The organism is Chitinimonas arctica, assembly GCF_007431345.1.
Taxonomy (GTDB): Bacteria; Pseudomonadota; Gammaproteobacteria; order Burkholderiales; family Chitinimonadaceae; genus Chitinimonas; species Chitinimonas arctica.
In genome coordinates, this window is sequence record NZ_CP041730.1 from 1,318,444 (window position 1) to 1,375,646 (window position 57,203).

50 protein-coding genes and 1 tRNA gene (2 of these 51 only partly in view) are annotated in these 57,203 nt (G+C 59.8%); 24 read left to right on the forward strand and 27 right to left on the reverse strand.

The genetic code is table 11. The features are described 5' to 3' along the window. The 3 genes from FNU76_RS05840 to FNU76_RS05850 form a co-directional block, all read left to right on the forward strand. Positions 1-480: the final stretch of a PA domain-containing protein gene (locus tag FNU76_RS05840; protein ID WP_143856834.1), read on the forward strand. 933 nt of this gene lie to the left of the window's left edge; 480 of the gene's 1,413 nt are visible here — the last part of the coding sequence; its start codon lies beyond the left edge, outside the window; the stop codon is at positions 478-480. A gap of 476 nt (positions 481-956) precedes the next feature. Further along, on the forward strand, positions 957-2,135 hold the full coding sequence (locus FNU76_RS05845; RefSeq protein WP_143856835.1) for a pentapeptide repeat-containing protein: 1,179 nt from the start codon (positions 957-959) through the stop codon (positions 2,133-2,135). Between the two features lie 28 nt (positions 2,136-2,163). Next, a complete protein-coding gene (locus FNU76_RS05850; RefSeq protein ID WP_263405654.1) occupies positions 2,164-2,757 on the forward strand; it encodes a gamma-glutamyl-gamma-aminobutyrate hydrolase family protein in 594 nt (197 codons plus the stop codon). Between the two features lie 36 nt (positions 2,758-2,793). On the opposite strand, the gene cobA is transcribed toward FNU76_RS05850, so the two are convergent. The 3 genes from cobA to FNU76_RS05865 are packed head-to-tail and all read right to left on the reverse strand — an operon-like array spanning position 2,794 to position 5,715. Next, a complete protein-coding gene (gene cobA / locus FNU76_RS05855) occupies positions 2,794-3,537 on the reverse strand; it encodes a uroporphyrinogen-III C-methyltransferase (protein ID WP_143856837.1) in 744 nt (247 codons plus the stop codon). A 2-nt stretch (positions 3,538-3,539) separates the two neighbouring features. Beyond that, a complete protein-coding gene (locus FNU76_RS05860; RefSeq protein ID WP_143856838.1) occupies positions 3,540-4,055 on the reverse strand; it encodes a DUF934 domain-containing protein in 516 nt (171 codons plus the stop codon). Then, positions 4,048-5,715, reverse strand: coding sequence for a nitrite/sulfite reductase (locus FNU76_RS05865; RefSeq protein WP_143856839.1), 1,668 nt, complete (start codon positions 5,713-5,715; stop codon positions 4,048-4,050). Before FNU76_RS05865 ends, FNU76_RS05860 begins: the two co-directional genes overlap by 8 nt. A 388-nt stretch (positions 5,716-6,103) precedes the next feature. On the opposite strand from FNU76_RS05865, the gene pepN reads away from it, so the two are divergent. From pepN to FNU76_RS05880, 3 genes are all read left to right on the forward strand, one after another. Then, entirely contained in the window at positions 6,104-8,752 is a 2,649-nt protein-coding gene (gene pepN / locus FNU76_RS05870; RefSeq protein ID WP_143856840.1) for an aminopeptidase N, read from the forward strand. Between the two features lie 112 nt (positions 8,753-8,864). Beyond that, positions 8,865-9,299, forward strand: coding sequence for a response regulator (locus FNU76_RS05875; protein WP_143856841.1), 435 nt, complete (start codon positions 8,865-8,867; stop codon positions 9,297-9,299). A gap of 7 nt (positions 9,300-9,306) precedes the next feature. Further along, a complete protein-coding gene (locus tag FNU76_RS05880; protein ID WP_143856842.1) occupies positions 9,307-11,433 on the forward strand; it encodes a putative bifunctional diguanylate cyclase/phosphodiesterase in 2,127 nt (708 codons plus the stop codon). Between the two features lie 15 nt (positions 11,434-11,448). Here the strand turns inward: FNU76_RS05880 and FNU76_RS05885 are convergent, their stop codons facing one another. Next, on the reverse strand, positions 11,449-11,871 hold the full coding sequence (locus tag FNU76_RS05885; RefSeq protein ID WP_143856843.1) for an Mpo1 family 2-hydroxy fatty acid dioxygenase: 423 nt from the start codon (positions 11,869-11,871) through the stop codon (positions 11,449-11,451). A 353-nt stretch (positions 11,872-12,224) separates the two neighbouring features. Here FNU76_RS05885 and FNU76_RS05890 point away from each other — a divergent pair, with 353 nt between their 5' ends. Continuing rightward, positions 12,225-13,133: a hypothetical protein gene (locus FNU76_RS05890; RefSeq protein ID WP_143856844.1), complete on the forward strand. Its 909-nt coding sequence runs from the start codon at positions 12,225-12,227 to the stop codon at positions 13,131-13,133. A gap of 135 nt (positions 13,134-13,268) precedes the next feature. Here the strand turns inward: FNU76_RS05890 and FNU76_RS25010 are convergent, their stop codons facing one another. From FNU76_RS25010 to nadA, 4 genes are all read right to left on the reverse strand, one after another. Next, positions 13,269-22,532, reverse strand: coding sequence for a calcium-binding protein (locus FNU76_RS25010; RefSeq protein WP_179958367.1), 9,264 nt, complete (start codon positions 22,530-22,532; stop codon positions 13,269-13,271). Positions 22,533-22,772: 240 nt separating this feature from the next. After that, on the reverse strand, positions 22,773-23,240 hold the full coding sequence (locus tag FNU76_RS05900) for a hypothetical protein (RefSeq protein WP_143856846.1): 468 nt from the start codon (positions 23,238-23,240) through the stop codon (positions 22,773-22,775). Between the two features lie 354 nt (positions 23,241-23,594). Further along, entirely contained in the window at positions 23,595-24,668 is a 1,074-nt protein-coding gene (locus FNU76_RS05905) for a bifunctional nicotinamide-nucleotide adenylyltransferase/Nudix hydroxylase (protein ID WP_143856847.1), read from the reverse strand. Between the two features lie 94 nt (positions 24,669-24,762). Beyond that, positions 24,763-25,716, reverse strand: a complete 954-nt coding sequence (nadA, locus tag FNU76_RS05910; protein WP_143856848.1) for a quinolinate synthase NadA — start codon at positions 25,714-25,716, stop codon at positions 24,763-24,765. A 266-nt stretch (positions 25,717-25,982) separates the two neighbouring features. Here nadA and FNU76_RS05915 point away from each other — a divergent pair, with 266 nt between their 5' ends. From FNU76_RS05915 to FNU76_RS05945, 7 genes are all read left to right on the forward strand, one after another. Next, on the forward strand, positions 25,983-27,197 hold the full coding sequence (locus FNU76_RS05915; protein WP_223879242.1) for a molybdopterin molybdotransferase MoeA: 1,215 nt from the start codon (positions 25,983-25,985) through the stop codon (positions 27,195-27,197). A gap of 55 nt (positions 27,198-27,252) precedes the next feature. Next, on the forward strand, positions 27,253-27,510 hold the full coding sequence (gene moaD / locus FNU76_RS05920; protein ID WP_143856850.1) for a molybdopterin converting factor subunit 1: 258 nt from the start codon (positions 27,253-27,255) through the stop codon (positions 27,508-27,510). Then, positions 27,511-28,023 carry a molybdopterin synthase catalytic subunit MoaE gene (gene moaE, locus FNU76_RS05925; protein ID WP_143856851.1) on the forward strand — a complete coding sequence of 171 codons (513 nt, stop codon included), beginning with the start codon at positions 27,511-27,513 and terminating at the stop codon, positions 28,021-28,023. Next, positions 28,007-28,618, forward strand: coding sequence for a molybdenum cofactor guanylyltransferase MobA (gene mobA, locus FNU76_RS05930; protein ID WP_179958368.1), 612 nt, complete (start codon positions 28,007-28,009; stop codon positions 28,616-28,618). Before moaE ends, mobA begins: the two co-directional genes overlap by 17 nt. After that, complete coding sequence (gene moaC, locus FNU76_RS05935) at positions 28,606-29,088, forward strand: cyclic pyranopterin monophosphate synthase MoaC (RefSeq protein WP_143856853.1); 483 nt, start codon at positions 28,606-28,608, stop codon at positions 29,086-29,088. The genes mobA and moaC overlap by 13 nt, the downstream gene beginning before the upstream one ends. Positions 29,089-29,268: 180 nt before the next feature. Further along, entirely contained in the window at positions 29,269-30,264 is a 996-nt protein-coding gene (locus FNU76_RS05940) for an OmpA family protein (protein WP_143856854.1), read from the forward strand. 252 nt (positions 30,265-30,516) lie between these two features. Then, positions 30,517-31,152 carry a S24 family peptidase gene (locus FNU76_RS05945; RefSeq protein ID WP_179958369.1) on the forward strand — a complete coding sequence of 212 codons (636 nt, stop codon included), beginning with the start codon at positions 30,517-30,519 and terminating at the stop codon, positions 31,150-31,152. Between the two features lie 391 nt (positions 31,153-31,543). On the opposite strand, the gene mltF is transcribed toward FNU76_RS05945, so the two are convergent. Further along, the gene (gene mltF, locus FNU76_RS05950; protein ID WP_143856856.1) at positions 31,544-32,971 is read right to left on the reverse strand and encodes a membrane-bound lytic murein transglycosylase MltF; all 1,428 of its coding nucleotides are present in this window, start codon (positions 32,969-32,971) and stop codon (positions 31,544-31,546) included. Between the two features lie 103 nt (positions 32,972-33,074). Between mltF and FNU76_RS05955 the strand changes: the two genes are divergently transcribed. Beyond that, positions 33,075-33,164: transfer RNA gene (locus tag FNU76_RS05955), tRNA-Ser, on the forward strand. 108 nt (positions 33,165-33,272) lie between these two features. On the opposite strand, the gene FNU76_RS05960 is transcribed toward FNU76_RS05955, so the two are convergent. Both FNU76_RS05960 and FNU76_RS05965 read right to left on the reverse strand, forming a co-directional pair. Beyond that, positions 33,273-34,046, reverse strand: a complete 774-nt coding sequence (locus FNU76_RS05960) for a tyrosine-type recombinase/integrase (RefSeq protein WP_223879243.1) — start codon at positions 34,044-34,046, stop codon at positions 33,273-33,275. 107 nt (positions 34,047-34,153) lie between these two features. Next, positions 34,154-34,657, reverse strand: coding sequence for a hypothetical protein (locus tag FNU76_RS05965; protein WP_143856858.1), 504 nt, complete (start codon positions 34,655-34,657; stop codon positions 34,154-34,156). 127 nt (positions 34,658-34,784) lie between these two features. Here FNU76_RS05965 and FNU76_RS05970 point away from each other — a divergent pair, with 127 nt between their 5' ends. Then, positions 34,785-35,039, forward strand: a complete 255-nt coding sequence (locus tag FNU76_RS05970) for a terminase small subunit (protein ID WP_143856859.1) — start codon at positions 34,785-34,787, stop codon at positions 35,037-35,039. Continuing rightward, the gene (locus FNU76_RS05975; RefSeq protein WP_223879244.1) at positions 35,036-36,469 is read left to right on the forward strand and encodes a terminase gpA endonuclease subunit; all 1,434 of its coding nucleotides are present in this window, start codon (positions 35,036-35,038) and stop codon (positions 36,467-36,469) included. The genes FNU76_RS05970 and FNU76_RS05975 overlap by 4 nt, the downstream gene beginning before the upstream one ends. 357 nt (positions 36,470-36,826) lie before the next feature. Here the strand turns inward: FNU76_RS05975 and FNU76_RS05985 are convergent, their stop codons facing one another. Both FNU76_RS05985 and FNU76_RS05990 read right to left on the reverse strand, forming a co-directional pair. Further along, on the reverse strand, positions 36,827-37,450 hold the full coding sequence (locus FNU76_RS05985) for a GyrI-like domain-containing protein (protein ID WP_143856860.1): 624 nt from the start codon (positions 37,448-37,450) through the stop codon (positions 36,827-36,829). After that, positions 37,447-37,995 (reverse strand): PadR family transcriptional regulator, encoded by a 549-nt coding sequence (locus tag FNU76_RS05990; RefSeq protein WP_143856861.1) that lies wholly within the window; start codon positions 37,993-37,995, stop codon positions 37,447-37,449. Before FNU76_RS05990 ends, FNU76_RS05985 begins: the two co-directional genes overlap by 4 nt. Positions 37,996-38,491: 496 nt before the next feature. Between FNU76_RS05990 and FNU76_RS05995 the strand changes: the two genes are divergently transcribed. The 3 genes from FNU76_RS05995 (at position 38,492) to FNU76_RS06005 (ending at position 40,680) form a co-directional block, all read left to right on the forward strand. Next, positions 38,492-38,707 carry a DUF6148 family protein gene (locus tag FNU76_RS05995; RefSeq protein ID WP_143856862.1) on the forward strand — a complete coding sequence of 72 codons (216 nt, stop codon included), beginning with the start codon at positions 38,492-38,494 and terminating at the stop codon, positions 38,705-38,707. Next, the gene (locus tag FNU76_RS06000; RefSeq protein WP_143856863.1) at positions 38,708-39,241 is read left to right on the forward strand and encodes a phage tail tube protein; all 534 of its coding nucleotides are present in this window, start codon (positions 38,708-38,710) and stop codon (positions 39,239-39,241) included. A gap of 950 nt (positions 39,242-40,191) precedes the next feature. After that, positions 40,192-40,680: a nuclear transport factor 2 family protein gene (locus FNU76_RS06005; RefSeq protein WP_143856864.1), complete on the forward strand. Its 489-nt coding sequence runs from the start codon at positions 40,192-40,194 to the stop codon at positions 40,678-40,680. Positions 40,681-40,797: 117 nt separating this feature from the next. On the opposite strand, the gene FNU76_RS06010 is transcribed toward FNU76_RS06005, so the two are convergent. After that, positions 40,798-41,496, reverse strand: a complete 699-nt coding sequence (locus FNU76_RS06010; RefSeq protein ID WP_308418617.1) for an SOS response-associated peptidase — start codon at positions 41,494-41,496, stop codon at positions 40,798-40,800. Positions 41,497-41,541: 45 nt separating this feature from the next. Here FNU76_RS06010 and FNU76_RS06015 point away from each other — a divergent pair, with 45 nt between their 5' ends. Next, positions 41,542-42,069 carry a GNAT family N-acetyltransferase gene (locus tag FNU76_RS06015; RefSeq protein WP_143856866.1) on the forward strand — a complete coding sequence of 176 codons (528 nt, stop codon included), beginning with the start codon at positions 41,542-41,544 and terminating at the stop codon, positions 42,067-42,069. 64 nt (positions 42,070-42,133) lie between these two features. On the opposite strand, the gene FNU76_RS06020 is transcribed toward FNU76_RS06015, so the two are convergent. Continuing rightward, positions 42,134-42,712: a hypothetical protein gene (locus FNU76_RS06020; protein ID WP_143856867.1), complete on the reverse strand. Its 579-nt coding sequence runs from the start codon at positions 42,710-42,712 to the stop codon at positions 42,134-42,136. Between the two features lie 230 nt (positions 42,713-42,942). Here FNU76_RS06020 and FNU76_RS06025 point away from each other — a divergent pair, with 230 nt between their 5' ends. Further along, entirely contained in the window at positions 42,943-43,290 is a 348-nt protein-coding gene (locus tag FNU76_RS06025) for a low molecular weight protein tyrosine phosphatase family protein (protein WP_143856868.1), read from the forward strand. Between the two features lie 19 nt (positions 43,291-43,309). Here FNU76_RS06025 and FNU76_RS06030 read toward each other — a convergent pair whose 3' ends face one another. Beyond that, positions 43,310-44,932: a methyl-accepting chemotaxis protein gene (locus FNU76_RS06030; RefSeq protein ID WP_179958370.1), complete on the reverse strand. Its 1,623-nt coding sequence runs from the start codon at positions 44,930-44,932 to the stop codon at positions 43,310-43,312. Between the two features lie 209 nt (positions 44,933-45,141). Here FNU76_RS06030 and FNU76_RS06035 point away from each other — a divergent pair, with 209 nt between their 5' ends. Continuing rightward, positions 45,142-45,873 (forward strand): class I SAM-dependent methyltransferase, encoded by a 732-nt coding sequence (locus tag FNU76_RS06035; RefSeq protein ID WP_143856870.1) that lies wholly within the window; start codon positions 45,142-45,144, stop codon positions 45,871-45,873. Here the strand turns inward: FNU76_RS06035 and FNU76_RS06040 are convergent. Beyond that, positions 45,858-46,460, reverse strand: a complete 603-nt coding sequence (locus tag FNU76_RS06040) for a DJ-1/PfpI family protein (RefSeq protein ID WP_143856871.1) — start codon at positions 46,458-46,460, stop codon at positions 45,858-45,860. The two genes, FNU76_RS06035 and FNU76_RS06040, sit on opposite strands and share 16 nt — an antisense overlap. Positions 46,461-46,656: 196 nt before the next feature. Here FNU76_RS06040 and FNU76_RS06045 point away from each other — a divergent pair, with 196 nt between their 5' ends. Further along, positions 46,657-46,830, forward strand: coding sequence for a YodC family protein (locus tag FNU76_RS06045; RefSeq protein ID WP_143856872.1), 174 nt, complete (start codon positions 46,657-46,659; stop codon positions 46,828-46,830). On the opposite strand, the gene FNU76_RS06050 is transcribed toward FNU76_RS06045, so the two are convergent. The 10 genes from FNU76_RS06050 to FNU76_RS06095 form a co-directional block, all read right to left on the reverse strand. Next, positions 46,831-47,517, reverse strand: coding sequence for a GNAT family N-acetyltransferase (locus FNU76_RS06050; protein ID WP_143856873.1), 687 nt, complete (start codon positions 47,515-47,517; stop codon positions 46,831-46,833). Beyond that, the gene (locus tag FNU76_RS06055; protein WP_143856874.1) at positions 47,514-48,074 is read right to left on the reverse strand and encodes a hypothetical protein; all 561 of its coding nucleotides are present in this window, start codon (positions 48,072-48,074) and stop codon (positions 47,514-47,516) included. The genes FNU76_RS06050 and FNU76_RS06055 overlap by 4 nt, the downstream gene beginning before the upstream one ends. A gap of 183 nt (positions 48,075-48,257) precedes the next feature. Next, positions 48,258-49,985 carry an acyl-CoA dehydrogenase family protein gene (locus tag FNU76_RS06060; protein ID WP_179958371.1) on the reverse strand — a complete coding sequence of 576 codons (1,728 nt, stop codon included), beginning with the start codon at positions 49,983-49,985 and terminating at the stop codon, positions 48,258-48,260. Between the two features lie 13 nt (positions 49,986-49,998). Continuing rightward, positions 49,999-50,805, reverse strand: coding sequence for a 4'-phosphopantetheinyl transferase family protein (locus FNU76_RS06065; RefSeq protein WP_143856876.1), 807 nt, complete (start codon positions 50,803-50,805; stop codon positions 49,999-50,001). Beyond that, positions 50,772-51,080, reverse strand: a complete 309-nt coding sequence (locus FNU76_RS06070; protein WP_143856877.1) for a RedY/HapK family protein — start codon at positions 51,078-51,080, stop codon at positions 50,772-50,774. The genes FNU76_RS06065 and FNU76_RS06070 overlap by 34 nt, the downstream gene beginning before the upstream one ends. Continuing rightward, positions 51,074-53,818 carry a PEP/pyruvate-binding domain-containing protein gene (locus FNU76_RS06075; protein WP_143856878.1) on the reverse strand — a complete coding sequence of 915 codons (2,745 nt, stop codon included), beginning with the start codon at positions 53,816-53,818 and terminating at the stop codon, positions 51,074-51,076. The genes FNU76_RS06070 and FNU76_RS06075 overlap by 7 nt, the downstream gene beginning before the upstream one ends. 54 nt (positions 53,819-53,872) lie before the next feature. Continuing rightward, positions 53,873-54,901 carry a class I SAM-dependent methyltransferase gene (locus FNU76_RS06080; RefSeq protein WP_143856879.1) on the reverse strand — a complete coding sequence of 343 codons (1,029 nt, stop codon included), beginning with the start codon at positions 54,899-54,901 and terminating at the stop codon, positions 53,873-53,875. A gap of 47 nt (positions 54,902-54,948) precedes the next feature. Next, on the reverse strand, positions 54,949-56,184 hold the full coding sequence (locus tag FNU76_RS06085; protein ID WP_143856880.1) for a hypothetical protein: 1,236 nt from the start codon (positions 56,182-56,184) through the stop codon (positions 54,949-54,951). Then, complete coding sequence (locus FNU76_RS06090) at positions 56,174-56,890, reverse strand: ABC transporter ATP-binding protein (RefSeq protein WP_143856881.1); 717 nt, start codon at positions 56,888-56,890, stop codon at positions 56,174-56,176. The genes FNU76_RS06085 and FNU76_RS06090 overlap by 11 nt, the downstream gene beginning before the upstream one ends. Positions 56,891-56,903: 13 nt before the next feature. Further along, positions 56,904-57,203, reverse strand: the 3' portion of a protein-coding gene (locus tag FNU76_RS06095) for an ABC transporter permease (RefSeq protein ID WP_143856882.1). Its footprint extends 969 nt past the window's final position; 300 of the gene's 1,269 nt are visible here — the last part of the coding sequence; the start codon falls outside the window, past its right edge — the gene reads right to left on this strand; the stop codon is at positions 56,904-56,906.

The following is a 57,203-nucleotide window of genomic DNA, read 5'->3' on the forward strand; positions in this document are numbered from 1 at the left end:
CTGACCGCTGCCAATGCGGTGGCGGTGCAAGGCAAGCTGGCGCTGATCGACCGTGGCACCTGCACCTTCAGCATCAAGGTGAAGAACGCCCAGGACGCAGGCGCGATCGGCGTGATCATCGCCGATAACGTGGCCGGTTCGCCGCCACCAGGCTTGGCCGGCTCCGATCCCACCATCACCATCCCGGCAGCCCGTATCACCAAGGCCGACGCGGACAGGATCAAGACCCGCCTGAACAGCGCCGGCGCCGTGAAGGCCACGCTGGGTCTGAACAACAACCTGCGCGCCGGCGCCGATACCCAGGGCCGCGTCATGATGTTCACGCCCAATCCGTATCAGCCTGGCTCTTCGGTATCGCACTTCGACACCAGCGCCAAGCCGGATCTGCTGATGGAACCGCAGGACACCGAAGAAGTGAAGCGCTCGGTGGATACGCCGCAAGATCTGACCTACCCCTTGCTGCGCGATTTGGGTTGGTAGGCATAGTAGCCTCGACCGCGGTTCAGTCGAGATAGGAACAGGCCCGCGTCGATTCGCGGGCCTGTTTTTTTGGCAAAGGCCTCCCGTTGCGCTCGCGCAGCGCTGAAACCCGTTAAAAAATTTTGCTCGCGCACTTTTTGCGTCGGGACGAATTCGGCTATAGGGGGTGCTAGCGAAACTCGTTGAAATTATATGAAAACAAATCTTAATCTCAATAGTGCCTTTTTGTTTCCAGTGGGAAAATGGTATTGGTGTTGTATATCAGTTGGTTAATGATTCATAAAATTGAAACGTTCTCCACGTTGCCGCATGGCACGTCAGGCAACGATACCGCCCGCATTCGACAGTTGATTTAATTGTATAAGTGCCTCCAAGGAGACACGCTGGAGGTGCTCTTTTAAATACCCCCCTTACGCCCGGCTGTCGAATTTTGGATACCAGATCGACTATATTTCAGATAAGAGACGAGTAATTAAATGGATTTTGCATGTTTTACAAGGGCTTTCAAGCCACTAGGGAATTCTTTGAGCACCACGGATCGAGCCATCAACCATAACACCGGCGGGTCGATCAAGGAATTGTTGTCAAATTTGTGCGCATGTGAGGTGTACGATGTTTTACAGGAGGCCAGCGCAGCGCAGGAAGAAGATGAGGCGCTTGATTTCTGTGCATCTGTACTGATTGGGGAGTTGAACAATGGCAATCAGATTGAATCAAAGAGATATAGGGTGAATTTTTCTGAAAACAGTGCTGTTGTTTTTGATAAATACACCAACCAGGAACTGTCAATTCCAGGATTAACGATCCATTCTTTGGAAAAACTGATCGTTAATGAGATGAGTAAAGATGTACTCTTGCATGAAAAAATACAGAAGGCAATAAAAGGCCGAACACATTTTACCGATATTATTTATAATACGAAGGCAAGCTTTAAAGGAGAAAAATTATGCAACAGGGTCTTCAAGGGATGCATTATCAACTTGAACCACTTTTCCGCAGCCGAACTTAAAAACGTGACATTTGCAAGCTGTAAATTTACCAACAGCTCATTTGCAAATTCAAAAATACAGAACTGCTTTTTCCATAATTGCACATTGGAAGCCGCAATGTTCACGGGTGCAAAAATTGAAGACACCTCCTTCCTGGGCTGTAACATCACACAATCCAGCTTTGAAGACGCAGTCATTATCAATGTTGAAATTTCAAGCTCGAATCTCTGCGGAACACACTTTTTAGATGCGAGCATAGTCAATTCCAAAATAACCGCCAGCCAGCTCGATAATGTGGTTTTTTTTGATCAACCGGATAGGGCAGGATTTCACCTCGATGCCAAATCCGAAGCGACCGCGGCAATCACAAAGCCAATTGCAATATTATTAGTCGACCCAGAGAATCCGGGAATCACAGGTCCAAAAATAAATTTAAAACTGCAAAATGCAGCATCAGCGGTCCCATTGAGAATATCGACCAAGCCCGACAAGGTTGACCCACATGAATTAACCAAGGAGGTTGAGCAAGCCATATCAAACAGTCAACATCCAAGCAATAAACCAATCCCGCAAACCTTAATTGACTCAGCCAGGCATAGCGCCTGTGACAATCCAAATTTTGCCAAGATATTGAGCAAGGCAAAAAAAAATTTCCACCGGAATTAACTGCATCTGCCTCCCTGGCGGTGAGGACATTCCACCAAGGCTATATGGCGCCGAAGCGACGGAAGCAACCCAATGGAGTGGCGACTACAGGCGTTCCATATTGGAAATAGCATTAATAGATGCAGCATTTAACAAAGGCATCCCGCTGATGGCTGTATGTCGAGGATTTCAAATGGTAAATGTATTATTTGGCGCACAACTAAACCAACATGTCCCATGGCAACTTGGCGCACAGAGATTTCAATTCAATACGCCTGCAAAACACCTTCTAGGAAGCAAGCTGCCAAATTCATTTCGATCCGCGGTGTCTCATCACCAGGCAGTGAAGCAAGAACCATTTGCTACAGACCATATTGAGCCAACAATTATCTATAACGGCATGGTAAAAGGCGCGGAGTTAAAATATCCAGTAGCGGCACCCATGGTTTTGACGCAGTTCCATCCTGAATATTTAAATACGCAATCAACAGAAAAAACCTATGCCGGCAAATTAAAAGCGAACGCGTTGAATCTTGTCATATCGACTTCAAATGATGAATTTTTTAAACTTTTTGGCACGGCTTCGCTTACGCATTTTAGGCGGAATAAAGTCAACATAGAGCTGCTGACCCCGCTCAGGTAGCGCGCGGCGGGCCGAAAACCCGCCACCCTGCGCGGTTCAACCGGCCTTGCGCACCTCATCGGCCAAGGCCAACTTCGCCCGGTAGACTTCGCCGATCAGCAAAATGGCCGGGCCGTCCAACTGGAATGTGGCGGCTTGCGGAAGTTCTCTCAGGGTCAGCGGGAATTCGCGGCAGCCGGGCAGCGAGGCATTTTCCACGATCAGCAGCGGGGTATCGGGTGGCATGCCGCCCGCCAGCAAGGCGGCGGCGATGGCGGCCGATTGCTTGACGCCCATATAAAGGACCGTCGTATCGGCGGCCAGGACCGGTTTGAGCCAATCGCTGGTTTGTTCGCCCTCGCCCACCCTGGCGGTGGCGAACAGCACATTGCGGGCGAAGCCCCGGCGGGTCAGCGAAATGGCGCTATCGGCGGCGGCGGCCAGCGCGGCGGTCACGCCGGGCACGATTTCGTACTCGATGCCGGCCTCGTCCAAAGCGGCCAATTCTTCCTGGGCGCGGCCGAACAGCATAGGATCGCCGCCCTTCAGACGGACCACGCGCGCGTATTTATGAGCGGCATCCACCAGCATCTTGTTGATGAAGCGCTGGGCGGTGGACGCCTTGTCGCAGCGCTTGCCGACCGGGATCAGTACCGCCTGGGGGCAGTACTGCAACATCTCCGGCTGGACCAGCGCGTCGAACAGCACGGCGTCGGCCGCTTGCAGCAGACGCATGCCACGCACCGTGATCAAATCGGCGGCACCCGGTCCGGCGCCGATCAGATGGACTTTGCCGGCCATGCTCAAGCGCTCCGCCGGCGGAACAGCGGCAAGGGCTGGTCCACGCCGTTCTGGTAGAACTCGTCGAAATCGTCCAGGCCCTTGGCGGCGTCTTCCACGTCCTTGTCGATACGGACTTCGAAGGCATCGAAACCGCAGCGGCGCAGATAGAGCATGGTGTCCTTGAATACATCGCCGACCGCGCGCAACTCGCCCGCGTAGCCGTAACGCTCGCGTAGCAACCGGCCGATGCTGAAGCCGCGGCCATCGGTGAAGGCGGGGAAGTCCACGGCGATCACGCTGAGGCGGCGGGCATCGTCACCCAAGGATTCGGGCTCATCGTCCGGCTTGAACCAGACGCCTACGTCGGTCCGCTCAAGCAATTCGTCACGCCGCGCCAGCCACTCCGACAAGGGCAGCAGGGTATGCGGCGGAACCGCGTCGTCGCTGGCTTCCGCTACCCGCAGCCAGTGGTTGGCGACGATCTCGCGCCGGCCGCTGGCGCGGTCCAGCCGGATCAGGTGGGGGGACTTACCCATGCGCCCGCTCCTTTTGATAGATACGCGCCTTGAATGGATCGATGCCCAGCCGGTCCACCACGTCGAGAAAGCGCTCGTCACCCTCCCGGTTGGCGGCGAAGACTTCGATGATCTGGCCGATGACATCGGCCATATCGTCCTGGGCGAAGCTGGGGCCGATCACCTTGCCCAGGCTGGCGCCATGGCCTTGCCGCCCGCCCAGCGATACCTGGTACCACTCGGATCCGCTCTTATCCACGCCCAGGATGCCGATATGGCCGACGTGGTGGTGGCCGCAGGCGTTCATGCAGCCGGAGATATTGATATCGATCTCGCCCAGGTCGAATAGATAGTCGAGGTCGTCGAAGCGGCGCTGGATGGCTTCGGCGATGGGGATGGATTTGGCATTGGCGAGCGAACAAAAGTCTCCGCCGGGGCAGCAGATAATGTCGGTCAACAAGCCGATATTGGGCGTGGCGAAACCCAGCGCCCTGGCCTCCTCCCACACGGCGGCCAGGTCGCTCTGGCGTACGTCGGCCAGGATCAGGTTCTGCTCGTGCGAGACGCGTACCTCGCCGAATGAATAGCGGTCCGCCAAGTCGGCCACGCTATCCAGCTGGGCGCTGCTCGCATCGCCCGGCGGCACGCCGGTGGGCTTGAGCGACAGGGTCACGGCGGCATAGCCGGGGCGCTTATGCTTGAACACATTGCGCTTCACCCAACGGGCGAAGGCCGGATTATCCGCCTGCAAGCGCAGGAAGCCGGCATCGTCGCCCGCCAGGACCTGATAGGAGGGAGCAGTGAAGTGGGCCGCGACGCGCTCGATCTCGGCCTGCGTCAGGGTCATGGGCCCATCGCGCAGATGCGCCCATTCGGCCTCCACCTTGGCGGCGAACGCCGCGGGGGTCATGGCCTTGACCAGTATCTTGATGCGCGCCTTGTACTTGTTGTCGCGCCGGCCATAGCGGTTGTAGACGCGCAGGATGGCGTCGAAGTAGCTGAGCAGATGCTCCTTGGGCAGAAAGTCGCGAATCACCGCGCCCACCATGGGGGTACGGCCCAGGCCACCGCCGACAATGACCTTGAAGCCGGTCTCGCCGGCCTCGTTGCTGACCACGTGCACACCGATATCGTGTACCCAGGTAGCGGCCCTATCCTCGACCGAGCCCGATACGGCGATCTTGAATTTGCGCGGCAGATGGGCGAACTCGGGGTGGAAGGTGGACCACTGGCGGATCAGCTCGCACCATGGGCGCGGGTCGATCAGCTCGTCATGGGCCACGCCGGCGAACTGGTCGCTGGTCGTGTTGCGCACGCAGTTGCCGGAGGTCTGGACCGCGTGCATCTGCACGGTGGCCAGCTCGGCCAGGATATCCGGCACATCTTCCAGGCGCGGCCAGTTGTACTGGATATTCTGGCGGGTCGTGAAATGGGCGTAGTCGCGGTCGTACTTGCGGGCAATGCCGGCCAGCACCCGCAATTGGTCGCTGCGTAGATGGCCGTAGGGAATGGCGACGCGCAGCATGGGCGCATGGCGCTGGATATAGAGGCCGTTCTGCAAGCGCAGCGGACGGAATTCGTCTTCCGTCAGGTCACCCGCAAGGAAACGGCGGGTCTGGTCGCGAAACTGGACCACACGCTGGTCAACGATCTTCTGATCGTAATCGTCATAGATATACATGGCTAAGACTCTGCAAAACGGCTATTGCGCAAGGTTGGTCTGGATGCCCGGTCGTTTGTGCCGCTCCGCCGGGCTGTCCTGGAACCAAAAGAAACTGACGGATTCAGCGTGGCAGAATAGCAGCGACCTCTTATGCGAAAAATGAATCTTTACGTCTATCCATATCGCGGTATCTACATATAAAGAATAGAGATTGCCTGAAGCCCGGGTGACAGGATTCGCGCCTGGTGGATCCGCTCTGCCGCACCCTTTGCATCAGGCTCGTAAAGCGCCCGCCTAAATTCGCCGCGCCTCCACCAGCGCAGGCTTATAATCACGCGTTCACCATTTTTACTCCAGACGAGAAGCAGTGATCCTGCCGTCTCGGCGCAGCCTGAGAAAATCCGCAATGGCCAAACTCGATGTCAACACACCGCAGCCCATCCAGCTCAAGGACTACACTCCGCCGGCCTTCCTGATCGACAAGGTCGACCTGACCTTCGACCTGGATGAGGACCATAGCCGAGTCAGTTCGCGCCTGGTGCTGCACCGCAATCCAGACCATCCGGACGCCCGCGCGCCGCTGACCCTGGATGGCAAGGAACTGACATTGGAATCGGTCAAGCTCGATGGCGAGATCCTGGACGGCAGCCGCTACCAGACCGATGCCGAGTCCTTGACCATTGCCGCCATGCCGGACAATGCCATCCTGGAAATCGTGACCGTCATCCATCCCGAGACCAATACCAGCCTGAACGGCCTGTATCGCTCGGGCGGCAATTTCTATACGCAATGCGAGGCCGAAGGCTTTCGCAAGATCACCTACTACCTGGATCGCCCCGATGTGATGGCGCGTTTCACCACCACCATCGTGGCCGACAAGAACAAATGGCCGGTGCTGCTTTCCAACGGCAACCGGGTCGGCGAAGGCACGCTGGACCGCAATCGCCACTGGGTGAAATGGGTCGATCCGTTCAAGAAGCCGGCCTACCTGTTTGCCCTGGTGGGCGGCAAGCTGTCGCGCCTGGCGGACCGCTACACCACGAGCTCGGGCCGCGAAGTGGCGCTGGAAATCTGGGTGGAGCCGGCCGACCTCGACAAGTGCGATCACGCCATGGCCTCGCTGAAGAAATCCATGCTGTGGGATGAGCAGCGCTTCGGCCTGGAGTACGACCTGGATACCTATATGATCGTCGCCGTGGGCGACTTCAATATGGGCGCCATGGAGAACAAGGGCCTCAACATCTTCAATACCAAGTACGTGCTGGCCCGTTCCGACACGGCTACCGATGTGGATTTCGACGGTATCGAGGCGGTGATCGCCCATGAATACTTCCACAACTGGACCGGCAACCGGGTGACTTGCCGCGATTGGTTCCAGCTGTCGTTGAAGGAAGGCCTGACCGTTTTCCGCGACCAGGAATTCTCGGCCGATATGGGTAGCGCGCCGGTGCAGCGCATCGAAGCGGTCCGCACCCTGCGCACCCATCAGTTCGCCGAGGATGCCGGCCCCATGGCCCACCCGATCCGGCCGGAAAGCTATATCGAGATCAATAATTTCTATACCGTCACGGTCTACGAAAAGGGCGCGGAAGTGGTGCGCATGTACCAGACCCTGCTCGGTCGCGACGGCTTCCGCCGCGGTATGGATCTGTACTTCAAGCGCCACGACGGCCAGGCCGTGACCTGCGACGATTTCCGCGCGGCCATGGCCGATGCCAATGACTACGACCTGAACCAATTCGCGCGCTGGTATTCGCAAGCCGGCACGCCGACGCTCAGCGTGCGCGGCCAGTACGATGCGGCGGCCGCAAGCTATACGCTGACCGTCTCGCAAACCTGCCCGGCCACCCCCGGCCAGGGCGAAAAGCTGCCCATGCATATTCCGCTGGCGCTGGGCCTGCTCGGCCCCGACGGCGCCGATCTGCCTCTGCAGCTGGCAGGCGAGCAAGAAGCACTGGCCGGCACCCGCGTGCTGTCGGTCCAGGAAGCCAGCCAGTCCTTCACCTTTATCAATGTGCCGGTGGCGCCGGTGCCGTCGCTGCTGCGTAATTTCTCGGCGCCGGTCAAACTCGACTTCCCCTATAGCCGCGCCCAACTCGCCTTGCAGATGGCCCACGACAGCGATGCTTTCTGCCGCTGGGAAGCCGGCCAGACCATGATGCTGCAGGATCTGCAGACGCTGATCGAGGCTGCCCGCGCGGGTGGCGAGCTGGGCTTGAAGGACGATTTCGTCTCGGCCATGCGCCAGGTACTGGCGGACGATGCGCTCGACCCGGCGCTGGTGGCACTGATGCTGACGCTGCCGGCCGAGACTTACCTGGCCGACCAGCAGTCCGAAATCGATCCGGACGCCATCCGCGCCGCTCGCGAAGCCATGAAGCTGGGCCTGGCCCGTGCCTTGCGCAGCGAATTCAAGGCGGTCTATAGCCGCTTGCAGGATCAGGGTGCCTATCGCTTCGATGCGCAGTCCGTGGCACGCCGCTCCTTGAAGAACGTGGCGCTGTCCTACCTGGCCGAACTGGATGAGCCGGCCATGCTGGAACTGGCGGAGCAGCAGTTTGCCCGTGCCGACAATATGACCGACTCCCAAGCCGCGCTGACTGGACTAGTGAACTGGGCCGAAGGCGATGCCGCCTTGGCCGGCTTTGCCGCCAAATGGGCCGAGGAAGCGCTGGTGATGGACAAGTGGTTCACCTTGCAGGCCATCAGCCGCCGCCTCGGCACGGTGGCCAAGGTCAAGGCACTGATGCAGCATCCGGCCTTTGCCCTGACCAACCCCAACAAGGTACGTGCCCTGGTGGGCGCCTTCCTGCACAGCAATCTGGCCGGCTTCCACGCGGCGGACGGGTCGGGCTACGAATTCGCCGCCGATACCATCCTGGCCGTGGACAAGCTCAATCCGCAGATGGCGGCTCGCCTGGCCGGCTGCTTCAACCGCTGGAAGAAGCTGGAGCCTGGCCGCCGTGCCGGCATGCGTTCGGCCCTGGAGCGGGTGGCTGCCCATGCCGGTCTATCGCGTGACGTGTATGAAATCGTGTCGAAGAACCTGCAATAAATCGTAGTAGCTGGACTGGACCGCGCGTGCGCTTGCTCTGTAGGCCTCGCGTGGTCTAGTGTAGAAGCGAGTTCATATATTCGGCGGGTTCTGCTCGCCCTCGGGAAGCGGCATGCAAACCTCGATTCTGCTGGTGGAAGACAATCCGGATGATGAAGCGCTGACGATTCGTGCCTTCGGCAAGAACGGCATCCAGAATCGAATCGTCGTCGCTCGCGATGGCCAGGAAGCCATCGACTATCTATATGGCCTGGGCGCGCATGCCGGCCGCGATATGGGCGAGTTGCCGGTATTGATCCTGCTCGACATCAAGCTACCCAAGCTGAACGGCATCGAGGTGCTACGGCAGATCCGCAATCACGAGACCACCAAATTGATTCCGGTGGTGGTACTGACCACGTCCAAGGAAGAGGACGACTTGATCAAGAGCTATAGCCTGGGCGCCAACAGCTATATCCGCAAGCCGGTCGATTTCATGCAGTTCATGGAAGTGGTCAAGCAGGTAGGCATCTATTGGCTGATGTTGAACGAACCCGTCCAGAGCTGATGGACCGATGGACGAAATCGCCCTCACCGAAAAAACGCTCAATGTACTCGTCGTCGATGATTCGGAAGATGACGCATTACTGAATATCCTCGCCCTGCGCCGCCAGGGCTTTGTCATCGAGTACAAACGGGTCGATACGCCGGAAGCCATGCGTGCCGCCATGGACGGCAGCGCCTGGGACTTGATCCTGTCCGACTATTCGATGCCGCATTTTTCGGCGCAGGAAGCGCTGAAAGTCTTCCGCGAGCATAGCCAGCTCATCCCGTTTATCGTGGTGACCGGCACCATAGGCGAAGAGTCGGCCGTGGCCATGATGAAGGCCGGCGTCAACGACTTTATCCTCAAGACCCATCTGAAACGGCTGGCCAGCGTGGTCGAGCGCGAGCTGCGCGAAACCGGCAACCGCCGTGCCAAGCGCGAAGCCGAACTGGCCCTGCGCGAAAGCCAGGAACGCTACGAGTTGGCTATCCGTGGCGCCAATGACGGGCTGTGGGACTGGAATATCCGCGACGACAGCATCTATTTCTCGCCCCGCTGGAAAACCATGCTGGGCTATGAGGAAGAAGAGCTGGCCGATCCGCTGCCGGAAACCTGGCTGATGTTGGCCCATCCGGACGAAAGCGAAGGTCTGCGCGTCCAGCTTATCCAGCATCTGAAGCGAGAAACGCCGCACTTCGAGGCCGAGCATCGCATGCGGCACAAGGATGGCAGCTGGCGCTGGATGCTGACCCGGGGCATGGCGATGATAGACCCGGACACGGGCCTGGCTTTCCGCATGGCCGGTTCGCTGACCGATATCACCGAGCGCAAGCGGGCCGAAGAGCAGATGCTCTATGATGCCCTGCACGACAATCTCACCGGCCTGGCCAACCGGGCCATGTTCACCGATTTTCTCGGCTTCGCCCTTGGCCATGCCACTCGCGACCCCGAATATCTGTGCGCGGTGCTTTGCCTCAACCTGGAGCGTTTCCGCTATATCAACGACAGCTTCGGCCACGCCACCGGCGACCGCATCCTGCGGGTGACCGCCGAACGGCTGGCCCAGGTGCAACGGCCCGGCGACGTGGTGGCCCGTTTCGGCGGCGACGAGTTCGCCATCCTGCTGGACGCCATCGCCGATCCGGCCGAAGCCATGCGCTTCACCGAAGCCATGCTGACCGAACTGGCCAAGCCCATCGACCTGGAAGGTCACGAGGTCTATCCCGGCGCCCGCGTCGGCATCGCCCTGTCGTCCGGCGGCTACGCCCATCCGGAGGAAATGATACGGGACGCCGATACCGCCATGCACCGCGCCAAGCAGCGTGGCCGCGGCAAGATGGAAGTATTCGACCGCGCCATGCAGGGCACCATGCTGCGCGCGCTGAAAATGGAACAGGAAATGCGCCGCGCCCTGGCGGCCCATGAGTTCCTGCCGTATTTCCAACCCATCGTCGATCTGGAGAGCGGCCGCATTGCCGCCTTCGAAGCCTTGGTACGCTGGCAACAACCCGGTGGCCAACTGATCAGCCCGGCGGAATTTATCCCGCTGGCGGAGGAAATCGGCCTGATCAACCAGCTTGGCCGGCAGATGCTGGAAACCTCGGCGCAGCAGATTGCCGCCTGGCAGCGGATCTTCCCCGACCAGATGCTGCGCGTCAGCGTCAATCTGTCCGGCAAGCAGTTCAACCAGCCCGACCTGGTGGAACAGATCGATGCCGCCATCGCCCTGGCCGGCATCGAACCGGGCAGGCTGGAACTGGAGATCACCGAGAGCATCCTGATGGACAACACCGATGCCATCATCGCCATGCTGGAAGCGATCCGCGCCCGCGGCATCCAGATCCTGATGGACGATTTCGGCACCGGCTACTCATCGCTGTCCTATCTGCACCGTTTTCCGTCCAATGTCTTGAAGATCGACGGCTCCTTCGTGCGCCAGGTCACCGAAGACCGCTTCAGCCGCGAGATCGTACGTGCGATCGTGCTGCTGGCCCGCAACCTGGGCATGGCGGTGATCGCCGAAGGGGTGGAGACCGCCGAGCAGTTGGCGGCATTGCGCGAGATGGCCTGCGATTTCGCCCAGGGTTATTTCTTCGCCAAACCGCTGCCCGCCGCCGAGGCGACCGCCTTGATCGCGGCAAACCGGCAGTGGTAGGCGGTAAATACCGTTTCAATAAGCGATCTGGTATTTGCGGTAGACAAAGCCCAATAACCAGGCCGGACCAATCAGCAGGAACTTGAGGTCGTCGAAAAAGGACGGCTTCTTGCCTTCCACCTTGTGCCCGACGAATTGGCCGATCCAGGCCAGTACGAAGATCGCCACGCTGAACCACAGCACCTTCGGCAACTGGCTCAACACGGCCAGCATCGCCGCCGCCATCAGCAGCATGCCCAGGGCAATGGCGGGCGACAAGCGCAGGTAATAGACCAGGCTTAACAATACAAAGGTGATCGCCAGCCAAGGCGTGGCCGCCCACAGCATGCCCAGCAGGCTGAAGGTGATCAAGGGCACGCACAGCCAGTGCACGCGCTTGTTGAAGGGGTTCTGGTGGCTTTCGCCGTAGCGTTCGAATAAGGGATCAATGGCCGACATGACTGCGCTCCGCTTGCGGTGGTGGCTCAGTATAGTCTGGTGGGATGGGGGGATATATGGCGCGCTGGCATGGGCAGGGCCGCGTTGCGCGGACTGCAACACTGGCTTTGCGTCTTTCCCACTGCGCTCGGTATCCGTCAGGGCTTTGTGGCAGTTGACTAGCTTGCTGGGGGCGGATTGGGGGATGTTACCGATCGCCGGAAGGGCGCTACTTTATTCTTGCCATCAACAAATCCAATATCTAAGAATTTTTCGATAGTTTTAAACCAAAACAATTTAAATTTTACGAAAGAAGAAAATTAAAATTTCAGGAATAATTGTAAATGTCTATTTTATAGAAAATTTACACGCGCATGAATTCTACACCACCAAGCAATTACCCTCTTCTAAACAGACCTACCAACGGGACAAAGTCGGACTCAAATACCGAAAAACCACCTATCGGCAAAATGGGGGCGACAACAATAGAACCCAACTCGCCGCAGCTAGAAGCAATTAGACTATTTTCACCCTGGGCAGCTCCATCGATACCAGAAAAAAATCCTCCCAGGAGAAATCTCATCCAATCCAACGCGACGCCCATCATTGGGAAGCAAAAAAGATCCACCAAGTTCAATAAAGAATGCTTAGCAAGCAATCACACCAAGGCTCCACTAGTAGACAACAAGGTATATAAGAAATATCTGCCTACCGCTAAGAAAAACGCACAGCGAGCCCCTGATGCTACCACGCAGCCGACTACGAAAACTCTCACTGGGAAGGAGAAGGTCGAACTCGGGGGGCGTTTAACGCCAGAAGAGATAGAAAACGTGCGCGCCACGCAAAAAGAGAAGATTCAAAAAAAGGGAGATAAAATAGAAGCCGAAAGAGAAAAAGTAAAAACAGCTTCTCTAATGGGTACAATTTCAGATGCCAGCAACGAATACAAATGGTTTGAAGATCTGCCTACTAAGTACTGGACCTTCGAAGAACTTACCTCCCCAAAAACCCAGAACGCCTTGCTTGTTCGAGACCCAATAGAAGAGGCAGAAAAACAAGCGGAGGAAAAAAGATTGGCAGATAAAGCCAGAGTAACGGAGGAGCTACATAATAAAGCTCAAGCAAATGCTGAAATTAGAAAATCAACTGCAATCGCAGAACACGCATTAAAAAAAATGGAGGATCTGAGCAAAGATTTGCAGCCAACAACAAACACAAAAAGAACGACGCTTGGGGTAATTATAGAAAACAGTCAGCCGGAACAAAAGCCGCCAGAACAATGAGAAAGGAATCGATGAAATTTCACATTAATTTTGACTTACTTTTCAACCGGCTCGCTTCCCACGTTACAGAAAATGAAACAAACCCGGACCAAAAAATTCGGCCCGGGTTTTCCTTGCTACTACCGCTTCAACGGCTTACATCAAGCGATTCGCCGTCATCAGCGGCACATGCATCTCGTGCCCCGGCACGGTCTGCTGCCACTGAGCCGCATCCATCGGCGAGAAACCCGCCATGGCGCTGACCAGGCTGGCCAGCTGCTGGTCCACCGACACCGTCTCCACCATCGGCGGCCGTGGCAGCGCGGCGGCTTGCAAGCCCGCCACCGTGACCGCCTTGGCCTGGATCTGGGTATTGGTCCAGACCACGCTGTCGCTGAAGGTGAACCGTTCCACCCGGTAGGCGACCGCATTGGTGGCGTCGAAGTAGTTCTCCACCGTCAGCTGGTCGGTCGCGCCGTACTTCAGCACCAGGTTGACGCCGGCCTTTTGCACCGCCGTCACTTCGGTCGACTTCACGTCCTTGAACTGCACCGTGTCGCTGTTGTTGGCGGTGGCGTCGAAGTCCTTGATGACGTCGGCGCCGGCACCCTTGGCCAGCATATAGAAGTCATTGCCGGCTTCGCCTTCCAGCCGGTCTTTGCCATCTTCGCCGTTGAGGGTGTCGCTGCCGGCGCCGCCGACCAGGATATCGTCGCCGGTGTTGGCGACATTGCCGTAACCACCCGATAGGTAGTCATTGCCGTCGCCGCCTTCCAGCCGGTCGTTGCCCAGCCCGCCGAACAGGGTGTCGTCGCCGCCCAGGCCGCGCAGCAGGTCGCGGCTTGCCGCGCCGGTCAGCTTGTTGCCGTTGGCGTCGCCGTCCTGCAGGGTCTCGTAGCCGCCCGGGATGGTTTGCGCGGCCACCATCTGCGCGATGGTCGCGGCGGTGAACATATTGCCGCCGCTGGGCTGCACATAGGCAATGGCCATCTCGCCGCCCTTGAAGTGCTTGAGCACGCGGAGGGAGGTGGTCAGCTGCTTATCGACCACCACCAGCAGGTCGTCGCCGTCGCGCTGGAAGCTGAGGCGGGCGGCGCCGATGCCGTCGGCCAGGAAGATGCCGTCGCTGCCGCCGCCGCTGTTGTCGATGACGTCTTGCGAGGCGCCGTCGAACACATAGCTGTCGTTGCCCGCGCCCCCTTCCAGCCGGTCGTTGCCGTCTTCGCCGTTCAGCTGGTCGTCGCCAGCCCCGCCGATCAGCAGGTCGTCGCCGCTATTGCCGCTGCCGTAGCCGCCGGACAGGTAGTCGTTGCCATCGCCGCCTTCCAGACGGTCATTGCCGGCACCGCCGAACAGCTGGTCGTCGCCACCCAGGCCGCGCAGCAGGTCCTTGGTCGGTCCGCCGCTCAGTTGGTCGGCATTGGCGGTGCCTTCCTTGACCTGGTTGAAGTCGGCCGGGTTGGCCGGGCCGCTGCCGCCGGTACCGGGCGTAGGCGGATTCGGATCGACCGGCAGGAGTCGGGCGATATCGGCCGCCGACAGGGCGTTGCCGCTCTTCGGTTGCAGGTAGGCGATGGCGGCTGCGCCACCGCTGAAGTGGTTCAGCACCCGTACCGTGCGGTTGGCATCGCCCACCACGCCGATGACGAGGTCCTGGCCTTCCTGCTTGAAGCTCAGCTGGGCTTTTTCCAGTTCGGAGAAGAACAGCCAATCGCTGCCGCCGCCGGTATTGTCGATGACGTCCTTGCCCCAGTTGCCGGTGAAGACGTACTTGTCGTCTTCGCTGCCACCCAGCAGTCGGTCGTCGCCTTCGCCGCCGGTCAATTGGTCCTTGCCGGTGCCGCCTTCCAGGCTGTCGTTACCGGTGCCGCCGTCGAGGTAGTCGTCGCCGACTTCACCGCGCACCGTGTCGTTGCCGGCCTGGCCGAACAGGGTGTCGTTGCCGGTGCCGCCGGCCATCAGGTCGGCTTGGGCGGTGCCCGACAGATTGTCGTTGCCGGCCGTACCGGTGATGGTGCCACCGCCGCCGAGCAGCGAGGCGATATCGGTCGCCGACAAGGCATTGCCGCCCTTCGGCTGGACATAGGCGATGGCCGCAGCGCCGCCATTGAAGTGGTTCAGCACCCGTACCGTGCGCGTGGCGTCACCCACCACACCGATCAACAGGTCCTTGCCCTCCTGCTTGAAGCTCAGCTGCGCCCGTTCCAGCTCGGAGAAGAACAACCAGTCGCTGCCGCCGCCGGCATTGTCGATCACGTCCTTGCCCCAGTTGCCGGTGAAGACGTACTTGTCGTTGCCGGCGCCGGCCTGCAGCTGGTCGTCGCCTTCGCCGCCGCTCAGTTGGTCGTTCTCGGTACCCCCTTGCAGCAGGTCGTTGCCAAGCCCGCCTTCGAGATAGTCGTCGCCGGCCTCGCCCATCAGCAGGTCGTTGCCGTCTTCGCCAAACAGATTGTCGCGGCCGATGCCGCCGTACAGGCTGTCGTCACCGGTCTGGCCGGCCATGCCGTTGCCGCCCATCACGGTGTCGTCGCCGTCTTCGCCGGACAGTTTGTCGTTGCCGCTGAAGCCGAACAGCTTGTCGTTGCCGGCCCCGGCGCGGATATCGTCGGCATTGCCACGGTAACCCATCAGGGTATCGGCTTGCGCCGTTCCGAGCGTGATGACGCGCGCTTCGATACCCGCCAGATCGAGCGTGGCGCCATCATGGAAGACCACGCTGTCGAGCTTGAAGTGGTCGGTGGCGATATTGCCGAACCAGTTCTGCACGGTGATTTCGTCGGCACCGTTGGTATGGCGGATGACCAGATCGAAACCGATGCGGAAGAAGCCGATATCCGCCGTGGTGATGCCGGCGCCGAACACCAGGGTGTCCTGCGAGGCATCGATATTGTTGAAGGCCTCGTCCGGCCGGGTTTCGATCAACAGGTCCTTGCCGTCGCCCAGGCTGAAGCCGTATTGGTCATCGCCGTAGGAACCGTACAGGGTGTCGTTGCCTCTACCGCCCTCAAGATAATTTCCCTCTCTCTGCCAGACATCGTCGGAGGCGACCAGTTCGTCGTCGCCGGCGCCACCCAGCAGGGTATCGGCCCCGCCATTGCCTTGCAGGCTATCGTTGCCGTCGCCGCCTTCCAGGCGGTCGCCTTCGCCGCCGCCCTGCAGCAGGTCGTCACCGTCGTCGCCACGCAAGGTATCGTCGCCATCGCCGCCGAGCAGGGCATCGTTGCCGGCACCACCGGACAAGCGGTCCTGCTCGCTGCCGCCGTCGAGACGGTCATCGCCTTCATCGCCGTTCAGACTGTCCAGGCCACCACCTCCCAGCAGCTCGTCGCTACCGTCGCCACCCAGGAGTGCGTCGCCTTCCCAGCCGCCCTCCAAGGTATCGTCGCCCGAGCCGCCTTCCAGCTGGTTGCTGCCGCCTTCGCCAAACAGATGGTCGTTGCCGGCTTCACCCAATAGCGTATCGTTACCTTCCCCGCCCATCAGCACATCGTGGCCTGCTCCGCCCGACACGGCGTCGTTGCCCGGATGGCCTTGAATCGTGTCGTCACCGTCGGTCGATACCAGCACCAGCTTTTTGATCGTCTCCATGTTCCAACGGGTACCGTCGGCCAGCACGATGGATTCCACGCCATTGCTGCCCAAGCCATCGGCCTGCGGGAAGAACTGGTTGGCGACTCGGACAAACTGCTCCGTGCCGACGATATGGATGACCAGATCATTTCCTTCGCGCCGGAGCATCAGTTGCGCGGCCTCGAACTGCATTTGCAGGATATCTGCACCTGCGCTGTCGTCGATCCTGACCTGGCCGCCCAGTGCCGACACGATATAGCGATCATCGCCCAAACCACCGGCCAGGCCATCGATACCGCCGCCGCCTTCCAGGCTATCGTCGCCTTCGCCGCCGTCGAGCGTGTCATCGCCGGCGCCGCCCAGCAGCGTATCGTTACCCAGTGCGCCTGCCAGACTGTCGTTGCCCTCGCCGCCATCGAGATGGTCGCTGCCGAGTTGGCCTAGTAGCAGGTCGTCGCCGGCATCGCCGGCCAGGGTATCGTCACCGTCAAAACCATGGAGCAGGTCGTTGCCCAAGCCACCGCCGAAGCTGTCGTTACCGACATAGCCATACAAGCTGTCCGCGCCCTCGCTGGGCTTTAGGGCCTGCGCCTTGATCGCATCGATATTCCAGACCGAGCCGTCGGCGAATTCGAAGCGGTCGATCCGGCTATTGCCAGCCCCCTCATTGTCGAAGAATCGCGCGACGCGGACGCTGTCCACCCCGCCGTTCAGCGATGCAATCAGGTCGGAATTGGTACGTGTAATGCGCACATCGGCCGGCAGCACACCCGCCTTGAAACGAATCACGTCGTTCCTGCCTTGGCTGCCGTCGTAGTTCTCGATCACGTCCTGGCCGCTCCCTTGGCCGAACAGATAGACGTCGTTACCCTCGCCACCGACCAGCCTGTCCGCACCGCTCCCCCCATCCAGGGTGTCGTTGCCGACACTGCCGTCGAGCACGTCGTCGCCGTCATCGCCCGATAGCGAATCATTGCCGCCGTCGCCCAGCAGGGTGTCCCGGCCCGTCCCGCCCAGTACGGTATCGTCGCCACCGTGGCCATGCAGCTTGTCGTCGCCAGCCAGACCCGCCAATTGCTCGGCGTTTTCGTAACCATGGATTTCGTCCGCATCGGCGCTGGCCTGGATAACCATCAGCTTGACGGTGGCGACATCCCAGCTATCGCCATTGCTGAACTCGATGCGCTCGATCTGGCTGCCGTTGGTGCCATCGTTACCGAAATAGCCATCAATGGTGATGCTATCGCTACTATTGGCAAACGACAGCCGCAGATCGTCGCCCACGCGCTTGGCGCGCGTATTGGCCGTGGTGAAATCACCACCCAGGCTCACGACGTCGATCATATTGCCGGGGTCGAAGTCGACGATGCGATCCGTTCCGTCGCCACGGGAGAACTGATAGCGGTCCGCACCGCCGCCACCTTGCAATAGGTCGGAGCCCGAGCCGCCCTCCAGCAAATCATCGCCACCGCCGCCGATCAGATAATCGTCACCGGCTCCGCCGCGCAAGGTGTCGCGCCCCATCTCGCCATGCAGGCTGTCGTTGCCGCCTGCGCCGGCGATGCTGTCGTCGGAGGTGTAGCCGACCAAGCTATCCGCGCCTTCCGTGGCTTTCAGGACCTGCAGCTTGATAGCAGCGATATCCCATACGGTGCCGTCGACGAATTCAATGCGCTCCAACTGTGTAGCGCTGGTGCCTTCCCTGATGAAAAAGTCGCTCACGAGGATGCTGTCGTTTTGACCGAAATCCAGGCGTAGTGCGTCACCGTTCCTGCTGGCACGGGTATCGGCGACCTTGATGCCGCTGCCCAAGCGCAGCACATCCACCGACTCCTTCCATTCACTATGGTCAAGGAGGATGTCGTTGCCGTCGCCGCGCGCGAACTGGTAGATATCGCTCCCCGCGCCCCCTTGCAGGGTGTCGTTGCCGAGGCCGCCGTTCAGGGTGTCGTTACCGTTGGCGCCGAACAGCTGATCATGGCCGGCCAACCCGGCGATCAGGTCATCGGTGGCATAGCCGTACAGAAGATCGTCTCCCGCGGTGGCACGGCGAACCATTTCCTTGATCAGGGCAGGTGTCCAGTCGGTGCCGTCGGCAAAGCGGATATGCTCGATCTGATTTCCGCCCGCGGCATCGCCGTAGAAGTAGTTGGATACGATCAAACGGTCGCTGCCGTCACCAAAGGACAGGATCAGATCGCCGTCCTTGCGGGTAACGCTCGTGGCAGCGACGTTCAGACCTTCTCCCAGCGAGATCGTGTCGGTATTGGATGCACCGCTGGCGTATTCGCTGATCGTGTCCTCACCGTCTCCCTGCTTGAAGAGATAGAGATCGCTGCCGGCGCCGCCCAGCAGCGAATCGTTACCTACGCCACCATTCAGCGTATCGTCCCCGCCTTTGCCGTAGAGGGTATCGTTGCCTGCCAGGCCGACCAGGCTATCGTTGCCGGCGTATCCATATAGCTCGTCGCTTTCCTGCGTTGGCACGATGACCAGCGCGTTGATGGCGGCTACATCCCAGACGGTGCCATCGCTGAATTCGAAGCGTTCGATCTGAGACGCGCCATTGTCGTAGTCATAGAAAAAATGCTGCACCGTGATGGCATCCCCGCCATCGCCGAAAGTCAGCACCAGGTCGTTGGCATGCCGCCGGACACGGGTCGCAAGGGCCGATATCCCGGCACCGAAGCGGATGGAATCGATCTTGTCGAGGGCGTACCCCTGATCGCGAATGATGTCCTGTCCATCGCCCTGCGCGAATAGATAGCGATCGTTGCCTGACCCGCCTTCCAGGGAATCATTGCCCGTGCCGCCATGTATCAGGTCGGCGCCGCTACCGCCGCGCAAAGTATCGTTGCCTTGGACGCCGTCCAGCCAATTGCCGTGTTCCGATGTTCCGATCAGTACATCCTGGCCTCGACCGCCCAGTGCAAAACCGCCGTCGAGGGCAAAGGTAATCGGCTCCGGATAGGCCAGTGTCGCGGCAATCCCGCGCAGGCGTTCGATATCGAGTGGAATACGGTCAGCCTTGAATCGTGCCAGCAGGCGGGCCATCGCGACCGCGTCTTCGTAGCTGGCGGCTTGTCCGAGCTTGGTAGCCAGGCTGTCGTTGGCGGCGGTCGGCTGGTAGGCATCGAAGCGATCCTGCTCCACCGAATAGAACACCCCGGCCAGCCAATCCTTGTTGAAGGCCTGGGTGCTGAAACTCATCTCCATGCGATCGACAATAAAACGGAAGCGTTCGGCGATGTATTGTTCGCTAAAGCGCATCGTGGAAGATGACCAGAAGTTATTCTGTTCGATAAGCGACTTATTGACATCAATGCCGCTGAGCGATTCGAGAATCCATACCTTGTCCTGGATCTTAAGCGCACCCTGCCGCGCCATGCCATGCCGCTGATAAGCCGCATCCAGGCCGGACCATTTCGCCAGCATGCCTTCGAAGCCATCTTCGACCGCGCCGCGGCCGCTTTCGATCAGGGCCTGGACTTGGGCGAGCAAGCCCTTGTCCGCCTGGCAGGCATAGGCCAGATCCCGGACCGCGCCGAAACCGCGCAATCGGGGGAGTGTGATCACGGCATCATCCAATGCCATTTCTTCGTCGAGATGGCGAGCGGGATTGGAATCGGTCAGGGCGAAATCCACCGCCAGCTGGACGTCGGCCGCAAGATGGTCCTGGCCGTCCTGCACAAACACCGAGGTAGCGGCGATCCGATTGTCCTTGCTGCCGATATTGACCTCGGTGGACCGGGTACTGATGGCGCTGACGCCCAGTTGCGCCAAGGTCTTGAGTTCGCCAGCCTGAGACACGCCATCCTGGTTGGCATCCTGCCAGACGAGCAGATCGGAGAAATGACTGTCGAAGCGATCGACCACGCCATCCTGATTGTCGTCATAGCGGCGCCGCAGGCTGCTGAAGCCATCTTCCGTCGCATTCCCGAACAACTCGCCCAGATTGTCGACAAAGCCATTCTTGTTGTCGTCGGACACGAGCATGCCGTCCTCGGCGCTGATCCAACCGCTCCGTTCGGCGATCTGGTCCTTGTTGAAGTCGAAATAGACCGATGATTCGTACGAACCAATCGTCTGGATGACGCCATCGTGATTCAGGTCCAGTACCAGCGGATCGATCTGCGCACGGGTGCGGTTGGGATCGAACGGCGGCTTGGTAGGCAGCTCCTTGTCGGTTTCGGACAGGCGGATATCCAGCTGGCCATTGGACCAGTTCTGGATGGTCAGGGCACCTTCCGCGCTGCTCACCACCAAGGTGGAACCGGAAACGGTAAAGGTGAACTTCTTATCCCACGAGGAATAGGCCGTTTCGCCCTTCTTGCGCCAGGCACCGTCGATATAACGCTGGCGCAGGCGAACGATCCCCTGTCCATCGGTATCGATGATGGTATCGCCCACCGAGGCGCGATAGATATCCAGGCCGGCGCCGCCCTTCAGGATGTCCGCGCCATCCGCTTCGAAACTTTCCGAACTGCCCCATAGGATGTCCATCCCCTCGCCGCCTTCGAGGACATCATTGTCGGCGCCACCTACCAATACGTCCGCACCGCTGCCGCCGTCCAACTCGTCGTTGCCGCCGTCGCCGTACAGCTTGTCTGCTTCCGAATCGCCTTTCAGCTTGTCCTTGTCGGCACCGCCATGCAATTCATCGGCGCCGGCGCCGCCTTCCAATTCATCGTCGCCTTCGTCGCCGTGCAACTTGTCATTGTCGGCGCCGCCCTTCAGCTTGTCCTTGTCCTTGCCACCGTGCAGCTCGTCGTTGCCGGCTTCGCCATCCAGCTCATCGTCGCCTTCGTCGCCGTGCAGCTTGTCATTGTCGGCACCGCCTTTCAGCTTGTCCTTGTCGTCGCCACCGTGCAGTTCGTCGTCACCTGCTTCGCCATCCAGCTCATCGTCGCCTTCGTCGCCGTGCAGCTTGTCCTTGTCGGCGCCGCCCTTCAGCTTGTCTTTGCCGGTGCCGCCGTGCAGCTCATCATCGCCTTCGCCACCGTCCAGCGTGTCGTCGCCGCCCTCGCCGGACAACTTATCGTTGCCAATATAGCCACGCAATTCGTCATCGTTCTTTTCGCCGGTGATGTCATCCTTGCCATCCGCGCCGATATAGACAATCCCGTTTCTTACGAATTTGCCGAGTTCCTTCAAACCGTCGATATCTACCCCGGTCGTCGTTTCATAACCATCGATTTCGCCCCCCTCCTGGGCGCTGTAGATGACCGGCTTCATCCTATCGTCCAAAAACATATTGGATCCCTCGGCAAAGAGGTTGGCCATGAAGTTGTCATACCCAGCCGCCAAGGCCGAGATCGGCGAATGGAGAGGCTCGACCAGATTATTGTGTGCCTTCCAGTAATCGTCCTTGGTGAATTTTGTCTTCAGTATGCGGGTACCCGACCAATTGATCTCGACCTTGCGCCCGATACCCGACGGATCGATATTCCGTTCCAGGAAGAAATTGGCCAGCTTGCTGCGAAGGGAGTCGCTTTCGAAGTCGAAATTCTCCGGGCCTTTGGGGATAACGGCAAAATTTTCGATATAGCGATTATGATTTGCGTCAACGATGAATTTCGCCTCGTCGTTGATCTTGAAGGCACCCGACTCCCATACGTAAGCGCGCTGGAAATAGTCATCCTTGCCATCGTCATAATCGGATTGCGCGATACTCAGCCCATAGGAATCGAAACCGTAGTGAGCGGCCAACTGCGCCTTGGTATAACTGCCTGGTTTAAGCTCGGAAAACAAGTCGATAAACGACGGGTCGAAAAATCTAATCAACAGGCTGAACAATGCGGGCGAGGCAAACCTGCCTGGACCATCGTCCATATAGGCATTGATATCCACATGCTCCGAGTGGAATGGCTGGCCCTCAAAAGCCGGTTTTGGCCGAATATAGATATCGTCCGTTATAATTGTCGGCCGAGTGCGTGAACCAAAAAAATTATACATATTGGTCATTTCGGTTGCATTAACAATCAAGCTCAACTTCTATTCCTTTGAAAAAGTTAACGCCCAGCTGGATGTCCGGGCGTTTAGGGGGTATTACCGCGAATTGACTTCGTCCTGACCAGTGCCGAATCACCGCTAACCGAAGTAGGAAAACACAACCAATTTGTGTGCCGGGATGATAAGGATCGAGCCTTCCGGTTTGGTCGTGTAATAACTGCCTTTCTCCCCTGCGGCGTCGAGGATCTTTCGGAGCAGCCAGCGATTCGCCGACGAACAGTCCAAGCCGGACCAGGTGCCGTCGCTTGTCCAGTCCGCCGGTACCGGCGTTTCCTGCCAGGGCCGATAAGTCCCGTAGGGGCTCGATACAGCACGCGCCTGGGTCGCCCCCGCAAGAAAGCGGATGCCTTCCCGCGATACCGAAGCCGCGGTGGCGTCGGACATCCGGAAAATCGCCGCCCCGCAACCTTCACGCATGCCGGAGTGGCCGCTGATACTCAATGGATAGGTCACACCGATTCGAGCCGGTAAGCGGCCCTTGAACCAGTGGTACTCGAGTACGCACCAAGCCCCATAGGCCATCAGCAATAAGGAGATGGCCACCATGGCGTACTTGCGCCGCTTACTGCCTCGTATTAGGAACTTCATTGAAAATGCTTCCCGTGATTTCAGCGCGCAGGAACAAACCAGACGATGGTCTCGCCTTGGCGACTCGCCCCAGGCATTCAGGGCGCGCGATGCTATCAGGAATCCGCACGGGAACTCGGCGGTCGAGTGGACTGAAAACCAAGCTGCAGCTTGCTCTCAGGGGAAGTCGGCAAAAGCCGTTGAAGTATTTACCTGGAACGCATAAGGAGGTGCGGGAAGGCAGCGTTGCAAAATTCCTACAAGCTCCCGGACGTGGGGACCGAAAAAACCCAAGCCTACCTTTTTAAGGTCCTGCAAGCCCTCGTGCAAGCCTCAAACCTGCCCCAAAAACCAATTGACGATATAGAAGTGATCTTCGAACAACTGCTCTTCCATGCGGTTGAACTCGAATAGCGGCACCCACTTGGCTCGTTCGGTATCCTCGTCGCCGCGGACCTTGGGCAGGCCTTCGCTGGTGGGAGCCAGCTCGATCAGATAGGCATGGGTGATGGTACGGCCGCGCAGCGAACGCTGCGGGTGGTCGAATACGCGGTTGGCACGGATGGAACCGGCCAGTACCGGCGCGGGGACCTTGAGACGGCTTTCTTCCTTCAATTCGCGTATCACCGCGTCCTTGATGCGCTCGTCCGGATGCACGAACCCGCCGGGCAAAGCCCACAAGCCCTTGCCGGGCGGCGAACGGCGCCGCACCAACAATACGTGGCCAGAGTGGATCACCACGGCATCGACCTGGACAAAGGTGGGCGGATAGGGCGCGGCGGCCCAGCTTTGCCGGTAGCGTTTGACGAATAGGTACTCGCCCTGCAGATTGGCGAAGGTCTCGGTCTGGCGGAATGCATCCAGGCTGGCGAAAACCGGCGCAGGCAAGAGATTGGCGCAGGCGGGCCAGTCGTCGGCCCGCTCCGGGTCGAAAAAGGCATGGCGGATGCGCGAAGCGTGGACATCGGGTAATTCCGGCGCTTCGACCCGTTGCCACTGCGGAAACAGGTCCAGGTACTCGGCATTGCCCTTCTTGGCGCCCCGGGGCGGCCCGACGATGCCGATACGGAATTGCGCCTGGCGGCTGCCCACGTCGGAATTGTCCACCGCGATGACCCGATCCACCAGGTTCTGTACTTCGGTCAGCCATTGCTGGTCGTTGTACATGCGGTCGGAGATCCCCACCACGAACACCCGCCGCCCCACCTCTTCCGGCAGCGACATGCGGATCAGCGCCTCGCGGTCGTCCACCGTCCACGGATGGTTGGGCGAGCGGGCCTGGCGCGCCGAGCCGCATAGCACGATTACTTTGTCGGCCCGCTCCAGCGCGTGCTGCAGCGTCCATAGGTGGCCATTATGAAAGGGCTGGAAACGGCCGATGAAGATCAGGTAGTCGAATTCGCGCATGGCCATGATTCTGGTTGAGAAGCGGCAAGGACAAACGGGCCGGCCTTACCGGCCCGAACGGCACACTACCCGGCCGATGGCCAAGAGAAAAGCCTCAGACTGCGACCGCCAGTGGCTTTTCCATGGCGGCTTCCCTTGCCTGCGCCTCGCTGAAGGCCAGCATGCGCTCGATGGGCAGGCGGGCAGCGTCCATCTGCTCGGGCGTCAGGTAGTCGATCACGGTCCCCTCGCCTGCCTGGGCACGCTGGACCCGCTCGACATTGTTCAACTTCATATAGGGGCACTGGTTACACTGGCAACCGGCATAGATCGGCGCCTGCACGATCTTCAAGTCCGGCCTGGCCAAGCCCATGTTGTAGAGAATGCCGTCTTCGGTCGCGACAAAAATGGTCGCGTCGGGCTCTCGATCGAAAGACTTGATCCAGTTGAGCATGCCCGAGGTGGAGCCCACATAGTCGGCGCGCTTCAGCACCGGCAGCGGGCTTTCCGGATGGGCGATCAGATAGCTGGGGCCGTCCACGGCCGCCATGCCCTGGTTCAGGGCCTGCTCGTTGAATTTATCGTGCACCTCGCATACCGCCGACCAGAGCGGCATATCGTAGCCGTACTGATAGTTCAGGTAAGCACCCATATTGCGGTCCGGCGAGAAGATCACCTGTTTACCCTGGGCATACAGGTGGGCAATGATATCGTCCACGTTCCGGCTGGTGACGATCCAGTCGCTGAGCGCCTTGTGCTCGGCGGAACTGTTGATATACGACACATGCACATGGTCCGGATAGCGTTCGCGCCAGGCTTTGAGCCGCTTTACATCGGTCTGCGTCACCAGCGAGCAGGTCGAGCCGGCATCCGGCAGGATCACGGTGGCATTCGGATTGAGAATCTTGGCCGTCTCCGCCATGAACCGCACGCCGGCAAAGACAATGATGTCGGCCTGGGCATCGCGGGCATAGAGAGAGAGTTCCAGGCTGTCGCCGACCTTGTCGGCCATTCGCTGGATTTCTGGCGCGGTATAGTAGTGCGCCAGCGTGATAACGCGCTGAGACATGGGAAATCCTCCCGGCTGAAAAACCGCCTTTCCGGCGGCAAGGGGCCCGATTGCTCGGACGGTTCTTGCAGGCTGCAGGCGGAATCCCCGCCCATACGACCGCAGCACGGCAACACCATAACAAAATCAACGGCTTTGATCCAGCCAACTACGCACACACTCGCCCTGCTTCATGCCTTGGTGTAGGGTTGGATCGATCCCGCAATTACCTTGTCCAATCCCTTCATCCCGGCGAATTGAACCAAGCGAGTGTACCAGGCATGTTAATGAGCTTCGATACCGCCCTGGCCAGCCTGCTGGCCGCGGCAGAAACGCCGTCCGAACATACCGGCGACTGCGAATCCCTGGCCTTGGCCGACTGCGACGGCCGAGTGCTGGCCCAGGCCCTGGTCGCGCCCATCGCGGTGCCGGCCTTCGACAACAGCGCGATGGACGGCTATGCCGTTCACCTGGCCGATTTCGATGCCATTCCGATCAGCCTGCCGGTGGTACAGCGTATCGCCGCCGGCAGCCAGGGGCTGCCCCTGGCGCCAGGCAGCGCCGCCCGTATCTTTACCGGCGCACCGGTACCGGCAGGCTGCAACGCCGTGGTGCCGCAGGAAGACACCCAGGCGGACGGCGATACGGTCCGGTTGCTGGCGTCAATCAGGAACGGCCAGCATATCCGCCATGTCGGCGAGGATATCGCCCTGGCCGACACCGTTATTGCAGCCGGCCAGGTCCTGGCGCCGCAGCATCTGGCCTTGGCCGCCTCCATCGGCATTGCCCACCTGACCGTCCGGACGCGGTTGCGGGTCGGCCTGCTCTGTACCGGCGATGAGCTGGTACAGCCCGGCCAGCCCCTGCCGCCGGGAGGCGTCTACAATTCCAACCAGTTCGCCATCGCCACCCTGCTGGCCCGGCTCGGCTGCCGGGTACGCGACTACGGCAAGGTGGTCGATACCTACGAGGCTACCGTCGCGGCAATGCGCCTGGCCGCCTCGGAAAACGATGTGGTCATCAGTTGCGGCGGGGTATCGGTGGGAGAGGAAGACCATGTCAAGGCAGCCGTTTCGGCACTGGGCCGCCTCGACCTGTGGCGCATCGCCATCAAGCCCGGCAAGCCGCTGGCCTTCGGCAAGCTGGGCCAGGCCGACTTTATCGGCCTGCCGGGCAATCCTGTCAGCGCCTTTCTGACCTTTGTGCTGCTGGCGCGACCGTTTCTGCTTAAACGCATGGGCGCCGATGTGTCCGCACCCAGAGCCATCCATGTCCCGGCCGACTTCGCCTGGCCAGGCGCCGGCCAGCGCCGTGAATTTTTGCGGGCCAGGCTGGTCGGAGGGGACGACGGCAGGCTGCTCGCGCAGCTTTATCCCAGCCAAGGTTCGGCGGTGATGAGCGGGCTCGCCTGGGCGGACGGCCTGGTCGATGTGCCCGCCGGTGGACGTATCGAAACCGGCGACAGCGTACGCTACCTACCCCTGGAACAATTGACGGGCTAGCACCGCGCGATCGCCGCGGCCAATTCAATCCTGTTTTTATGAGCCGATGACTTCTATGCAGATCAAGCTATTGTATTTCGCTCGCCTGCGCGAGCGTTTCGAACTGGACGGGGAAGACCTGGACGTGCCTCGCGGCGTGCAGACGGTCGCCGGCCTGCTTAGCCATCTTGCCGGCCGTGGCGATGTCTGGGCGGACGAACTCGCTTCCGGGCGGGTGTTCAGGGTCGCGCTGGACCAGGAGCTGGTGGACTTCAGCGCGCTCCTGCACGACGGCGCGGAAGTCGCGGTATTTCCCCCGGTCACGGGAGGCTGAATGGAAACCCTGCCGCAGGCATCGATCCACATCACCGTGCAGACGGATGACTTCAACCTGGCGAACGAGCATCAGCACCTCAGCCAAGGCGATCGCGGCATAGGCGCCATGGTCAGCTTTGTCGGCTTGGTACGCGATCTCAACCTGGCCGACGACGTGGTGGCGCTGGAATTGGAACACTACCCCGGCATGACCGAAAAAGCCCTGACCGGCATAGCCGAAGAGGCCGCCGTGCGTTGGCCGCTGCATGCGGTTCGCATCGTGCATCGCGTCGGCCGGCTACGGCCGGGCGATCGCATCGTGCTGGTCCTGGTGGCCAGCGCGCATCGCCACGCGGCCTTCGAAGCCAGTACTTTCATCATGGATTACCTCAAAACCCGCGCGCCCTTCTGGAAAAAGGAATGGACGCCGGCCGGGCCCCGCTGGGTGGATGCCCGTGTGGGCGATGTCAGCGCAGCGGATCGCTGGCACCAAGTGGTAAGCGAACAATATGGCAATGACGATCATGATTGAACTCAACTACCAGGCGGTGATCCTGGCCGGCGGCCGAGGCAGCCGAATGGACGGGCGCGACAAGGGCCTGGCCGAATGGCGCGGCCGCCCTCTGTTCCGCCATATGCTGGCCAAACTCGTGCAGCAAAGCCGTGCCCCGCTGCGCATCGCCATCAGCGCCAATCGCAATGACCAGCGCTACGCCGAGGCCGGCTGGCCGGTACTGGCCGACCGGCGCGACGGCTTCGACGGCCCTTTGGCCGGCATCGAAACCGCCTTGCAAGCCTGCCAGGCCGATTGGCTGCTATGCCTGCCCTGCGACACACCGCAGCTGCCCAACAACCTGGCCGAGCGGCTCATGAACGCGGCCAGCCTGGGCAATGCCAAGGCTGCCTATGTCACCACGGCTGCCGGTCCCCAACCCGCCTGCTGCCTGGTGCACCGCTCGCTGCTCGAACCCTTGGCGGGCTACCTCGACAGCGGACGCCGCCGCGTGCTGGATTGGCTGGTGACGGCCGCCGCGGTACCGGTCCACTTCGCCGAAGCGGCCGATTTCAACAATTTCAATACGGCAGCGGATCTCGCCGCCGGCGAGCCCCTGCCATGCAGCCACTAAGCCATTTCGACGCCGCCGGCCAAGCCCATATGGTGGATATCGCCGCCAAGCCGGAAACCCGCCGCATCGCGATCGCCGGCGGCCGCATCCGCATGCAGGCCAGTACCTTCGCCCTGCTGCAGGCCGGCGGCGCCGACAAGGGCGATGTGCTGGGTGTGGCACGGCTGGCCGGCATCATGGCGGCCAAGCGCACCGGGGAACTGATCCCGCTTTGCCACCCCATCCCCTTGACCCACGTGGCATTGGCGTTCGATCTGCAGGCGGACGATGCCACGGTGGCCTGCACCGCCACAGCCGAAACGGTCGGCCGCACCGGTGTGGAGATGGAAGCCATGAGCGCGGTAACGGTCGCCCTGTTGACTATCTACGACATGCTGAAGGCAGTCGATCGCGGCATGGAAATCGAGGCGGTCCGCTTGCTGGAAAAACACGGCGGCAAAACGGGAAGCTGGCAGCGTTCCACGGCATAGCGCCGGCAGGGATGGGCAACAGGCAATCGCAAACTTGGGAGACGTGAGAAGTTGGCTTGAACAATATCGCGCGGACGTGCTTCTATCCTCTCGTCATGCCCTGTCGCGACTTTCCGGTCGGGACAGCGGCTGGCCGTGCTCCGGCAAGACGCCGAGCCGATATAGCCATGAGGAGCAACAATGCGCACGCAAGTTCTGTCCGCCTTGCTGGTGGGTATGCTGGCCGGCCCGCACGCGATAGTCGCTGCCGCCGATCTTGCCGGCGGCAAGGATCACCCGCTGATCAGCCGCTATGCCGGTGCCACGCTCAATGCCTTTGCGCAGGAGGAATACGCAGAGATCGAAATCATCCAAAGCGCCAAACTACCGCCCGCAGACAGCGGCCGGCGCTTTGGCGAGCAAAAAGCGGGCGGCAAACTCACGGCGAGCAATTACCTGGCGCCAGCCAAGCGCACCCCGCTCGAAGTTTTCCGCAACTACGAGCAGGCGCTCAAACAGGGCGGCTTCGAACTGCTGTATAGCTGCGAGACCAGCAACTGCGAGAAGCGCAAGATTACCGGCCAGAACCGCTATGCCCAGGATCTGCTGGCCCGACGGCTCAATGATCTCTGGTCGGAAAAAGCCCCTTCGGTCGAGTGGACCGACAATCCGAGCTATTTCGTCTCGGCCCGGCTCAAGCGCCCGGCGGGCGATGTCTATGCCGCCATCTTCGTTACGCCGGGCTATGCCGGCGCCGAGCAAGCCGGGGTGTTCCAGTTCGTCCTGGAAACCAAGCCGGTCGATACCGGCCTGGTCAAGATCGACGCCGGCGCGTTGAAGCAAGGTTTGGCCGGCAGCGGCAAGATCGCCCTGTATGGCATCTATTTCGATACCGGTCGCGCCGAACTGAAGCCTGAGTCCGCCCCCCAGCTGGAAGAAATGGCCAAGCTGCTGCGGCAGAACGCGAAGCTGCGGGTCTTTGTGGTGGGCCATACCGACAACCAAGGTGGCTTCGACGCCAACCTGGCCTTGTCGCAAAAACGGGCCGAGGCGCTTGTCGCCACCCTGGTGCGGGAATTCGGCATCGACGCAAAACGGCTGCAGGCTCGCGGGGTGGCCAATCTGGCACCGCTACAGACCAATGCCGACGAGGCTGGCCGGGCGAAGAATCGGCGTGTGGAACTGGTGGAGCAATAAGCCCTACGCATGCTGGTCCGAAAACAAGAAGTATCCCTCACTAAGGTGTAGCGAGACCAGGCAATCGCTGGCACCGAGCGTTCAGTATCCACATCTACGCAGCGCCTCCCCAGCGGGAGGCTGTTCGCCCATGCACGTGAGGATTATCTTGCTAAATTCAATTTTCGTTCAATAACTGCACAACCTCCATTGCATCAAACGTCGATACCCTTTTGTGTCATGAATACTCTTGAACACAGGTTAAAGCAAGCCATGTTGGAGTTACCTCATAGGGTAACGATTCCCGATTTGGCCAAGGCTGCCGGCGTGAGCTATCAGGCCGCCGAAAAATGGTACGACGGCCGCACCAAATCGATGCGCTCGGAATATGCCCACAAGGTGGCGAACTGGCTTGGCGTCAACGAGCAATGGCTTTCGACCGGCAAGGGCCCGATACGCAGCGTCGCCGCCCCCAGGGCCGACTATGCCCATGCGCAGCAAAGTTATGTGAAAGTGAGCAGTTACGATGTCGAACTGCCCACCGATAGCGATGCTTTGATCTGGACGGAACGGGCGGAGCAAGAATCCCTACTGTTCCATCCCACCTTCTTCCCCTTCCGCCAACACAAAGCCGACCATAGCCGCGCCCTGCGCGTCGATGGCCGCTCCATGGAGCCGGCGCTGGGCGACGGCGATACCGTACTGATCGACACCACCGATAGCAGGATCGTGGATGGCGAGATCTATGCCTTGATGGTGGGGGCGGAACTGTTTATCAAGTACGTCGATCGTCTACAGGACGGCATACGCCTGCGGTCCTCCAACCCAAGTTTCTCTTCGTTGGAACTCAAGGGCGAGGAGCTGGACAAGCTCAAGGTGCTCGGTCGCGTTTTCTGGCGCGCCGGCTAGACCCCCGGGCATTGGACACAATAATTTAACAACTGAAGTTAACTTTTTCTTGACTTTGGTTTAATTTCGGTTAAATTAGCACCGTCGCCACCCGCTTTACTGGCGACCTGTGTGTCCAGTAGACCTGCCACTCGGCACATTGCTCACAAGATAATCGCCACAGGTTTGGCATACGCAAGAGTATTCACGGCGGGCCAAGCGCGGGTCGATGCTCGATCCGGCCAGTCTGCCCATACGCGGCATGCATTTTCAGCACGCGTTTCGCTCCGGTTGCGCGGCTTGTTCAAAACGAGTCCCGGTGCGAGGTTAGCCTACGGAGAACACATCGCAGCTGGAAGCGCCGGCCCCCTCCCCGGCGCTTTTTTTTGCCCACCGCCTTTAGCCGTCCATCCTATTTGCCACGCCCCGCAATGCCCAAGCGCACACCCTCCGGGTTTGCCACCGTCACTTGTTCGTTGAAGGGCGGGAACATCAGCTTAAGCGGCTTCTCGAAGCGCACCAGGATGTCGTAGTAGCTGCGCACATTCTCGACAAAGATCACCGTCTCCCCTCCCCGCGCAAACCCATACTTCAAAGTGCTGAAGTACTCGTAATTGCGTAGCAAGGGAATAACCGTCTTCAAATCACTCCAGCTATCCGGATTCTTGCCCCCGCGCTGCGCGAGTACGCGCGCATCCTCCAGGTGCGCTACGCCGATGTTGTAGCTGGCCAGCGCAATCCACGTCCGGTCCGGCTCGGCAATGCGCACGGCCAGCCTATCCTTCAGCATGGCGACATATTTCGCGCCGCCACTCACGCTTTGCTCCGGATCCAGCCGGTTCGTCACGCCCAATCTATCGGCCGTATCGGTGGTCAGCATCATCAAGCCACGCACGCCGTAATCACTGACGGCATACGCATCCCAATGCGACTCCTGATAGCTGAGCGCGGCCAACATGCGCCAATCAATGCCGTACTGCGCCTCGGCATCCATAAAGTAGCGCCGATACTTCGGCAACACCGTCAGCCGACGGCTGAGAAAGGTGGTGGCATCCACCGGCTGCAGCCGGTTGGCGTGGCCGTAGTAACGATCCAGCAGACGTGCCAGCGTACCGTCCTTGCGTATGCGCTCGAAAAACTCCTTGGCCTGCTTGCCCAGCTCCTGGGGCGCATCCGCTGGCCAAGCCCAGGCGAACGGCAGCGCATCCGCCACCGGAAAAGCCACCGCCACACCGGGATGAAAGTTTTGCGCCAGCTCAAGCCCTTGCGTATCCACGATGGCGTAGTCGATCAGGCCGCTATCGACCTTCTCGATCAGCTCCTCGGTATCCTGATGCCGTGCCTCGCTCCAACGCAATTTGGGATAGCTGGCCCGCATATTCCGCATGGTCGGTGCGAATAGCCCCGAGACCATCAACACGCCATCCCCAAGCGCACCCAGGCTCGCGGGACGCGGATCGGCGCTACGATAGACCAGGACGGGCTGCTGGCTGGTATACGCCGGCCCAAACTGCAATCCCTGCCGCTCCCGCCGCACCATGCCCACCCCGAGGTGAGCCTCGTGCAGGATCATGCGCCCCGGCATCTCCGACACCCGTGGCGCAATCACGAACTTCACCTTTACGCCCAGCTCTTCGGCAAAGCGGGTGACCAGGTCGTAATCGAGCCCGGCGTACTTGCCCTCGGCATCCACATAGAGGCTGGTCGCGCCATTGCGTATCAGCACCACCAGCTCGCCCGTTTCGCGCAAAGACGCGACGGGCCGAACCTCGGGTTCGACCGGTTCGGGCGTGCAGGCTGCCAACAGCCCCAGCGTGATCCACAACAATCTGCGCAACATGCGTACGTCATCTCCCTGGTTGGCACGATTGTGCCATGCCTGGGAGTTTTTGATATGGGTTGACACTACCGTTACAGGTAGAGATAATGCGCGCCTTCGAGACGGAGAGGTGGCAGAGTGGTCGAATGTACCTGACTCGAAATCAGGCGATGCGGCAACGTATCCGTGGGTTCGAATCCCACCCTCTCCGCCAAAAAATACAGTAGTACCAAGCACTTAGAAGGCCCAGCGCGTTATCGCCCTGGGCCTTTTTCATGGCATTCTTGGTCCGCAAAAACCTGTCTGGTCCGCAAAACGCCCGCTAGCGCGTCGGTTTTACCAGCTTCCCGGCCCGATTTCTGACATATTTTGCGGTCATTGAGGGTGTGGTATGGCCGAGTTGATCCTGTGCCGCGTCCATGCCGCCGGACATGTCGTTTTCCGTAGCGGCCTTTGCGCGCAGATCTCGGAATTGCCAAGTTTGCCCAGCCCGCGCACGGGCTCGCTCAAACTTTGACCGCAGCGTGCTCGCCACCATCGGCGTTCCATCTTTGTCGATCAGCAACCGTAAGCTGCGAACCCTGTGTGCCTGCTTCCTGGCTATGATGCGCTCCAACAACAATTGCAACTCACCCGCGATAGAAATGCGTAATTTCGTGCCGGTCTTGTTCTGCTGCACCCAGATTGCCCCGTCCCGAATGTCGGTCTCCGACATCTTCAGCAAATCCGCAGGCCGCTGGCCGGTGAGTAGCGCCAAATCTAGCGCATCGCGTAGCGGCTGGTCAGCTTCGTCCCAAATTGCTTTGAAGGCAGCATCATCTACGTAGATATCGCGCCCCTTCTCTTGGAACCCTTCTATCCCTTGGCAAGGGTTGGCAAGATCGGTATATCCCCATAAACGCGCTTTATTCCATATGTGACTGAACAATGCCTTTTCGCGATTGGCCGCAATCTGTCCGGTGGTAATGGCCACCTTCGCGCGCGGGTTCTTTTCCTTTGCTTTTTCAATCGCGTACTTGTTTCGCCACTCTAAGTATTGGGAAACGTGGATTGGCCTTATTTCACCTATAACGCTTTTCTCATCGTCAAAAAACATCAGTAGGTACTCCAACTGCGTCAAATTGTCCTTTTGGGTCCGAGAGGCTTTAGCAGGCTGGTGAGAAACTCCCGGCATCAGCGACTGCGTGGGAAAATCTGACCAGATCAGGGAGGCTTGCTCAAGAAATAGGCGAAAATTGCCTGATTCTTGAACAAAATCCCGTATTTCCGCAGTTTTCCTGCAGTACAGTGGGACTCCGACGAGTTTCTCACCAGCCTGTTAAGCGCCCGCTTGTATTCAATGACCTGGCCTTCCAACTCGGCAATGCGGTTATTCGCAATCTGCAATTGACGGTCCTTCCGACCAATTGCCATGGCGCGCTCGCTGCTCTCCCGAGCCACCCACACAAGCCTCTTTCCCAACTCGCGGGCAACCGCAGCTGCGGCGCATCCATCCTCACTTTGTTCTGCCGAAGCTCCGCCTTCGAACTTTCGCTCAATGCCGTCTCCTACCGCGATGATTGGATACGGCATCAATGTAACTAGGCCGGGGCCGTCATCGGGAAATGCCGCAGACCACCGTGGTGCGGCAGCACCGTAGGCTTGCCAGCGGGCCAGTTCGCGCAATTCCCTGCCGGCTACTAGCCATTTAAACCAATGCATGAACATTCCAGATTCCCCTTTATTCGCAAAGAACCTACACCGAGGCACAGGCTTTTATTTTTTGCTCGGACTGGCAGACAGAACCCCTGCGGGGGCAAGTGTTCTGCAGCCTGATCAATCAATTGACGCCGGGGTGACCCGCCGCGAGCTGGCACCGGTGGTAGTGATCGAAGAAGTGCTGGCCAAGGCAGGCAATAAGGTCGGCGGCATTCTCGATGCCATCCCCGGCGCCATCCGTCGCCGCGTGCCCGGCTTGCCGGCCGAAGCGCTGACCCATATCGCCAGCGAGATTGCCCGCGTGCGCAACCTGGCTGCTGCCATCTCGCTGACCGACCTGCTCGACGACAAGTCCGCGCCGGACGAACTCGACGTGGAGATCGAGGCGTGAACCTGGCCGAGATCGCCCACCTCTCCGAAGTCGATATCGGTAGCCACCTGGCGCGTGGCTTGGCCGCCTTCGGCGTGCCCGAGCCCATGTCGCTGGAAACGTGGGCGGCCAAGCATTTCTACCTGTCGGCCGAATCGTCCTACGTAGAACAAGAGTGGCGGGCCTGGCCGTTCCAGCGCGCCATCATGGCAGTGATGTCGAACGACGATATCAGGGAGGTCGATCTCAAGAAGTCCGCCCGCGTCGGTTACACCAAGATCATCTTGGCCAAGCTGGCCTACAACGCCCACCACAAGCGGCGTAATCAAGCCCTATGGCAGCCGACCGACGAAGACCGCGACGAATTCGTTAAAACCGAACTCGACCCGATGTTGCGCGACGTGGCCGTCATGAGAGACGTGTTCCCCGCCTACATGGCGCGGCACAAGGACAACACCCTCCAGGCCAAGAAGTTCCTTGGCTCGATGTTGCACCTACGTGGCGGCAAAGCCGCCAAGAACTACCGCCGGATTTCAGTCGATGACGCCATCCTCGACGAAGTCGATGGCTTCGACGCAGATGTGGAAAAGGAAGGCGACCCGTTCACCCTCGCCGCCAAGCGGGTAGAGGGGGCAACGTTTCCGAAAATCATTATCGGCAGCACGCCCAAGCTGAAGGGCTTTTCCATTATCGACACGCGCTTCGAGCTGGCCGACGCGCGCTTCCGCTTTGTGATTCCTTGCCCCAGTTGCGGCGAAGCACACCCCCTCACCTGGGGCGGTAAGGATGAAAGCCATGGTTTCAAATGGTCCGGCAAAGACCCCAAAACCGTCCGCCACCTCTGCCCGCATTGCGCCACGCTGATCGACCAGGGCGAATACCTGCGCGTGTGCGAGTCCGGCGATTGGTTGTCCGACGACGGCTTGCTGTCCATCGACCATGCCGGCGTGTTCCGCAACGCGGCCGGCCATGTCGTGCCCGCACCTAGCCATGTGGCCATGCATGTCTGGACGGCCTACAGCCCGGCCGCCAGTTGGTCCGATATCGTGCGCGAATTCCTCGCCGCCATGACCAAGGTCGCCGAAGGCGACATGACCAAGCTGAAGGCGTTTATCAACACCACGCTGGGCGAGGCTTACGAGCAGGAAGTACAGCGTTCCGACGCCGACGAGCTGAAGCAGCGCGCCGAGCCGTTCCCGCTGCAATGGGTGCCGCGCGGTGGGCTGATGCTGCTGGCCAGCGTGGACGGGCAAGACATCCGGAATAAGGTGTGGAATACCTATGAATCAGACGATTGCAGTACTTTTTGCTCGCGCCGACAGCCATTACAAAGCACTGCCGGGCACGGATGTGTGGGACATCGAAAGGGATGCCAGGCGCTGGCCAGGAGGGAGCGCGCTGGTCGCTCATCCCCCGTGCAGGATGTGGGGCCGACTCAGGCAGTTCGCTAAGGGGCGGCCGGACGAAAAGGCGTGGCTATCCAGGCGGTGGATTGGATTCGCCACCACGGTGGCGTGCTGGAGCACCCAGCCGAATCCAGTCTCTGGCTGCATTGTGGGTTACCTCGCCCAGGAGAATTTCCAGACGAGCACGGCGGCTGGTGCTTGGCGATAGAGCAGTTTCATTGGGGGCATCGTGCCGAGAAGGCGACCTGGCTGTATATCGTCGGATGCTCGCCAAACGCGCTTCCACCCATCCCGCGTCGCCCAGGGAAACCAACTCACTGCGTCCGGCCGGCAAAGAGCTATCCCAGACTGCCTTCCATTACTAAAGCAGAGCGTGAGCGCACACCACCTGAGCCGCTACAACTAGTGCGTCATTGGGCGAACTGGCTGGCGGAGGATCAGCGTCCGTTTCTCTGGAGCAGTTCGTTGCCAGTCATCGAGGTAGATCTCGTGATACGGTCCATTAGGCTCTAACCCACGATCCGGCAGGACCGTTCGATACAGTTGATCTAGCAGTGGACCTATCCGATCGGCATCGCCTACATGCCTCAACTGCACACATGGACCTTCCTCAAATGAAACTATTCGCAGGGAATCAGGAAGCGGACCCAGCTGCGAGCTTACTTCCTGAACCGCTTGATCAAACAATTCTTGGGTCGTCCATGCCGGCAAAACAATCATCGCCCGCCAGTTCCAGTTGTCGCGCACGCCATCGGCAAGTTGGGCCGGATCGTTAGCCCAGTAGAGCAGCTCTACCGGCGCGTCGATGAAGTTCTTTCCCATCCTTTTACGTGCCTCGCGGCGAATGGGCTGGATGGCCTGGAGGAGGCTTCGAATAGCTGCTCCAATGGCCGCATGGTTGGCGCCGCCAACGCCATCAATTGCTGCATAGATTAATTCTGGCACGGTGGCCGCTTCAAAATCAGCTGTTCCAGGCATGTACAGCTGTTTCAGCAATGCACGGTCTTGTGTGAGATCGATTGTCATTCAGGCCTCCGGGGTTTAGTTTGCATGTAGGCGATCGTGGCCTGTATCCACTCCAGTTCGGCCCTCAACTGCCCGGCTGTGAAATCGAACAAGGACTCAACAAAATCTGGTTGCGGCTGTGCTGGCAGCCGTACTGTCTCAAGGCGACGAATTTCCGATTCCACGGCCGCCACTCTCTCCGCCAGAGCATCGATTGCCTGATCGAGCGGCAGAATGTTCCAGTTAAGCATGCCAACCGATACCGACGAATACGTTGGCTTCCATGTAGCTAAAGCCTGGACTGTTCGAGAGATCAAGGCTTCGCGCCCTTCTGGCGAAATCGTATAAGTCTTGCGAGCTTTTGGCCCATTTGATGACGCTGCGTGCACAAAGTCTGCTCGTTCTAGCTTTCCGAGAACGAAATAGATCGACGAAAACGCGATCTCAGTCCACTCGCGCATCCCTCGGGACTCAATCACATGCTCGAGCTCATACCCATGACGCGGCATCTCCGCGACAAGGCCCAGCACAATAAACTCACAATCGGAGAGGGTGTTCGTTTTCATATTCTATTACTAGAATATGTTGCAGTGAACCGCAACACTTTTCGAGTGTGATAGGCACTTGTTCGAACGGCAGGTTTGGGTCGGAAGCAGCCGGTCAGCACATGCGATTTCATTTGCAATTAGCGCGAGCATGCGGCCGTCGAATGCAAACCGACGCGATCGATTGCAAGCACGTTTGCAGGTAGCGTGAGCATGGCCATAGCGTCATTTGCAGGTAATCCGAGCTGGAAAACGCGTCGAATCCGAGCACGTCCGTTTTCAAACGCGAGTCGCCACAGCTAGCATCGTGGCTCCTGTCGCTGGCAAAGCGGTGCGTCAGATAGATTCCACATTCGAATATACGGTCGGCCACCTTGCTGCCAATGACGAGTGGCCAGCGTGCGGAGTGCATCCTGGCCTACGAAATCCGCACCCCGGTAGCCAATTTTCCAGCTTTGCACCTTAAAACTGGACCGGTATTTTGCCACCCTAGCCGGTACCGCCCAAGGAATACGCCATGACCCTCGCCACCGCAATGCGTGATAAGTACCTCGAAGCCGAAGCCGCCATCCTGCTTGGCAAGTCCATCCAGTTCAACGGCCGTACCTTGACCATGGAAAATCTGGCCGAGATCCGCAGCGGCCGCCGCGAATGGGAAGGCCGCGCAGCCAACGAGTCGGGTAAGGCGCCGCGCATTGGCGGCCTGGGCTTCAGCGTGGCGAGGATGGATTAAATGAACCTGATCGATAGTCTGGTGAACTACTTCAGCCCCGAGGCCGCCTATAAGCGGGCGACCTTTCGGCAAGCACTGGCCCACTATGAAGGCGCGAAGAAGAGCACCACCCGCAAGGCACGGCGTGATACCCAATCGCCGAACCAGCTGGTGCAACAAGGCGCCGTCACGCTGAAGTCCTTCAGCTTGAGCATCGATAACTCCCCAATTAACGCCACCGCCATGGGCACGCTGGGCAATGCCGACGTATCGGCGGGCAGCATCGTCGTCATCATCTCGATGGAAGCCTATTTCAGCGCCGGCGCTGCCTTGCTGAAAGCCAAGTACGACAACGACACCGAAACCAGCTTTGGTTTTCGCGTGGTCGATACCGCCGGCAATGGCTACGCCTTCACCTTCCCTATGGGCCAGGTTAGCAAGTTCAAAGTCAATGCCGGCCAGATCAACCAGTACTGCATGGCCAGTGTGGAATTCACCTTCTACCTGGACGCAGCCCTCGGCAAAACCATCTTGATCGATCGCGCCGGCGCGTAACCGCCTGAGCAAAACAGAAGCCTATGACCGGCTGATGCAGATCCAGCGCGAGGTCGATATCACCGAAGAAGTCTTTTATGTCGAAGACACGGACGACGCCCCCTCGCTACTTCAGCGTGCGTTCCCTGGCCGGAAGGTCGCATGACAGGTAAAGTCACTAACAGGCTGGTGAGAAACTCGTCAGAGTCCCACTGTGCTGCAGGAAAGCTGTGGAAATACAGTATTTTGTTCAAAAATCAGGCAATTTTCGCCTATTTTCTGAGCAAACCTCCCTGATCTGGTCGGATTTTCCCACGCAGTTACTGATGCAGGGAGTTTCTCACCAGCCTGTTAGACCAACTCGTTAGCCGAGGGGGGCAAAGTAGTATTTTGTTACCTCTTGCGCTGCCGTTTTTGCTCCGCAAGCTAGCATCCAGCTACGTGGGCATTGGATATTTGAAGGTTCAATTCGGCGCAGTTGCGAAGCGGAAATCGCCCTGTAACCCGCGCCAACGCTAGAAACCACGCTGGACTCGAAATCAAGCGATGCGGCAACGTATCCGTGGGTTCGAATCCCACCCTCTCCGCCAAAAAATACAGTAGTACCAAGCACTTAGAAGGTCCAGCGCGTAATCGCCCTGGGCCTTTTTCATTGGGGTTTTGTTCCGCAAATTGGGGTTTGCTTCGCAATTCGTCGTTTAGCGGGTGGATTTCACACGCTTTCCAGCCCGGTTTCCTATGTACTTTGACGTCAAATTGGGCGTTGTATGGCCCAATTGATCTTGTGCGGTGGCCATTCGTGCACGGGTCGTCGAACAAGTTCAGTCACAGATACGAAATGCGCCCGCCTCTGGAGTGCCACTGAACTCTTATGCCATCATGCGTCGCCGATAACGCTGCGTTAGCGCAGTCGTGGCTGTATCGCCAAGCGTTCGCCAACCTTACCCGTGTCGACCACCCCAGGGAATGTCATGAGAAAAGTGCTCTCCACCGCCGTACTTGCCGCCTTGCTGGTTTGCAGCTTCGCTTCACATGCACAGGTTACCGTGCAAGCCAATCCAAACCACGAACAACTGCTGGCCAGTACCGAACCCCGCCTGGCCGCCAATAAGCGGCTTGTCTACGATTTTTGGCGCGAGGTATTTGAAGCGGGTCATATGGAACTGGCCGACAAATATCTGGCCGAGTCCTACATCCAGCACAATCCCAACGTGCCCACCGGCCGGGCGGCCTTTGTCACGTTCTTCGCGGCACAGTCCAAACCCAAGCCGATCGACCCGCGCGTCAAGGCACCGCTGGTCGCCATCGTGGCCGAAGGGGACTATGTCATTCTCAGCTTTGTGGTCGAAGCGGTAGATCCGAAACAAGCCGGGAGCAAATACACCACCACTTGGTTCGACATGTTCCGGATTGAGAACGGCAAAATTGCCGAGCACTGGGACGCAGCATCGCGGCGCTAGGATGGCCAGTTCGCTTTGCCCCCCGGCCGCTGGCGGCGTAAATCGGCAGGGACACCCGGGGGGTGTTGATTCACTCTGCTTTTAGCTATGAAATTATTGACCTTATGGTTACGGCTCCTATCGGTCCGATCCAACGATCTCAATCTGCCCCATCGGCACCAGCGTCTTAGGCGAATCAATGGGAATGACCTGCAACCCCACCGCTAGCCTTGGCAGCATAAGCGATTGGAAAATTTCAGGATGCTTCCAGGCAGGGTCCAGCCATGCATCGAAGTCGGCCGGCTGCAAGATCAGGGGCAGGCTATTGTCGTGAATATGCGCCAAACCGGGATGAGGCGGGCATGCAACGATGGTGTAGGCCGGCACAACCTCGTTGCCAAAAACGTACAGCTGATACAAACCACCCAGAGCTAGTGCCCCTTCCGAGGGCTTCAATTCGAAGCACTGCTTACCACGCCATTCGTGCCACCCACTTGCCGGCACAATGGTGCGTTGGGAGGCGTATAGTCGTCGCCAAAGCTTGCTGGAACCTAGTCTGTCACTTCGTGCGTTGAATGTCTTGAAATCGGGGTGAGGCCGATAACCGCTGCCATCCGGTTTGGCCTGTACAAGTGCTGACCACATGCCATCCAGAAGTTGTCGCTGCCCTTCTCGTTCAACGACAAACTGTCCTTGACCACCCGGACAGATATTCTTCCGCGTGTCAGGGTAAAGCTTGATGCCCAGCGTGTCGAAGAGCTCACGCATGCATGGGCTGTCGATAACGTTGTAGCGGCCGCACATATTTGCAATCTTAGCTGATGAGACCAATCCCATCTTATCTATCAAAAATAGATATTAGAATAGGAAAAGCATGACTTTTTGTACATTTATCTCGACATTGTGTTTTTGCAACTCTCCGCTCCTATCCAAATAGAATGTGCAAAATTACTCTTAGTGTGCCCTTTCACCTTGAAGCAAGGCTATTGGCCGGCCTTGGCCCGTGCCGCCAGCGAACGGCTGGCGATTCATGTCGCCCGCAAAGATGAACAGATCCACGGTTTTTTCGCCACACTCAAGGATGGGGACACGGCGATTGCCTATCACATCGGCTTTGAACGCGAGGTCGCCGCGCAGGGGCATTCCGCTCTATTTACGGCTGCTGCATGCCGCGCTGGACCAAGCGCTGGTATTCGGTTGCCGCCGTGTCTCATTCGGCCGAACCGCGCTGGAACCCAAGGCCCGGCCAGGCTGCCAACCGAAAGCATGCAGGTATGGGTACGTCATCGCCAGCCGATGCTGAACCAGGTTATCCGCCCCTTGCTTGGATTTATCCAGCACGAGGAAGCGCCGGAGTTCTCGCCATTCAAACGTAACGATAGCGCACAGGTGGTGACGGATTTAGCCTGAACAGTGTCTATAAACACCAAGAGGGAATATTCAGCCAGTGTAGTTTATGAATTAGCTCGCACATCTATTTTCTTCTGCCATTCAATTTATCTGTACACAGCTTCAGATTCGTACGGGTTGCAATTGCCACTTCCGGCCAATAATCTTCTACAGACGTCGGATAGTACTCCTTCATCTGCTCATCGGTCCTTCGTGCATCCGCCTCCAGTGGCTTTAAGGTTTTTAAACAACCGGAATAATCCTCCATATGATACTGTGTAATAGCTAAATCATTCAAATATTGCCTCCGGTCCAATGTTTTTCCGCATCGCAAGAGAAGCGGCTGGAGGACGTAATATGCGGTCGCATAGGATTTCTTGTCATAAAGCTTCTTGAACTTATTCAGTTCAGCTTCAATTTCTGCACCACTACAACCAGTCGCGGCCCGTAGATATTTCAAATTATAGTAAGCGCCTGCACCGCAATAATAACTACACGCCTGACTGGCATCCGAGCTCACCAAAACGTCGCCGTTCTCGTTGGAAAAATCGACAGTACATTTCTCTTTGTCCATGCCTTCCAACTCGGCGCGGCCACCTTTTATGATGCCTTCCACGCCGCATTGGCTCCCAGTAGGGCCCACGGTGTCGATCTGGAATTTCAAATTTCCGTTTTTTGTTTTTTTATAATTAGCGACCCCTGTACACCCCATGGCGGACCTTCCTGGTTTTCTGTATAATATTCACCCCGGGTTATGATCTCACTGGCAATGGCCGCGTTGAATTGGCCTAGAATAATACTGGCCAATGCGCTCTTAAAAATGTACATCATGTTCATCAGGAAAATTTTCGAGTATCGAATTCAATAATACTACCAACATTCCGGAAAGAACCCATGCCTCACCCCGATGAGCGCCTGAAAATCCTATTCGTATGCAGCCGCAATCAATGGCGCAGCCCCACGGCCGAGCAGCTATGGCGCAAGCATCCCGACCTGATGACCCGCTCCGGCGGAACAAGTCCCAGCGCCCGCCATACCGTAAGCAGCGAGGACATCCGCTGGGCGGACGTCATCTTCGCCATGGAAGAAAAGCACAACTCCAGACTCGTTGCGGAGTACGGCCGGCTGCTTTCACATGCATCCATCCACGTGCTCGACATCCCTGACGAATACAAATACATGGATCCTGAATTGATCGACCTCTTGGAACAGTCCGTCAGCAGCATCCTCGATCTAAAGTGAACGAAATATCATGTCCGCCTCACCCCCGCTTCTCATAACGGAAGCGATTGATCTCGGCATGTAGCTGCTGGGTAAGGTTACCCAAGGTAGCAGCGGTCTGGCTCATGGCGGCCACTGCCGCGGTGTTTTCGTCGGTGATCTGCGCCACCCGTTCCACCTGCTGGGCGATCAATTGGGTACCGGCTTTGTGCTCGTTCAGGGCTTCGGCGATGCTGGCCACGGCGCGCTCGCTGGCGTCCACATCGCGGCTGATGATGTCGATGGAGTGTCCGGCCTCGGCGGCCAAACCGGCGCATTCATGGGCCCGATCGACCGTGGAAGAGATGGCGCTGACCGCTTCGCCACTGTTCTGACCGATCTGCTGCACCATTTGCTGGATATCGATGGTGGCGGAGGCGGTCCGCTCCGCCAGCTTGCGCACTTCGTCGGCCACCACGGCAAAGCCGCGCCCCTGCTCACCTGCGCGGGCGGCTTCGATGGCGGCGTTGAGTGCCAGCAGGTTGGTCTGGTCCGCGACATCCTTGATCACACTGACCACGGAGGTGATGCGGGCGGCATCCTGGCCCAAGGTGGTGACTTTATCGGCGGCGGAAGCCACCGCTACGTCGATGGCCTGGATGCGCTCCAGGGTGGCGCGTATCTGCCCGGCGCTGCTGCCTGCTTGCGCGCGGGTGGCGGTACCCAGTTCGTGTGCTTCATGGGCACTGTCGGCGACATGCGAAATGCTGACCGTGACTTCCTCCACCGCTGCCGCCATGGCATTGGTCGCTTCGGCGCCCACGCTGGAGGCTTGCGATACCTGCTGGGTCGATTCGGCCAGTTGCTCGGCTTCGTGATTGACGGTGCCGACCGCGCCCGCGACATTGCGGACCAGGCGCTGCATATCATCGACCAAGGCGTTGTAGGCGCGGGCGATGCTATCTATCTCATCCTTGCCGGCATCGCTGGCCCGCAGCGTGAGATCGTTGTTGTCGCGAGCCTGCTGGATGGTGCTATTGAGGCCGCCGATCTTGCGGTTCATGCCGATCACCAGCCAGGCCGCTACGCCCGCGCCCAGCAGCAAGGCCAGGGTCAAGGTGACGATCGTGGTCAACCGGGTGCTGGCGTAATCGGTTTGAGCCTGATCGAAGCTGATCTTCGCCTCGCGCAATTGCAGTTCGACCAGGTCGGAAATAGCCCCGCTGACCGGATCGATGGCCGGATAGAGTTCCTGCCGGGCAATGGTATCGATAGCGGCCGCATCCTTGGTGCCCATCAGGCCAACCAGCTTGCTCACCAAGGCATCGGCTTTTTGCATGCTTGCCTGTGCCCGTTCGACCAATTGCCGTTCCTCACTGGTGAGGTGGGTCGAGGTATAGGCTTTCCACTGCTCGATAATCTTGGCGGTGGCCTCACTGTAGCTCTTGCTGGCGACAGCCCAATCGATGCTCTGGTGATTGAGCTTGTGGGTGATATCGACGATATTGACCGCATACATATCGGCCACGACTTTCAGCTGTTTCAGCGGTACCACGCGGTCGTTGTAGGTGGTGGCGAAGTGCGCATTGGTGCTGGCCAGGCGGACCACGCCGACGATGCCCTGGAACAGCATCAGGATAAGCAGGCCGACAACCAGGCTGATCAATTTTTTCCGCAAAGTCATACTGAGCACTCCGGGCAGCGGGAATGGGAATAGCGAGGCCGTTGAAGCCGGACCACGCCATACAACTTCGTTCATTCTGGGTTCTAGCAGACAAATGCAGTTCTTGCGGCGTCGACCGATATTGCTAAGTGCGCATGGTGCCGCCGCGCAGGCTTACCAAGGAGTGATAGGATCAAGCCGCCAGGCTCCTTTATCCCGATAGGCCGTTTATGTCCGAACACACTGGCGCGAGCTACGACGACAAGGCCGCGAAATACGCCGCCGTGGTCGATAGCAAGCCTTGGAACGCGCATTACGAACGCCCTGCGGTCATCTCACTGCTGCCGTCCTTGCCTGGCGCCAAGGTGCTGGATGCGGGCTGTGGTTCGGGCTGGTATGCGGAATACCTACTGGCGCAAGGCGCTAGCGTCACGGCGCTTGATCTGAATGCGGAGTTTGTCGCACTGACCCGGGTGCGGGTGGGTGGGCGTGCCACGGTATTGCAAGCCAGCTTGACCAGTCCCTTGGATTTCGCCGCGGACGGCGAATTCGACTTGGTGGTCTGTCCGCTGGTCATGCACTACCTCAAGGATTGGCAGCCGGTATTCCGTGAGTTCCATCGCGTGCTGAAGCCGAATGGCGTGCTGGTCTTTTCCACGCACCATCCATTCATGGATTGGAAGCTATTCAATACGGGAAACTATTTCGCGATCGAGCTGCTGGAAGACGAGTGGGATATCGGCAAGATGGCGTATTACCGGCGGTCGCTGAACGATATGAGCGCCGCCCTGGAAGGCGGCGGCTTCACGATCGAACGTTTGTTGGAGCCTCGGCCCACCGAGCAATTCCGGGAAATCCATCCTGAGGGATACGAGCGCCTGAGCACGAACCCCTGGTTTCTGGTGATACGTGCGCGTAGCGCGGCAGCGCCCGCGATAAATCCGCCTTATTGCGGCAGATAAGGTCCGAGGTATTCCAGCGCATTGGCCACATAGGCTTCTTTCTCGCCGACCGGCGCGACATAGTGAAGCGCAGCCTTCGCGGCTTCCATCCCCTCGACCCGCGCGATGATCCAGGCGGCCAGGTAGGGCGAGGCCATGCAACCACCCGCGGTGGCGACATTGCCGTGCGCGAAGAACGGCTGGTTCAACACTTCCACGCCGCATTCCTGCACCCATGGCTTGGTGGTCAGATCCGTGCAAGCCGGAACGCTGCCCAGAATGCCCAGCTTGGCCAGGATCAGCGTGCCGGAACACTGGGCGGCAATCAGTTGGCGAGCGGGATCGAGCTTCAAGCGCCCCATCAAGTCGGGGTCATTGACGACTTCCCTTGTCCGTATCCCGCTACCGACGACGACGACATCGGCAAATCGCGCATCTTCGAGCGTGGATTGCGCACGCACGACCAGGCCGTTCATGGAAGTGACTTCCGGGGCGGGGCAACAGAAGGTCACACGCCAATCCGGCTTTTTGATCCGATTCAGTACGCCGAGTGCGATCAGCGAGTCCAGTTCATTGAAGCCGTCGAAGCTGATGATGGCGATGTGCATGGCAACTCATGGGGTGAAGGGGAGAAAAGGCGGCGCTTGTGCATCGTAGCACCGGGATGCCGCTCTCGATAATCTTCCCCCGCGGCCTGTAAGCCACAACCGGAGCTGACGAAAATAGTACGGGCAGCTCCTTATGGCATACCAGTGTCATACAACGTATATTCTCCTTATTGCAATCGTGGCGATGGAGAAACGAATGGCGAGCATCAAGGTAGGGGACGTAGTAGTACTGAAAAGCGGCGGACCGTTGATGACGGTGGAGTCGCTTTCACAGGCGATGAAGGCTTTCTGCATCTGGTTCGATGGCCCGACCCGTTTCGAAGGCTATTTCGTGCCGGAGACGCTGAAGATCGTCACCCCGAACGACTAGTTACGCAGCGCCGCCGCCAGGCGGCGTTTTCATATTGTTGGCCTGCGCTTGGGCGGCGCGCTTGCGCCGGACCATGCAGAAGATGGTCAGCCCATCCAGCCGCTTTTCCTCGCTGAGCCGGAAATCATATTTGGCATACAGCTCAAGATTGACCGGGTTCTCGGTATCGAGCGCCAAGCCCTCGCTACATGGGTCGGCATCGGCGCGCTGGACGATTTCGCTGAGTAGCTGCCCCCCTATGCCCTTGCCGCGCGCGCTTTCGTGTACGCCTATCATGCGGAGATAGCGGTGCGGCTGCGGCGGGCTAGCTTGTTCGGTCGCCCGCATATAGCGATTCAGATAGGCGAATACCGACCAGGAAATTCGCCAGGGCAGCAACAGCACCCGGCGTAATAGCCGCCCAATTCCGGCCAGCTTCCGTCCGAGGCTGCCGCCCGATTTCTCCAGAATGTAGCAGCCCAGCAATTTGTCGCCGACAAAGAGGCCGCGCCGCTCCTGGCCCAGCAGGCAGGCCATGTCGAACATAAAGCCCAGGAAGGTTCGGCTGCGCTGCGCGGCTACCGCCTGGGGCTGACCGGCGACGAAGAGTTTCTGGAATAGCGGATCCGGCCGAAAGGCATTGTCCATGACCTCGATAAAGGCGGCTTTGTCGTGTCGCGACAGGGTGCGAATGGTGCCTTCGATCATGATCTGCTCCAATCACGCTGGGCGTAATGATCCACTGCGAAGCTGTACATGACCTTGAGCATGAACAGCACCGAAATCAGCATAAAGAACTGTGGTGCGGGTGGGGCCAGAAAGACCATGGCAACACCCAGCGCCAGCAGCAAGCCGGCGGCGAAACGTTGCAGGCGCATGCCCTTCAGGGCGTTTACCGCAAGGGCCGCGAGCATGGTGTAAGCCCAGACCAGCATGGCGTGATCGATGGCGACATCCAGCAGCAGCGCGATTGCCAGCAAATGGACATGGATGGCGATAAACACCAGCCGGGCCGTGCTGTGCTGGGCATAGTAATGATTGGTGGAATAGCTGAAATTGGCGATACAGCCGGCAAAGATATCGAGAATAAGCAAGATGGCCAGCGTACTGCGCCAGGCGTCCACCCGGAATAAGGCCTCGGGGCTGAGGAAACACAGCAGGACAGTCAAACCCACACTGAAAAGCAGGATGGCCACGATCTCGGCGAGCGTCTGGGATTCGCCCAGTACTTCGCGGAAAAGCGAGGGAATGGCAATCTGGCGCATGGCTTTCCTCCTACTTTTTTTATTTAGTGGGTACGGCGATAGCGAGTCCTGGCGGAATAACTGTGTCTTGGATTGGAAACAATAGTTCCCGGAAAATGATGAAGAAACCGATAAGCGGTTTGCTTATATTGATTCGCCCAAAAAACCGCCATCCTCGCTGCGGCGGGGATGGCGGCTCTGGCGCTACGATTGGATATGCATGGCGTTGAACGAAAGTAGATAGCGTTGATCGACCTTTGCTACCGCCATGTCGATGATCTCGCCATGGCGGGCCGCGCATGCGGGGGTCAGGGGGACGGCCAGCAGGTAGCGCAGGTATTCCTGCAGTATTGCCGGGCTGGCGAACTCGGCGGCTTGCGAGGCGTCGTTGCAATGCCAGGCCAGCACCGCGCAGGCACCGCTGAACAGACGGCTGTAGCGCTTGGCGAGCTCCAGGTAGCAGGCCGAGTTGATCGCCGCGCTGGGAGGCTGGGCCAGGCCATGGATCTCCCGCAGCAATTGCAACAGGCTGGTCTGCAATTGCACGGTCAGTGCGCGCGTTTCCGGGGAGAAGCTGGTCGCGTCCGGATCGGCCATCAATTGCAGGAATGCCGCCATCACGGCGTCCTGACCGCCATTGTTCAAAGCCAGCTGGGCTTGCTCGGGAAAGCCGCTGCAGCTTTCCCCTATGCGGAACAGCGCTACCACCTGGTTTAGCGCGTCCCGATCGGCGGAGGCGGCCTGGCGGGACAGCAGATTCGCACTTAGCGCGTTGAGTTGGCTGGCAATCAGACCCAGATTGATCTGGGTGCTGCCGTCGAACAGGCTGACTACCTGGTTGTCGCGGAGAAATTTCTGGAACATGCCGAACTGGTATTCATCGCGCAGATAGTGGCGCGCACCCAGCGTCACGCTCAGCTGCTGCCCGATCTGCTCGGCCTCGGTCGGGACCAGGTACTTGACGATGGCGGAATACAAGCTGAGTTGGGTCGGCAACTGGCTGATCGCCCGGCAACCCAGCTGGTTCACCAGGTCGGCAACCAGGATGCGGCTATAGCATTGGGCCAGGTTGGCCCGTACGGCGGGAATCTCCAACATGCCGCGGGCGTACAAGACCCGTTCGCGGGCGAAGCCCAGGGTGGTGCGGAACAGGCTGTCGAGCGCGCCCAGGGAGAAACCGGCGCACAGGATGCGCGAGATCTGCAGGCCTTTCAGCACGGTGAACAGGGCTGGTTCGGTGCTTTTCAACAGGCTGTTGGGGTCAACCTTGCAATCGCGGAATTCCAGTCCGCTGATATCGGCACCCCGGATACCGTGTGTGCGGATCTTGCCGGTCGCCTGCCAATGGCGGGGGTTCAGGTCTGCCTTGGGCAGGTACAGGAGGCAAAGCTCGGGCGATCCACCGGGCGGCAGCCGCTTGGCCAGTACGGTGACCGAGACGCCCTTGTTGGCGTTGTTGATCAACCATTTGTTGCCGGTCAGGTAGAGATGCTCGCCCGACTGGCGGGCCATCAGTTCGGTGGCGAAGATATCGCTGCCGTGGGCTTTTTCCGTCAAGGCCAGGCAACCTAGACCACCTTCCCGCAGTTGGGCCGCCAGCGTTTCCTGTTGCTGGGTATTGCCGGCCAACCATACCGGCAGGGCGCCCAGAAAAGTCTGCCCAAAGGCGATGGCGGTACTCAGGTCGCGACGGGCAATCACCCGGCAGAGCAAGGCCAGCTGTTCGAATTCGGCCAATTGGCCGCCCAGCCGCGCGGGGATGAAATACTGGAAGCAACCCAGCGTGCGCAGCGTTTCAATATGGGCTTGCGGAAATCGTTCCGCTTCATCGTACTCGTGGCTGAGAACGAAATGCAGGCTGCCATCCAATACGGCTGGATCGCCCAATTGGACTTCCAGCTGCTCCATCGTGGTAATCCGGTTCAAACTCATACAACTCACTCCCCTACTCATTGGTTTTATCCACTTCCGGCCGGTCCTTGCGATAGACCAGTACCTGGGCGCTCGATGCCGAGCTGCTCAGCTGGACCTGCCAGTTTCGGCAAGCCGGCGTCGGCGTGGCCGCGTCGCAGCGGGCAATTTCGCGGCTGTCGCCCTCCACCGCCCAGCAGGGCGCCTGCCCGGCAGGCCAACTCTGCAGCCGCACCGCGCGCGCGAACGGCACGAAAGCGCGCCGGCCGCAGGCCTTGAACAGCGCTTCCTTCAGGCACCAGATCAGGGTACGGGCCTGGCTGGCGTCGCAGCCCTGCCCCAGCCTTACCGCCGCCACCTCCGCTTCGCCCAGCAAGTCGGCGACACTGCCCAGTTGCAGGGCACCGAACGATTCCACATCGATACCCACCGGGCAGTTGCTCACCGCCGCCACCGCCTGACTGCGGTTATGGCTGATGGAGAGATAGGTGTGTGCGTCCGCTACATAGGGGCGGCCATCGTCCTGGCGCAGGATGGCGGCCGCCGGCCAGTCCGGCTCGGCGGCCGCATCCCATAGCAGGCGGTAGTGGTTCAGGGCCTGCTTGGCGGCAAGCCTGCCGGCCAGCCACTCCAGCTGGCGCTTCTGCACCGGGAAGCGCGCGAACTGCCGCAGCTCGTCCGCGGCCAGCCAGCCGGACAAACCGGCCGTCACGCACGCGTCGGACCGCCAGGCGTCGCGCAGGCCAGTCAATTCCAGGCCTGCGCAAACCACGGCGTTACCGGCCGGATCGCGGTGACTCTGCAGCGCTACCGTCGATAGCCAGGCGGGATCGGATCGCAAATCAACTGCTCGCTGACATCGGCCATCTGGGTAAAGCGTTCGACCAGGGCGGCGAACGGCGCGCTGCGCATATCTTTTTCAAAGTCCGCCAGGGAAGTAACGGTGATGATTTCGATAAAGTCGCAATCGCCTTCCCGCATGACCTTATGCACGCAGAAGGTTTCCACGCTGGGCAGCTCGCGGCAGGCCAGGTAATCGACTTCCTTGACCCACTTGACGAAATCGTCCTCGTGGCTGGCATCCTTCAGCTTGATTTTGTCGATGATGGTCAGCATGGCTTGCGCTCCTCCCGTTCGGTTTCGATGGTGATGACGCCGCTATCACCGTCGATGGTGATCCAGTCGCCTGTCTTGATCAGTACGGTGGCCAGCTTGGTATTGACCACCGATGGGATGCCGAACTCGCGCGCGACGATGGAACTGTGCGACAGCATGGAACCCACATCGGTCACCACGCCGCGCGCCAGCGCAAACAGCGGTGTCCAGGAGGCGTCGGTAAAGCGCGCCACGATCAGCTCGCCCTTTTGCAACTGGCCGGCCTCGCGGCGCAGGTCGGTAATCAGCCTGGCGCGGCCGGATACCCGTCCACTGGATGTGCCCAAACCTTGCAGATGCTCGCCGGCCATGGGGGGCTTGACCGGCACGGCGCTGTGGGCGCTGCCGATAAAGGTCAGCGGCGGCTCGGCCTGGTCCAGGTAGGTGTAATGCTGGCGGCGCGCCTGCTCGATCTTGTTGCGGCTGAACAGGCTGGCTGCGTCCTCGTAGTCGTTGGCATGCAGCAGCAGATCGGAGAAATCCAGATAGGCGATTTCGTCGATATGCTTGAGCACGCCCTGCTCGGTCAGCCGGCGGCCCAGTTCGTAGACCATGCGCCGCAGCAGCCAGATCGAGGTGATCATGCTCATGCGGGTTTCCTCGCGCATGCGGCTGCAGGCGCTGTACATGCGTATCACCGTCTTCACGACGCCGCGCTTGTACCAGGGCAGGCCGTCCAGTAGCCGGTCGGTATCGATGCCGCGCGAATGGCCGGACGACTTCAGCTTGTTTTCAACCTCGTAGCCTTGCTGCAGATAGGTCTTGATCATCTGCAGCACATAGGTCGGATCATCTACCCAGCGCGGATAGCTCAGCTCCATTTCTTCGCGGCCACGTACCCCGTTTTCGCGCATAAAGGGTTCCAGCTCGCGCGCCAGGTAGTCCCGTCCCTGCGCGGAAGCCGGCAAGGCCGTCGCGATGCGGCCGATATCGGCCTGCAGCATGAAGAGGGTCTTGACCTCGGGGTACTTGTCCAGCGCCTGGCATAGCCGCCAGATATCGCGGGCCGACTCCACGGTGCGCAGATTGGACATATCGCCCTTGAGCCGATTCTGCAGATGTTTGCCCTCCTGTGGCAGCCAGGCGTGGCACAGTTCCTCCAGCACGCCATAGAGCCCGAAGGCATTGATATAGAAGGGCATGTAGCCAACATGCATGGCCTTGAAGTACTCCAGGCAATGCGTCATTTCTTCGCGCAATTCGACCATGCTCAGCCTGGTCAGGTCCTGGGCCAGGGCGCGGTCGTACTCCTGATAGCGCGAGGCCACCATGGCCTGGGCCCGCCGTTTGGCGCCGAAGAATTCCTGCACCGTCTTGGCCAGCCAGTACAGATGGGTCTTGATCGGCGTATGCCGCTCGTGCCGATGGCTTTCGCCATAGGGATTGAGGTATTGCTCGACATCGACCTCGGCGCTGGAAAAGCGCTTGATAAAGACCGACTGATCCAGGCCCGGCGGCGTCTGCGCCAGCAGGTAGGCGGTGTAGGCGACGTTCAGATAGACATGGCCTTTGTAATAGCCCATGTATTCGTCCTGCTTGCCCAGGTCGAGCAAACCCAGTCCGATGCCGCAGTCGCGATGGACCTTGTACTGGTAGTACTTGGCGAAGGAGATGCCCAGCGGCGTCATGCGGCCGGTAAAGATTTCACCGATATCCATGCGCGACCACAGGATGCGATCCGCAACCTCCTCGTCGGGCTGCCCCACGTGAGGCGAGCCATTGTCGCCGACCGGCGGCAAGGTGGTGATGGGCCGGCTTTGCAACAAATAGAAACGCTCGCCCAGGCAGGCCCACTCGATATCCTGCGGACATCCGTAGAGCCGCTCCACCTGCATGATCTGGCTGGCCAGCTCCAGCACCAGCGGCTCGCTCAAGGCCGGCTGGCCGGCGCGCGCCGCATCGAGTTCGCGCTCCTCGGTTTCACCGCCCGCGCCGCGCAGCAGGGCGGTGGGCTTGTGGTTGATCTGGCAACTGCGCAGCCGCAGCGGTGTTTTTTCCAGCAGATAGCTATCCGATACCACCCGGCCCGAAACCAGGCCTTCGCCCAGGCCGATGCACGCTTCGATCAACATCTGGTCGGTCTGGCCCAACACGGGGTTCTCGCTGAAAGCCACCCCGGAGGTATCGCCGTTGATCATCTGCTGCACCACCACGCCGATGGCTTGCGGCGTGGCATGGTCCATCTGCCTGGCCCGATAGACCAGCGCGCTGTGGTTCCACATCGATGCCCAGCAAGCGCGCACGCTGTCGAGCATGGCCTTGGCCTGGCCGATATTCAGGAAGGTGTCGTGCTGGCCGGCGAAGGAATACTCGGCGCTATCCTCGTCCACCCCGGACGAGCGCACCGCCACCGCTTCGGCGCCCAGCCGGTGGTAGGCCTGCGTGATGGCCTCGGCCAAGGGCTCGGGCATGGCGGTACCGCGTATCAAGGCGGCGATCTTGGCATAGACGGTGTCACCGCCCAGTTGCAGCAGGTTGTAGATATCCTGGCCTAGCCCGGTCTCCTTGATGAAGTACTGGTAGGCATCGGTATTGATGCAAAAGCCGTCCGGCACGGCAAAGCCGTGCTGCTTCAGACGGATCAGATTAAAGGCCTTGCCGCCGACCTGCTGGATCGAAAGGTCGGTCCCCCCGGCGAAATCGACCACCCACTGCTGGACCGGCGCGAGGCTGATCACGGATTCCAATTGCGACTTCATTGCTCCTCCTACTCGTTAGTCCAGGGCCCGCTGAAGCGGGCTCCCGGCCGTACCTTATTGAATTTTGTTATCCGTTTTGGCCAATACGCCGTAGTAGCTCTCGCCCGGCAACATCTGCCTGGCTTCCACCTGGGCAAAACCGGCCTGTTGCAGCATGTTCACCAAGTCATCCTTGTCCGGTAGCGCGCCGGCCACATCCGACAGCGACCACCAGAGATTCAGGGCCGCAATGGCCGGGCTGCCGCCGCGGCAGCTGGTGGTCAGCAGCAATTGCCCGCCGGGCGCCAGCATGCCGTGCAGGTGGCGCAGCAGGGGCATGCGCATCGCCAGCGGGAAGTAATAGATATTGTTGTGCAGGGTAATCAGGTCGTAACGGCCGGTCGCGGCGAATTCCATTACGTCGCAGCAGCTCAGCTCGACCTGGTCGGCCAGCCCCCAGCGCCGCAGATTGACGCCGGCGGCATCCACGACTTCCTGCTGGTAGTCGATGGCCTGGATGCGCAACTGCGGATTGGATTGCAGCAGGTACTTCAGGTAGTAGCCGGAACCGAAGCCCACCTCCAGCACACTGCCGACCTTGCCTGTCTGCAAAGCCCAATCGATGGCTTCCTCGACAAAGGGTTCGAGGATGCGCGAGGAACGGGCGATCAACTCGCCGTCCTGGTCCGCCAGGCTGTACTTGTGGCCGCTGCGCAAGCGGCTGGGGGCATTGAGCAGGGCGTCATAGTGATAGCGCACCACCTCCTCCAAGGTGGCGGCGGCGATCTCGTTGCGCGGCCGGGCCAGCGAGCGCGACAACTTGCCCTTCAGTTCGTAGTAGCCATTCTTCAAACGCAGTTCGCCGAAACGCACGCCGCAGCCCAGCCAGGCTTCCAGGCCGGCCTGCTGGCTATGGTCGGTGGCCAGCCTGAGCTGGATATCGGTCAGCGTGCGGGGCCTGGCTTGCAGATAGTCGAGCAGGCCACAGGAACTGGCGGCGGTGGCGAAGCTGGTCTTGTACAGCTGATTGATATTGCCGGTAAGGCCAAGAAAGCCAAAAATATTCTTGTCGAATACCAGTTTTTTTAGTGTGTTCAGCCGCATGGCGCCTCCTGTTGATGAGCTGTCGCGCCGCGCATGGGCGGCGCTTTCTACCAGTAGTAAAACAATCCCAGCTGCCAGGCATTCGCCTCGCGCCGGTACTCCCCCTCGCGCCGCTTTCCGCCCAGCGACTGGCTGAAGGCGGCACGCAATTCCAGGTCTTTTTGCAGCGAATACTTGAGCAGGCCGGACAAGGCGCTGCTGTGGTCATTCAGATTCCATTGCCACTGCCCTTCCACATTCAGCACGGTCGAGATCTGGCGTGACAGGGCAACGCCCAGCTTATGCCGGCCGATGCCCATGGCCGGCAGATCGGTCGCCGCGGCGCGGCGCTCGAACTCGGCGTAGCGGGCAGGTTCGGTTTCGCCGAACGACTGGTAGAAATATTCCAGGTTCAGCACGGTGTTCTCCGCCACCTTGCGATTGAGGCCCACTACCGCCCGCACCACCCGCTTGCGCTGCCACAGGCGCTCGCCGCGGCCGTCCAGCCAGGTGGCGGCCAACTCGCCATAGAGGTCGGCGCCGGCCACCGCATCGTTTTGCTGCCGGCCCAGCGCCAGGCTGGTCTGGCCGTCGCGGTAAGCCAGCAGCAGCATGGACTTGCTCGCGTCGCCGGCCCAATCGAAGGTCTGCAGGAAATTGGCGTGGCTACCGTCGGCCGTCTTGGCCGAGGTGACGATGCTATTCAAGGTGAGTTGCGGATTGGTGAACACGGTCAGCCGCAGGCCGTCCACGCCGGGCTTGTACAGGCGCTCCAGGTCGGCGGGTTGGAAGGGCGCCAGCTGGTCGGCCGGCGACCAGATCCGGCCCAAGGTCAGACTGACCGGCTGACGACCCAGGGTCAGGCGGCCGCCTTGCCAATCGTGTTGGTAATAGAGCCAATCGAAACCCACCGACACCCGATGCTGGCCGCCATGGTCCAAGCGGCGGTGCAGTGTCAGCGAACGATCCACCGGTCCTGGCTGGCTGGCCATGGTCCGGTATAAGTCGGACCGCGTCGCCGCCAGAAAATCCAGCTGTCCATGCGCCACCAGCTTGCCGGTTTCGGCCACCGGCTGCTCATAAGTCAGGCGGGCAAAACCGCTGCTGAGGAAAGCGCGGTCCTGCTCCGGCTGATCCACCAGGGTGGTACCCAGCTTCAGTACCCCCCCCAGGCGACCCTCGCGGCTTCCCAATTCCTCGGCGAACAGTTCCTCCTCGGCCATGGCACTGCCGCTCCAGAAAACAGCGAGCGCCAGGGCCGTGCAGCAGATACCGCGACCGCGGCGGCCCGGCTCAGCCGGCATGGCTGTATTCGGCGGCCTGCGCGGCCACCGCGACGATGCCGCCGTCGCGCAGCGATATCACCCGTTTGGCGCGCGAGATCACGCGGGGATCGTGCGAACTGAAGATAAAGGTGATGCCATGTTCGCGATTCAGCTGGGCCATCAGGTCCATCAGGCTTTCGGCGGTACGCGAATCGAGGTTGGCGGTGGGCTCGTCGGCGATCACCAACATGGGTTCGCCGGCCACCGCCCGTGCCACGGCTACCCGCTGCTGCTGGCCGCCGCTGAGCTGGTCCGGATAACGCTGCATCAGCTCGCCCAAACCCAATGCCTTCAGGGTCTTGGCGGCCGCCTCCCGGCGCTTGTCGCGCGCCATGCCGCGAAACTCCATGACCATCTCGGTATTTTCCAGGGCGGTCAGCACCGGCATCAGGTTATAGGCCTGGAACACGAAGCCGATCTGGTCACGGCGCAGCTGCGCCAGTTCGGTGCTGGAGCTGCCCGACAGGTCGCGGCCGTTGAAGAACAACCGTCCCGAACTGGGCTGGTCCAACAATCCGATCAGGTTCAGCAAGGTGGTCTTGCCCGAGCCGGACGGCCCGGCAATCACCACGAACTCGCTGGCCTCCACCGTCAAGTCGATATTCTTCAGCGCATGGAAGCGCTGCTTTTTCAGCTCGAATACCTTGTTGACCTGCTCCAGCCTTATCACGCTTGTCGTTGCCATAGTTGTGCCCTTGTCAGCCATATCGGGTTGCCTCCACCGGCGCGAGCCGGCTGGCCTTGACGGCCGGATAGATGGTTACCAGCAGGGTCAGCAGCAGCACGAAGATCAGGCTGAACAGCAGCTTGCCGGGATAGATAAACGAATAGAAGCGGTCGGGCAGCAACACGCCGCCGGCCTCCAGGGTAGTGCCGAACACCTCCCGGAAATTCAGCCCCTCGGTGGCGAAGTGGTAGTGGCCGGCCAGGCCCAGGGTCGCCCCCACCGCGATGCAGAACAGCGCGAGGAACAAGGCCTCCCAGAACACCACCCGCAC

What these genes read in the sequence shown, in the direction of transcription:
- FNU76_RS05845 (WP_143856835.1), top strand. Translation starts at nt 957, where the DNA reads ATGGATTTTGCATGTTTTACAAGGGCTTTCAAGCCACTAGGGAATTCT.
- cobA (WP_143856837.1), bottom strand. Translation starts at nt 3,537, where the DNA reads ATGGCCGGCAAAGTCCATCTGATCGGCGCCGGACCGGGTGCCGCCGAT.
- FNU76_RS05860 (WP_143856838.1), bottom strand. Translation starts at nt 4,055, where the DNA reads ATGGGTAAGTCCCCCCACCTGATCCGGCTGGACCGCGCCAGCGGCCGG.
- FNU76_RS05865 (WP_143856839.1), bottom strand. Translation starts at nt 5,715, where the DNA reads ATGTATATCTATGACGATTACGATCAGAAGATCGTTGACCAGCGTGTG.
- pepN (WP_143856840.1), top strand. Translation starts at nt 6,104, where the DNA reads ATGGCCAAACTCGATGTCAACACACCGCAGCCCATCCAGCTCAAGGAC.
- FNU76_RS05875 (WP_143856841.1), top strand. Translation starts at nt 8,865, where the DNA reads ATGCAAACCTCGATTCTGCTGGTGGAAGACAATCCGGATGATGAAGCG.
- FNU76_RS05880 (WP_143856842.1), top strand. Translation starts at nt 9,307, where the DNA reads ATGGACGAAATCGCCCTCACCGAAAAAACGCTCAATGTACTCGTCGTC.
- FNU76_RS05885 (WP_143856843.1), bottom strand. Translation starts at nt 11,871, where the DNA reads ATGTCGGCCATTGATCCCTTATTCGAACGCTACGGCGAAAGCCACCAG.
- FNU76_RS05890 (WP_143856844.1), top strand. Translation starts at nt 12,225, where the DNA reads ATGAATTCTACACCACCAAGCAATTACCCTCTTCTAAACAGACCTACC.
- FNU76_RS05900 (WP_143856846.1), bottom strand. Translation starts at nt 23,240, where the DNA reads ATGGTGGCCATCTCCTTATTGCTGATGGCCTATGGGGCTTGGTGCGTA.
- FNU76_RS05905 (WP_143856847.1), bottom strand. Translation starts at nt 24,668, where the DNA reads ATGCGCGAATTCGACTACCTGATCTTCATCGGCCGTTTCCAGCCCTTT.
- nadA (WP_143856848.1), bottom strand. Translation starts at nt 25,716, where the DNA reads ATGTCTCAGCGCGTTATCACGCTGGCGCACTACTATACCGCGCCAGAA.
- FNU76_RS05915 (WP_223879242.1), top strand. Translation starts at nt 25,983, where the DNA reads ATGAGCTTCGATACCGCCCTGGCCAGCCTGCTGGCCGCGGCAGAAACG.
- moaD (WP_143856850.1), top strand. Translation starts at nt 27,253, where the DNA reads ATGCAGATCAAGCTATTGTATTTCGCTCGCCTGCGCGAGCGTTTCGAA.
- moaE (WP_143856851.1), top strand. Translation starts at nt 27,511, where the DNA reads ATGGAAACCCTGCCGCAGGCATCGATCCACATCACCGTGCAGACGGAT.
- mobA (WP_179958368.1), top strand. Translation starts at nt 28,007, where the DNA reads ATGACGATCATGATTGAACTCAACTACCAGGCGGTGATCCTGGCCGGC.
- moaC (WP_143856853.1), top strand. Translation starts at nt 28,606, where the DNA reads ATGCAGCCACTAAGCCATTTCGACGCCGCCGGCCAAGCCCATATGGTG.
- FNU76_RS05940 (WP_143856854.1), top strand. Translation starts at nt 29,269, where the DNA reads ATGCGCACGCAAGTTCTGTCCGCCTTGCTGGTGGGTATGCTGGCCGGC.
- FNU76_RS05945 (WP_179958369.1), top strand. Translation starts at nt 30,517, where the DNA reads ATGTTGGAGTTACCTCATAGGGTAACGATTCCCGATTTGGCCAAGGCT.
- mltF (WP_143856856.1), bottom strand. Translation starts at nt 32,971, where the DNA reads ATGTTGCGCAGATTGTTGTGGATCACGCTGGGGCTGTTGGCAGCCTGC.
- FNU76_RS05960 (WP_223879243.1), bottom strand. Translation starts at nt 34,046, where the DNA reads ATGTTTTTTGACGATGAGAAAAGCGTTATAGGTGAAATAAGGCCAATC.
- FNU76_RS05965 (WP_143856858.1), bottom strand. Translation starts at nt 34,657, where the DNA reads ATGTTCATGCATTGGTTTAAATGGCTAGTAGCCGGCAGGGAATTGCGC.
- FNU76_RS05985 (WP_143856860.1), bottom strand. Translation starts at nt 37,450, where the DNA reads ATGACAATCGATCTCACACAAGACCGTGCATTGCTGAAACAGCTGTAC.
- FNU76_RS05990 (WP_143856861.1), bottom strand. Translation starts at nt 37,995, where the DNA reads ATGAAAACGAACACCCTCTCCGATTGTGAGTTTATTGTGCTGGGCCTT.
- FNU76_RS05995 (WP_143856862.1), top strand. Translation starts at nt 38,492, where the DNA reads ATGACCCTCGCCACCGCAATGCGTGATAAGTACCTCGAAGCCGAAGCC.
- FNU76_RS06000 (WP_143856863.1), top strand. Translation starts at nt 38,708, where the DNA reads ATGAACCTGATCGATAGTCTGGTGAACTACTTCAGCCCCGAGGCCGCC.
- FNU76_RS06005 (WP_143856864.1), top strand. Translation starts at nt 40,192, where the DNA reads ATGAGAAAAGTGCTCTCCACCGCCGTACTTGCCGCCTTGCTGGTTTGC.
- FNU76_RS06010 (WP_308418617.1), bottom strand. Translation starts at nt 41,496, where the DNA reads ATGGGATTGGTCTCATCAGCTAAGATTGCAAATATGTGCGGCCGCTAC.
- FNU76_RS06025 (WP_143856868.1), top strand. Translation starts at nt 42,943, where the DNA reads ATGCCTCACCCCGATGAGCGCCTGAAAATCCTATTCGTATGCAGCCGC.
- FNU76_RS06030 (WP_179958370.1), bottom strand. Translation starts at nt 44,932, where the DNA reads ATGACTTTGCGGAAAAAATTGATCAGCCTGGTTGTCGGCCTGCTTATC.
- FNU76_RS06035 (WP_143856870.1), top strand. Translation starts at nt 45,142, where the DNA reads ATGTCCGAACACACTGGCGCGAGCTACGACGACAAGGCCGCGAAATAC.
- FNU76_RS06040 (WP_143856871.1), bottom strand. Translation starts at nt 46,460, where the DNA reads ATGCACATCGCCATCATCAGCTTCGACGGCTTCAATGAACTGGACTCG.
- FNU76_RS06045 (WP_143856872.1), top strand. Translation starts at nt 46,657, where the DNA reads ATGGCGAGCATCAAGGTAGGGGACGTAGTAGTACTGAAAAGCGGCGGA.
- FNU76_RS06050 (WP_143856873.1), bottom strand. Translation starts at nt 47,517, where the DNA reads ATGATCGAAGGCACCATTCGCACCCTGTCGCGACACGACAAAGCCGCC.
- FNU76_RS06055 (WP_143856874.1), bottom strand. Translation starts at nt 48,074, where the DNA reads ATGCGCCAGATTGCCATTCCCTCGCTTTTCCGCGAAGTACTGGGCGAA.
- FNU76_RS06060 (WP_179958371.1), bottom strand. Translation starts at nt 49,985, where the DNA reads ATGAGTTTGAACCGGATTACCACGATGGAGCAGCTGGAAGTCCAATTG.
- FNU76_RS06070 (WP_143856877.1), bottom strand. Translation starts at nt 51,080, where the DNA reads ATGCTGACCATCATCGACAAAATCAAGCTGAAGGATGCCAGCCACGAG.
- FNU76_RS06075 (WP_143856878.1), bottom strand. Translation starts at nt 53,818, where the DNA reads ATGAAGTCGCAATTGGAATCCGTGATCAGCCTCGCGCCGGTCCAGCAG.
- FNU76_RS06080 (WP_143856879.1), bottom strand. Translation starts at nt 54,901, where the DNA reads ATGCGGCTGAACACACTAAAAAAACTGGTATTCGACAAGAATATTTTT.
- FNU76_RS06085 (WP_143856880.1), bottom strand. Translation starts at nt 56,184, where the DNA reads ATGCCGGCTGAGCCGGGCCGCCGCGGTCGCGGTATCTGCTGCACGGCC.
- FNU76_RS06090 (WP_143856881.1), bottom strand. Translation starts at nt 56,890, where the DNA reads ATGGCAACGACAAGCGTGATAAGGCTGGAGCAGGTCAACAAGGTATTC.